57 protein-coding genes (1 of these 57 running past the window's edge) are annotated in these 55647 nt (G+C 51.9%); 25 read left to right on the top strand and 32 right to left on the bottom strand.

Annotated features, from left to right (window positions below; genetic code table 11):
• Positions 1 to 26: 26 nt before the first annotated feature.
• From yihU to ACMGGS_RS06035, 6 genes are all read left to right on the top strand, one after another.
• A complete protein-coding gene (yihU, locus tag ACMGGS_RS06060; protein ID WP_414165414.1) occupies positions 27 to 923 on the top strand; it encodes a sulfolactaldehyde 3-reductase in 897 nt (298 codons plus the stop codon).
• A gap of 18 nt (positions 924 to 941) precedes the next feature.
• On the top strand, positions 942 to 1820 hold the full coding sequence (locus ACMGGS_RS06055; RefSeq protein WP_414165413.1) for an aldolase: 879 nt from the start codon (positions 942 to 944) through the stop codon (positions 1818 to 1820).
• Positions 1821 to 1850: 30 nt separating this feature from the next.
• Positions 1851 to 2861, top strand: coding sequence for a zinc-dependent alcohol dehydrogenase (locus tag ACMGGS_RS06050; RefSeq protein ID WP_414165412.1), 1011 nt, complete (start codon positions 1851 to 1853; stop codon positions 2859 to 2861).
• Between the two features lie 66 nt (positions 2862 to 2927).
• On the top strand, positions 2928 to 4355 hold the full coding sequence (locus ACMGGS_RS06045) for an MFS transporter (protein WP_414165411.1): 1428 nt from the start codon (positions 2928 to 2930) through the stop codon (positions 4353 to 4355).
• A 65-nt stretch (positions 4356 to 4420) separates the two neighbouring features.
• Positions 4421 to 5776, top strand: a complete 1356-nt coding sequence (locus ACMGGS_RS06040) for an MFS transporter (protein ID WP_176919591.1) — start codon at positions 4421 to 4423, stop codon at positions 5774 to 5776.
• The gene (locus tag ACMGGS_RS06035; RefSeq protein WP_414166210.1) at positions 5766 to 6653 is read left to right on the top strand and encodes an aldose 1-epimerase; all 888 of its coding nucleotides are present in this window, start codon (positions 5766 to 5768) and stop codon (positions 6651 to 6653) included. Before ACMGGS_RS06040 ends, ACMGGS_RS06035 begins: the two co-directional genes overlap by 11 nt.
• A gap of 90 nt (positions 6654 to 6743) precedes the next feature.
• On the opposite strand, the gene ACMGGS_RS06030 is transcribed toward ACMGGS_RS06035, so the two are convergent.
• Positions 6744 to 7109 carry a hypothetical protein gene (locus ACMGGS_RS06030; protein ID WP_414165410.1) on the bottom strand — a complete coding sequence of 122 codons (366 nt, stop codon included), beginning with the start codon at positions 7107 to 7109 and terminating at the stop codon, positions 6744 to 6746.
• Positions 7110 to 7151: 42 nt separating this feature from the next.
• On the bottom strand, positions 7152 to 7436 hold the full coding sequence (locus ACMGGS_RS06025) for a hypothetical protein (protein WP_414165409.1): 285 nt from the start codon (positions 7434 to 7436) through the stop codon (positions 7152 to 7154).
• Between the two features lie 228 nt (positions 7437 to 7664).
• Between ACMGGS_RS06025 and yihX the strand changes: the two genes are divergently transcribed.
• Genes yihX through fabY form a run of 4 tightly spaced genes read left to right on the top strand, consistent with a single transcriptional unit; the run spans position 7665 to position 10538 of the window.
• Positions 7665 to 8261 (top strand): glucose-1-phosphatase, encoded by a 597-nt coding sequence (yihX, locus tag ACMGGS_RS06020; RefSeq protein WP_414165408.1) that lies wholly within the window; start codon positions 7665 to 7667, stop codon positions 8259 to 8261.
• Positions 8258 to 9118 carry a virulence factor BrkB family protein gene (locus ACMGGS_RS06015; protein ID WP_414165407.1) on the top strand — a complete coding sequence of 287 codons (861 nt, stop codon included), beginning with the start codon at positions 8258 to 8260 and terminating at the stop codon, positions 9116 to 9118. The genes yihX and ACMGGS_RS06015 overlap by 4 nt, the downstream gene beginning before the upstream one ends.
• Entirely contained in the window at positions 9115 to 9552 is a 438-nt protein-coding gene (gene dtd / locus ACMGGS_RS06010) for a D-aminoacyl-tRNA deacylase (RefSeq protein ID WP_414165406.1), read from the top strand. Before ACMGGS_RS06015 ends, dtd begins: the two co-directional genes overlap by 4 nt.
• 44 nt (positions 9553 to 9596) lie before the next feature.
• On the top strand, positions 9597 to 10538 hold the full coding sequence (gene fabY, locus ACMGGS_RS06005; RefSeq protein ID WP_414166209.1) for a fatty acid biosynthesis protein FabY: 942 nt from the start codon (positions 9597 to 9599) through the stop codon (positions 10536 to 10538).
• 4 nt (positions 10539 to 10542) lie between these two features.
• Here fabY and ACMGGS_RS06000 read toward each other — a convergent pair whose 3' ends face one another.
• The 5 genes from ACMGGS_RS06000 to ACMGGS_RS05980 all read right to left on the bottom strand — a co-directional run bounded on the left by ACMGGS_RS06000 (position 10543) and on the right by ACMGGS_RS05980 (position 12922).
• Positions 10543 to 10830, bottom strand: coding sequence for a type II toxin-antitoxin system RelE/ParE family toxin (locus tag ACMGGS_RS06000; RefSeq protein WP_414165405.1), 288 nt, complete (start codon positions 10828 to 10830; stop codon positions 10543 to 10545).
• Positions 10823 to 11065 (bottom strand): type II toxin-antitoxin system ParD family antitoxin, encoded by a 243-nt coding sequence (locus ACMGGS_RS05995; protein ID WP_176919597.1) that lies wholly within the window; start codon positions 11063 to 11065, stop codon positions 10823 to 10825. The genes ACMGGS_RS06000 and ACMGGS_RS05995 overlap by 8 nt, the downstream gene beginning before the upstream one ends.
• Before the next feature lie 95 nt (positions 11066 to 11160).
• The gene (locus ACMGGS_RS05990; protein ID WP_414166208.1) at positions 11161 to 11589 is read right to left on the bottom strand and encodes a helix-turn-helix domain-containing protein; all 429 of its coding nucleotides are present in this window, start codon (positions 11587 to 11589) and stop codon (positions 11161 to 11163) included.
• Between the two features lie 20 nt (positions 11590 to 11609).
• Positions 11610 to 11921 (bottom strand): type II toxin-antitoxin system HigB family toxin, encoded by a 312-nt coding sequence (locus ACMGGS_RS05985; RefSeq protein WP_414165404.1) that lies wholly within the window; start codon positions 11919 to 11921, stop codon positions 11610 to 11612.
• A gap of 92 nt (positions 11922 to 12013) precedes the next feature.
• Positions 12014 to 12922 carry an alpha/beta hydrolase gene (locus tag ACMGGS_RS05980; protein ID WP_414165403.1) on the bottom strand — a complete coding sequence of 303 codons (909 nt, stop codon included), beginning with the start codon at positions 12920 to 12922 and terminating at the stop codon, positions 12014 to 12016.
• A 227-nt stretch (positions 12923 to 13149) separates the two neighbouring features.
• Here ACMGGS_RS05980 and ACMGGS_RS05975 point away from each other — a divergent pair, with 227 nt between their 5' ends.
• Both ACMGGS_RS05975 and ACMGGS_RS05970 read left to right on the top strand, forming a co-directional pair.
• On the top strand, positions 13150 to 13461 hold the full coding sequence (locus ACMGGS_RS05975; protein ID WP_414165402.1) for a type II toxin-antitoxin system RelE/ParE family toxin: 312 nt from the start codon (positions 13150 to 13152) through the stop codon (positions 13459 to 13461).
• A complete protein-coding gene (locus tag ACMGGS_RS05970) occupies positions 13462 to 13752 on the top strand; it encodes a helix-turn-helix domain-containing protein (protein ID WP_414165401.1) in 291 nt (96 codons plus the stop codon).
• Between the two features lie 17 nt (positions 13753 to 13769).
• Here ACMGGS_RS05970 and ACMGGS_RS05965 read toward each other — a convergent pair whose 3' ends face one another.
• Together ACMGGS_RS05965 and ACMGGS_RS05960 are read right to left on the bottom strand one after the other, a co-directional pair.
• Positions 13770 to 14000, bottom strand: a complete 231-nt coding sequence (locus ACMGGS_RS05965; protein ID WP_414165400.1) for a hypothetical protein — start codon at positions 13998 to 14000, stop codon at positions 13770 to 13772.
• Positions 13978 to 14553: a hypothetical protein gene (locus tag ACMGGS_RS05960; RefSeq protein ID WP_414165399.1), complete on the bottom strand. Its 576-nt coding sequence runs from the start codon at positions 14551 to 14553 to the stop codon at positions 13978 to 13980. The genes ACMGGS_RS05965 and ACMGGS_RS05960 overlap by 23 nt, the downstream gene beginning before the upstream one ends.
• A 305-nt stretch (positions 14554 to 14858) precedes the next feature.
• Between ACMGGS_RS05960 and ACMGGS_RS05955 the strand changes: the two genes are divergently transcribed.
• A complete protein-coding gene (locus ACMGGS_RS05955; protein WP_414165398.1) occupies positions 14859 to 15113 on the top strand; it encodes a CopG family transcriptional regulator in 255 nt (84 codons plus the stop codon).
• A complete protein-coding gene (locus ACMGGS_RS05950) occupies positions 15110 to 15481 on the top strand; it encodes a type II toxin-antitoxin system VapC family toxin (RefSeq protein ID WP_414165397.1) in 372 nt (123 codons plus the stop codon). Before ACMGGS_RS05955 ends, ACMGGS_RS05950 begins: the two co-directional genes overlap by 4 nt.
• A 43-nt stretch (positions 15482 to 15524) precedes the next feature.
• Here ACMGGS_RS05950 and fdhE read toward each other — a convergent pair whose 3' ends face one another.
• Genes fdhE through fdnG form a run of 4 tightly spaced genes read right to left on the bottom strand, consistent with a single transcriptional unit; the run spans position 15525 to position 21048 of the window.
• The gene (gene fdhE, locus ACMGGS_RS05945; RefSeq protein ID WP_414165396.1) at positions 15525 to 16454 is read right to left on the bottom strand and encodes a formate dehydrogenase accessory protein FdhE; all 930 of its coding nucleotides are present in this window, start codon (positions 16452 to 16454) and stop codon (positions 15525 to 15527) included.
• Positions 16451 to 17086 (bottom strand): formate dehydrogenase cytochrome b556 subunit, encoded by a 636-nt coding sequence (gene fdoI, locus ACMGGS_RS05940; protein WP_176919602.1) that lies wholly within the window; start codon positions 17084 to 17086, stop codon positions 16451 to 16453. The genes fdhE and fdoI overlap by 4 nt, the downstream gene beginning before the upstream one ends.
• Positions 17083 to 17985, bottom strand: a complete 903-nt coding sequence (gene fdxH / locus ACMGGS_RS05935) for a formate dehydrogenase subunit beta (RefSeq protein WP_414165395.1) — start codon at positions 17983 to 17985, stop codon at positions 17083 to 17085. The genes fdoI and fdxH overlap by 4 nt, the downstream gene beginning before the upstream one ends.
• A gap of 12 nt (positions 17986 to 17997) precedes the next feature.
• Positions 17998 to 21048 carry a formate dehydrogenase-N subunit alpha gene (gene fdnG, locus ACMGGS_RS05930; RefSeq protein ID WP_414165394.1) on the bottom strand — a complete coding sequence of 1017 codons (3051 nt, stop codon included), beginning with the start codon at positions 21046 to 21048 and terminating at the stop codon, positions 17998 to 18000.
• Between the two features lie 435 nt (positions 21049 to 21483).
• Between fdnG and fdhD the strand changes: the two genes are divergently transcribed.
• Together fdhD and ACMGGS_RS05920 are read left to right on the top strand one after the other, a co-directional pair.
• Entirely contained in the window at positions 21484 to 22236 is a 753-nt protein-coding gene (fdhD, locus tag ACMGGS_RS05925) for a formate dehydrogenase accessory sulfurtransferase FdhD (protein ID WP_414166207.1), read from the top strand.
• Positions 22237 to 22429: 193 nt separating this feature from the next.
• On the top strand, positions 22430 to 23941 hold the full coding sequence (locus ACMGGS_RS05920; protein WP_414165393.1) for a family 43 glycosylhydrolase: 1512 nt from the start codon (positions 22430 to 22432) through the stop codon (positions 23939 to 23941).
• 38 nt (positions 23942 to 23979) lie between these two features.
• Here ACMGGS_RS05920 and ACMGGS_RS05915 read toward each other — a convergent pair whose 3' ends face one another.
• From ACMGGS_RS05915 to ACMGGS_RS05880, 8 genes are all read right to left on the bottom strand, one after another.
• The gene (locus ACMGGS_RS05915; protein ID WP_414165392.1) at positions 23980 to 24678 is read right to left on the bottom strand and encodes an oligogalacturonate-specific porin KdgM family protein; all 699 of its coding nucleotides are present in this window, start codon (positions 24676 to 24678) and stop codon (positions 23980 to 23982) included.
• Positions 24679 to 24890: 212 nt separating this feature from the next.
• Entirely contained in the window at positions 24891 to 25856 is a 966-nt protein-coding gene (locus ACMGGS_RS05910; RefSeq protein ID WP_414165391.1) for a hydroxyacid dehydrogenase, read from the bottom strand.
• 47 nt (positions 25857 to 25903) lie between these two features.
• Positions 25904 to 26746 (bottom strand): PTS system mannose/fructose/sorbose family transporter subunit IID, encoded by an 843-nt coding sequence (locus tag ACMGGS_RS05905; RefSeq protein ID WP_276160028.1) that lies wholly within the window; start codon positions 26744 to 26746, stop codon positions 25904 to 25906.
• On the bottom strand, positions 26739 to 27542 hold the full coding sequence (locus tag ACMGGS_RS05900) for a PTS mannose/fructose/sorbose/N-acetylgalactosamine transporter subunit IIC (RefSeq protein ID WP_414165390.1): 804 nt from the start codon (positions 27540 to 27542) through the stop codon (positions 26739 to 26741). Before ACMGGS_RS05900 ends, ACMGGS_RS05905 begins: the two co-directional genes overlap by 8 nt.
• A gap of 11 nt (positions 27543 to 27553) precedes the next feature.
• Positions 27554 to 28051 carry a PTS system mannose/fructose/N-acetylgalactosamine-transporter subunit IIB gene (locus ACMGGS_RS05895; RefSeq protein ID WP_414165389.1) on the bottom strand — a complete coding sequence of 166 codons (498 nt, stop codon included), beginning with the start codon at positions 28049 to 28051 and terminating at the stop codon, positions 27554 to 27556.
• Between the two features lie 13 nt (positions 28052 to 28064).
• Positions 28065 to 29243: a glycoside hydrolase family 88 protein gene (locus tag ACMGGS_RS05890; RefSeq protein WP_414165388.1), complete on the bottom strand. Its 1179-nt coding sequence runs from the start codon at positions 29241 to 29243 to the stop codon at positions 28065 to 28067.
• A complete protein-coding gene (locus ACMGGS_RS05885; RefSeq protein ID WP_414165387.1) occupies positions 29240 to 29722 on the bottom strand; it encodes a PTS sugar transporter subunit IIA in 483 nt (160 codons plus the stop codon). The genes ACMGGS_RS05890 and ACMGGS_RS05885 overlap by 4 nt, the downstream gene beginning before the upstream one ends.
• A 178-nt stretch (positions 29723 to 29900) precedes the next feature.
• Positions 29901 to 32504, bottom strand: a complete 2604-nt coding sequence (locus ACMGGS_RS05880; RefSeq protein ID WP_414165386.1) for a sigma 54-interacting transcriptional regulator — start codon at positions 32502 to 32504, stop codon at positions 29901 to 29903.
• A 427-nt stretch (positions 32505 to 32931) separates the two neighbouring features.
• Between ACMGGS_RS05880 and ACMGGS_RS05875 the strand changes: the two genes are divergently transcribed.
• From ACMGGS_RS05875 to ACMGGS_RS05860, 4 genes are all read left to right on the top strand, one after another.
• Positions 32932 to 33972, top strand: a complete 1041-nt coding sequence (locus tag ACMGGS_RS05875; RefSeq protein WP_414165385.1) for a YiiG family protein — start codon at positions 32932 to 32934, stop codon at positions 33970 to 33972.
• Positions 33973 to 34257: 285 nt separating this feature from the next.
• On the top strand, positions 34258 to 35196 hold the full coding sequence (gene melR, locus ACMGGS_RS05870) for a transcriptional regulator MelR (protein WP_414165384.1): 939 nt from the start codon (positions 34258 to 34260) through the stop codon (positions 35194 to 35196).
• A 165-nt stretch (positions 35197 to 35361) separates the two neighbouring features.
• Entirely contained in the window at positions 35362 to 36816 is a 1455-nt protein-coding gene (gene nhaC / locus ACMGGS_RS05865) for a Na+/H+ antiporter NhaC (RefSeq protein ID WP_414165383.1), read from the top strand.
• 99 nt (positions 36817 to 36915) lie between these two features.
• A complete protein-coding gene (locus ACMGGS_RS05860) occupies positions 36916 to 38097 on the top strand; it encodes a MalY/PatB family protein (RefSeq protein WP_414165382.1) in 1182 nt (393 codons plus the stop codon).
• 3 nt (positions 38098 to 38100) lie between these two features.
• Here ACMGGS_RS05860 and ACMGGS_RS05855 read toward each other — a convergent pair whose 3' ends face one another.
• The 6 genes from ACMGGS_RS05855 to ACMGGS_RS05830 form a co-directional block, all read right to left on the bottom strand.
• Positions 38101 to 39846 (bottom strand): putative frv operon regulatory protein, encoded by a 1746-nt coding sequence (locus ACMGGS_RS05855; RefSeq protein ID WP_414165381.1) that lies wholly within the window; start codon positions 39844 to 39846, stop codon positions 38101 to 38103.
• Between the two features lie 9 nt (positions 39847 to 39855).
• Positions 39856 to 40917 (bottom strand): aminopeptidase, encoded by a 1062-nt coding sequence (locus ACMGGS_RS05850; protein WP_414165380.1) that lies wholly within the window; start codon positions 40915 to 40917, stop codon positions 39856 to 39858.
• Entirely contained in the window at positions 40907 to 42349 is a 1443-nt protein-coding gene (locus tag ACMGGS_RS05845) for a PTS fructose-like transporter subunit IIBC (RefSeq protein ID WP_414165379.1), read from the bottom strand. The genes ACMGGS_RS05850 and ACMGGS_RS05845 overlap by 11 nt, the downstream gene beginning before the upstream one ends.
• Before the next feature lie 10 nt (positions 42350 to 42359).
• Positions 42360 to 42806 carry a PTS fructose transporter subunit IIA gene (locus ACMGGS_RS05840; RefSeq protein ID WP_414165378.1) on the bottom strand — a complete coding sequence of 149 codons (447 nt, stop codon included), beginning with the start codon at positions 42804 to 42806 and terminating at the stop codon, positions 42360 to 42362.
• A gap of 135 nt (positions 42807 to 42941) precedes the next feature.
• Positions 42942 to 43265: an AzlD domain-containing protein gene (locus ACMGGS_RS05835; protein ID WP_414166206.1), complete on the bottom strand. Its 324-nt coding sequence runs from the start codon at positions 43263 to 43265 to the stop codon at positions 42942 to 42944.
• The gene (locus ACMGGS_RS05830; RefSeq protein WP_414165377.1) at positions 43265 to 43927 is read right to left on the bottom strand and encodes an AzlC family ABC transporter permease; all 663 of its coding nucleotides are present in this window, start codon (positions 43925 to 43927) and stop codon (positions 43265 to 43267) included. Before ACMGGS_RS05830 ends, ACMGGS_RS05835 begins: the two co-directional genes overlap by 1 nt.
• Before the next feature lie 103 nt (positions 43928 to 44030).
• Between ACMGGS_RS05830 and ACMGGS_RS05825 the strand changes: the two genes are divergently transcribed.
• The 4 genes from ACMGGS_RS05825 (at position 44031) to ACMGGS_RS05810 (ending at position 49177) form a co-directional block, all read left to right on the top strand.
• Complete coding sequence (locus ACMGGS_RS05825) at positions 44031 to 44579, top strand: helix-turn-helix domain-containing protein (protein ID WP_194208547.1); 549 nt, start codon at positions 44031 to 44033, stop codon at positions 44577 to 44579.
• Positions 44580 to 44640: 61 nt separating this feature from the next.
• Positions 44641 to 45636 carry a substrate-binding domain-containing protein gene (locus tag ACMGGS_RS05820; protein WP_414165376.1) on the top strand — a complete coding sequence of 332 codons (996 nt, stop codon included), beginning with the start codon at positions 44641 to 44643 and terminating at the stop codon, positions 45634 to 45636.
• A gap of 112 nt (positions 45637 to 45748) precedes the next feature.
• Positions 45749 to 47872 (top strand): alpha-galactosidase, encoded by a 2124-nt coding sequence (locus tag ACMGGS_RS05815; RefSeq protein ID WP_414165375.1) that lies wholly within the window; start codon positions 45749 to 45751, stop codon positions 47870 to 47872.
• A gap of 42 nt (positions 47873 to 47914) precedes the next feature.
• Positions 47915 to 49177: an MFS transporter gene (locus ACMGGS_RS05810; RefSeq protein ID WP_414165374.1), complete on the top strand. Its 1263-nt coding sequence runs from the start codon at positions 47915 to 47917 to the stop codon at positions 49175 to 49177.
• A 6-nt stretch (positions 49178 to 49183) separates the two neighbouring features.
• Here the strand turns inward: ACMGGS_RS05810 and ACMGGS_RS05805 are convergent, their stop codons facing one another.
• From ACMGGS_RS05805 to ACMGGS_RS05795, 3 genes are all read right to left on the bottom strand, one after another.
• Positions 49184 to 49912: a GntR family transcriptional regulator gene (locus ACMGGS_RS05805; RefSeq protein ID WP_414165373.1), complete on the bottom strand. Its 729-nt coding sequence runs from the start codon at positions 49910 to 49912 to the stop codon at positions 49184 to 49186.
• A gap of 168 nt (positions 49913 to 50080) precedes the next feature.
• A complete protein-coding gene (locus tag ACMGGS_RS05800; protein ID WP_414165372.1) occupies positions 50081 to 51331 on the bottom strand; it encodes a PTS sugar transporter subunit IIC in 1251 nt (416 codons plus the stop codon).
• A gap of 36 nt (positions 51332 to 51367) precedes the next feature.
• Positions 51368 to 52678, bottom strand: coding sequence for a 6-phospho-beta-glucosidase (locus tag ACMGGS_RS05795; protein ID WP_414165371.1), 1311 nt, complete (start codon positions 52676 to 52678; stop codon positions 51368 to 51370).
• A 452-nt stretch (positions 52679 to 53130) separates the two neighbouring features.
• Between ACMGGS_RS05795 and ACMGGS_RS05790 the strand changes: the two genes are divergently transcribed.
• Positions 53131 to 54531, top strand: coding sequence for a carbohydrate porin (locus ACMGGS_RS05790; protein WP_414165370.1), 1401 nt, complete (start codon positions 53131 to 53133; stop codon positions 54529 to 54531).
• Between the two features lie 191 nt (positions 54532 to 54722).
• Here the strand turns inward: ACMGGS_RS05790 and rhaM are convergent, their stop codons facing one another.
• Together rhaM and fucO are read right to left on the bottom strand one after the other, a co-directional pair.
• Positions 54723 to 55037 carry an L-rhamnose mutarotase gene (gene rhaM / locus ACMGGS_RS05785; protein ID WP_176919624.1) on the bottom strand — a complete coding sequence of 105 codons (315 nt, stop codon included), beginning with the start codon at positions 55035 to 55037 and terminating at the stop codon, positions 54723 to 54725.
• Positions 55034 to 55647: the 3' portion of a lactaldehyde reductase gene (gene fucO / locus ACMGGS_RS05780; RefSeq protein WP_414165369.1), read on the bottom strand. 535 nt of this gene lie beyond the right edge of the window; only the last 614 of its 1149 coding nucleotides appear in the window; its start codon lies beyond the right edge, outside the window — the gene reads right to left on this strand; its stop codon occupies positions 55034 to 55036. The genes rhaM and fucO overlap by 4 nt, the downstream gene beginning before the upstream one ends.

Below are 55647 nucleotides of genomic sequence, written 5' to 3'. Positions count from 1 at the left end.
CCATCCAGATGATGCAGGAGACAGTCATGACAACTATCGCTTTTCTTGGCCTTGGTCAAATGGGAAGCCCTATGGCCAGTAACTTACTTTTGAAAGGCCATCAACTGCATGTTTTCGATGTGAGTGCCGATGCCGTCAATCGGCTTGTCGATAAAGGTGCAGTAGCGGCTAAAACACCGGGCGAAGCGGCCGCAAAAGCAGACATTGTTATTACCATGCTGCCCAACGGAGACATTGTTCGTCAGGCGCTCATGGGTGAAAACGGCGTAACTGAAACCCTTTCTCCGGCGGCGCTGGTGATTGATATGTCCACCATCCATCCCTTACAGACCGATGCGTTGATCGATGAAATGCAGCAAAAAGGCTTTGCCATGATGGATGCCCCGGTCGGCAGAACGTCTGATAACGCAAAAGACGGCACCTTGCTGATTCTGGCGGGCGGAACTCCCGAACAGGTTGAGCGTGCGCGGTCAGTATTGATGTGCATGGGTTCGGAACTGGTTGAGGCGGGCGGCCCAGGTATGGGGATCCGCGTGAAGCTGATTAATAACTATATGAGCATTGCGCTGAACGCGCTTTCTGGCGAAGCCGCTGTACTGTGCGAGTCGCTTGGCCTGGATTTGGCGGTGGCGATCAACGTTATGAGCGGCACGGCGGCGGGGAAAGGTCATTTCACCACCTCCTGGCCGGGCAAGGTGCTGAAGGGCGATGTCTCACCCGCCTTTATGGTTGATCTGGCACTGAAAGATCTACGTATCGCGGTTGATGTTGCACAGCAAACAGGTGTTCCACTGGGTATGGGGCAGGTTGCAGAAACCTATTACCAGTCAGCCAGTAACAGTGGACGTGGCCGACAGGACTGGAGCGCATTATTACTCGACATGCGTCAGCAGGCCGGTCTGGTTGAAACCGTAAATAAGTAAATAGTGACAGGAGCAATTATGAATACCCCTTATACCCTGAAAGATATCGCCCGCCCGTCCGGTGGTTTTGCCATGTTGGCAGTCGATCAGCGTGAAGCGATGCGGTTGATGTTTATGGCGGCGGGTCAGCCAAAGCCGGTAGCAGACAATGTACTCACCGGGTTTAAAGTTGCGGCTACCCGTATTCTTTCTCCCTATGCCTCGGCAGTTCTCGCCGATAAACAATTCTGTCTGGACCAGATTGTAGAGCAGCGCGCTGTGGCTGACACCTGCGGGCTGATTGTTGCTGCCGACCTTTTTGTGCCGGGCAATGGCATCCCGGTAGACAGCGTTGAAATTGATACCTCTGTTGATCCACATAAAGCGCGAGCGATGGGTGCTAAGGCAATGAAACTTCTTGTGCTATGGCGTGAAGACGAACCGGCAGAACAACGTTTAACGATGGTCAGGTCATTCGTTGAGCGTTGCCGCAGCGCCGGGCTGGTCAGCATTATTGAACCGGTGGTCAGACCGCCTCGCCGTGGATGGGAATTCGATCGTGAAGCGGCTATTGTCGCGGCAGCGGCTGAATTGGGTAATACGGAAGCCGATCTGTACAAAGCCGAAATGCCTCACGGCGGTAAAGGTGATGAGAAAACTCTGTTGGCAGCGTGTCAGAAGCTTAATGATCAGATGAAGATGCCGTGGGTGATCCTCTCCTCTGGCGTGGACGCCGATATTTTCGGTCGCGCGGTACGCATTGCGATGAAAGGCGGGGCTTCTGGTTTTCTTGCGGGGCGCGCCGTCTGGGCTTCCGTCATTGGTGCACAGGATCCACAGACCATGTTGGGCGATGTTTCTGTTCCGCGTCTTCAGCGGCTGGCGGAAATTGTCGACGAAGGCATTGCTCAGCGTTAATGGCTGATAAAACCTATTCGGAGAACTGTGATGGATAAAATCACCCAAGTTTTATTTTCAGATATTGGAAAGGTGACCACCCAATATATTGAGCAGCCGCATCAGGCGCTTAACGCGCACGAAGTCCGAATCGCCCCTGCCTTTTTTGGAATTTGCGGTTCCGATCTGCACGTTCTGAAAGGCGGGCATCCTTTTGCAAAACCACCGGTTGTACCGGGGCATGAAATTGCCGCTCGCGTAACAGAAGTGGGAAGCGAGGTCACCACGATTAAGGTCGGCGATCACGTTGTTGTCGATCCGATTATGGCGTGTATGGAGTGCCGCGCGTGCAAAGCCGGACGCTTTAATCTTTGTGAACCGCCGCAGGTAGCTGGCTTCCGCGCACCGGGCTTTGCCCGTTCGCAGCACATCGTCCCGGCTCGCAACTGCCATGTGGCACCCGCCTCGCTACCGCTGAAAGTGCTGGCGTTTGCTGAGCCTGCCGCGTGTGCCAGGCACTGTGTTAACCGGATGCCGAAAGCCTCACTGGAAGAGGTTCTGGTCATTGGTGCCGGAACCATCGGTTTGTCTATCGTTCAGGCGCTACGCATTATGGGCGCGGGCAAGATCACGGTTATTGAACCTGACAATGCAAAACGCGAATTAGCGTTGAAGCTGGGGGCGGGAGCCGTCTTTGCGCCAGGAGAACTGTCAGAAGAAGCGAGATTCACCGGCGTCATTGACGTTGTGGCGGCGCAGGCAACGCTCAACGAGGCTTGTACACGCGTCTATGCGGGTGGAACGGTCGTTTGCATGGGCGTTCCCGGTGGCCCGCGTGAAATTCCCCTGCCAATGATGCAGCGCTTTGAACGTGATTTACTCAATTCCGGCATGTATATCCCTGAGGATTTTGATGAGGTCATTCAGTGGCTGGTTGACGGACGCTTTGATACCAGCGAACTGGTAACGGATCTCTATCCCGTTAGCGATGCCGCCTCGGCCTTTGAACGTGCGCAGCAAAATGACTCAATAAAAGTCATGCTGCAATTTTCAGAAGTCTGAATGTAAAACCCTCTGTCTGGCGCTGCCTGGCAGCGCCACTCTACAACAATGAAAAAGGATACTGCGATGAGTCACATCACCAGTCCTGCACCCTATACGATAGGTCGCCCACAGGATGTTATCGACATCGTTAATAAAAATGCCGCGTTAAACGCTAACGTTGGTGTCATTTTTATCGCCCTGGGCGGCATCCTGATTGATGCTTATCAGGCAGCAATGGTTGGATTTGGTAATAAATATATTGCCATCCAGTTTGGTATTTCTCCTGGTCTTGCGGCGACTGTAAACGCCTCTGTGCTGGTGGCAGCCTTAATTGGGGGCCTGTTAGCCAACCGCGTTATTAACCGTTTTGGTCAACGTTATGCATTCCTGATCGGTATGACACTATGTACCCTGGGTGCCGCACTGGTGGCGGTCGCACCTGATATCTGGTGGGTACTGGTCTGCCGCGTCGTTATGGGATTCGGTTTAGGTATCGATTTCCCGTTGGCGACCAATGCGGTAGTTGAGCTGCGCGGTTCAACCTCAAAGAAAACGGGTTCATCAGTTAACCTCTGGCAAATGGCGTGGTATGTGTCGACAACCGTGGTTTATCTGGTGTTGTTACCCCTTCTTCTCTCCGGCATCGCGGAAGAACAGCTCTGGCGCTATGGAATTTTCATTGGGGCTGTATTTGCCGTCATTATCATGATCCTGCGTTACTTCTTTATTGGTGAATCCGCCATGTGGGCTGCCCGCGTAGGTCGTTATGACGAAGCCTGTCATATCCTTAAAAAACGCTATGGCGTAAATGCCAGCGTTGCTTCGCACTCTCCTGCAGAATCAGCCGACAATCAGGAACATAAATTTCATGGCGGTTACGGCATCTTATTTAATGCTCGCTATCGCAGACGTACCGTACTTGGCTGCGTTGTCGCCACGATGCAGGCCTGGCAATATAACGCCGTTGGTGTTTATTTGCCGCTGACGCTCGCAGGCATATTGAGTGGCGGGCTGACGGGAGCGCTTTCAGGATCGGCGGTCGTTAATGCGTTGTGCGGTATCTCCGGCGGTTTGATTGGCTCGCTCATCCTCCAGCGTTTTGGCACGCGCCTGCAATCCATGTATGGCTTCGCTTTCGTTACGCTGGCGCTATTAGCGCTGGGTGCGCTGGCGACCACCAATCCCTGGCTGTCTCTGGGGTTACTGGGGGCGATTATTTTCTTCCATTCGGCAGGACCGGGTGGGCTGGGGATGACCATTGCAACACTTTCATATCCTCCGGTTATCCGTCCCACCGGCGTGGGATTCGCGAGGGCAATTATGCGCACCGGTGCCATTGCAGGTCTTATCTTCTGGCCGATGTTATGGGGCGCATTAAAAACAGACGCCTTCTTCTGGTTAGCCATCGTTCCCTTTCTGGGATTCATCACCTGCGTACTGATCAAGTGGGAACCTCTCGGTGCCAATGTGGACGCTGAGGACGCTCAGGTACTGGCGGAGCTGGAAAAATAAAATAATGCGCGTCGGCACGTATCGACGCGCAAAGTAAACCTTCTCACCGTAATGGAGAAGAAATTATGTCTGAAAGATTACGTGAACCGAATGAAGCATTATCTGGCAAAGCAATGCGCCGCGTAATAATAGGCAGTTTTGCTGGTGCGCTGCTGGAATGGTATGACTTTTTCATTTTTGGTACTGCCGCCGGGCTTGTATTTGCTCCGCTATTTTTCCCGGACAGCGATCCGTGGATAGGGCTGATTGCCTCATTTGCGACCTTCGGCGTTGGCTTCCTGACACGGCCATTAGGCGGCATTGTATTTGGACATTTTGGCGATAAAGTGGGGCGTAAAATTACGCTAATCTGGACATTGGCAATTGTAGGCACCTCCACTTTTTTAATCGGCTTCATTCCTGTTTATCATGATATCGGTCTCTCGGCTCCTCTGATTCTTATGGCGCTACGTCTGATTCAGGGATTCGGGCTGGGAGGTGAGTATGGTGGTGCGGCGCTAATGACCATTGAGTCAGCGCCAGAAGCAAAGCGAGGTTTCATTGGCGCGTTGCCGCAGACAGCGGCGTCGGTGGGCATCATGCTGGCGACCGGCGTGTTTGCGCTTTGTAACCATTTTTTGACCCAGGAGCAATTTCTCTCCTGGGGCTGGCGTATTCCCTTCTGGCTCTCTGCGGTCATGTTGATTGTCGGTATGTTTATACGACTGCATACAGAAGAAACCCTCGACTTCAAAAAACAGCGTCAGGTAACAAAAACGAAAAAAACGCCGCTCCCTTTGTTTGAGCTATTTCGTAACCACCCGCGTAATATCTTTCTGGCGCTCGGAGCCAGGTTAGCAGAAAGCGTTTCCTCCAATATTATTAACGCGTTTGGCATTGTGTATATTTCCAGTCAGCTCATGCTCTCCCGTGATGTTCCACTGACGGGGATGTTGATTGCCTCGGCCATCGGTATTTTTTGTTGCCCTTTGATGGGTTGGATTTCAGATCGTGTCGGACAACGAAAAATATACTTATTAGGCGCCGGATTTTGCATGCTGTTTGCATTTCCCTTTTTTCTGCTGCTGGGAACGAAAAGCACACTCATCATCTGGTGCAGCATGATCCTCGGCTACAACCTAGGCCCTACCATGATGTTTGCCGTCCAACCAACGTTGTTTACGCGCATGTTCGGAACGCAGGTGCGCTATACCGGTCTCTCTTTCGCTTATCAGTTTTCCGCCATTCTTGGAGGATTAAGTCCTCTTATTGCCTCAAGCCTGCTGGCGTTGGGTGACGGAAAACCGTGGTACGTCGCCTCTTTTTTATTCGCCATTTCAACCATTTCATTTATCTGCGTCTGGTTTATTGAACCGCATCAACCGCAAGAGAAAGTACAACATTCTTATCGCCTTATCAGGGAGCAATCTAATGAACATTGAAAGGAATAATGCGCACTGGCTGGCATTGCAACAAGCATTTGACACCCCATGGCCCGGACCTTCAGATGAGTCGGTCATCCTCAAAAATGAAAATTTACGCCTGCTGATTGATCCGCAGGATGGTGCGCGCATTGTGTCGCTTTGCGCGTTTGGTTTCGATGTCCTCAGGCCGTGGCACCCCGAGCGTCGGGCCTTTCAGTACGGCTGCTTCCCCATGGTGCCATGGGTGGGCCGTCTCGGTAATGCGACACTGAAGATGGGCAATAAACATTACGCCTTGCCAGCCAATAAACCACCTCACGCGTTACACGGCATGGCCTGTTATTCCTTGTGGGAGGTAGTAAAACAGACAAATAAGACCGTTGTACTTCGATCACAATTGCGTAATCCCTGGCCATGGCAGGGAGACGTCCGCCAGGTAATCACTCTTGACGGTGATACGGTTCTGCTCAGACTGGAAATCCATTCTGCGAAAGAATCTTTTCCCGCCTCGGCTGGCTGGCATCCCTGGTTTAACAAAAAGCTTGATCCAAAGCGCGATGAACAGGAACTCTGCGTTGAATTTACGGCGGACTGGCAGGAAGAGCCGGGGGATGACGAGCTACCCACTGGCAAAAAAATATCGCCGCAGCCGGGACCATGGGATGACTGTTTCGGTTTCAATCATGGCATTCATGCCACGCTAAACTGGCCCGGCAAACTGAGTATGGAAATGACGTCTCCGGCCCCTTCATTAGTTGCCTTTGATAAACAACCCGATGCAACCTGTGTTAACCCGCTTTCACAGGCGCCTGATGCTATTAACCGCGATCCTCAATTTGTAAGTCCGGGTGAGCCGTTAGTTATTGAAAGTCGGTGGGCGTTTAAAGCGGAATAGTTCTGTGATTTGTCTTAGTGCGCCCACGTTGTCTGTGGGCGTTTGCGTATTTTGCCTGGTGAGTTCCCTTATGTGGATCACACTCAATTTTTAAGCCTGCTTCTTAAGATTCTTTATAAATTCATCAACAGGAGGCGTACTTTCAGTACCTTCTTCAGCATTTTTGATTTTACTAAGTTGATCAAGCAGATACTTTTTTTGCTCGGCCTGAACGAACCGTGTCAGGAGATCCCTGACCATTGGTTGATATCCCACCTCATATCGGGCCGCAATATCCTTTAAATCTTTAATTAATACCTTCGGGAGACGAATGGAGATAGCCTGAAGGCCGAGCTGGTCATCTGTCTGCGTTGCTGTTTTTTCACAGACAACGCCAACATGTTCTTCAGAGGCTCCCAGTTCCCGGTTGTCCCATTTTTCGGCATCGGCCAAAATCTTAGCGAAGTTATCTTTCATTGTAATTCCTCGTAAAACGCCTTTGATTCAATCTGGTCAACATTAGAAAGCGTACTTCTGATAGATATGTGACTCGGTTTCATTAGGTTCATAGGCTGTTTTGAGCACAAGGGCAGAAGGTGTCTGAACAAAGCAAATTTTAAGCGCTCTTCCCTTGTTGGTTTCAGCAATGAACCACTGCGTAGGTGGGATAGTGTTATTTTTTTCCCGGGTATCATAAAGAAAGTTTCCGTCCCGGTTTAAAAAGCACTCCTCGACTTCTTTTTCTGTGACGTGATGCCTTTCTTCAATTTTCTGTTTGATCGATGTGTGGATAATGATGTCCATCAGATAATGGCCGCCTGCCTGGCAATCTTATCATAGATAATAGTATTGTATATACATATAAAATGTTTTCAACTCAATAAAAAGGATGTTATTCAATCAGTTGAGCTTTATAACATTTATTGTATATACGCAATTATCCGTATGTTTCTGATTGCTTTATCTCACCCCGTAGTCAAACCTCGCCTTTCCCGCTACAGTTATCCCTCCACGGCGCGAAAGGAGACAAAAATGCTCTATATCTTTGATTTGGGGAATGTGATTGTCGATATCGACTTCAACCGTGTGCTGGGGGCATGGAGCGATTTCAGCCGCGTTCCCCTCGCAACGCTGAAGCAGAGCTTCACGATGGGCGAGGCGTTTCATCAGCATGAACGAGGGGAAATCACCGACGAAGTGTTTGCGCAAGCGCTATGTCTGGAGATGAATATGCCCCTGAGCTATGAGCAGTTCTCCCACGGCTGGCAGGCCGTCTTTGTTGCGCTGCGCCCGGAAGTCATCGCTATCATGCATAAGCTGAGGGAGCAGGGGTATCGCGTTGTGGTGCTGTCAAACACTAACCGTTTGCATACGACTTTCTGGCCGGAGGAATACCCGGAAATCCGTAGCGCCGCCGATCATATCTATCTGTCGCAGGATTTAGGTATGCGTAAACCGGAGGCGCGCATCTATCAGCAGGTCTTACAGGCTGAAGGGTTTTCTGCGGAGGATGCGGTCTTTTTCGATGACAACGCCGATAATATAGAAGGTGCCAAATTGTTGGGGATCACCAGCATCCTGGTGACGGGAAAAGAAACCATCCCGGACTATTTCTCGAAGCAGTTATGACAAAAAAATTCCGGCAAAAAATCAGTTACTCGACGCGCCCGCTGGTGGCGTGGCTGAAACTACTCTGGCAGCGTATCGACGAAGATAACATGACGACGCTGGCGGGTAACCTTGCCTATGTCTCGCTGCTCTCTCTGGTGCCGCTGGTTGCCGTTATCTTTGCGCTGTTTGCGGCGTTCCCGATGTTCTCGGATGTGAGTGTTCAGCTCCGCCACTTTGTTTTCGCTAATTTCATGCCCGCGACCGGCGATGTGATCCAGCGTTATATTGAACAGTTCGTGGCGAACTCCAGCAAAATGACGGCGGTGGGGGCGTGCGGCCTGATCGTGACCTCGCTCCTGCTGATGTACGCCATCGACAGCGCGTTAAACGCCATCTGGCGCAGCAAACGCATCCGACCCAAGGTCTACTCCTTTGCGGTCTACTGGATGATCCTGACCCTGGGGCCGGTGCTCGCGGGGGCCAGCCTGGTGATCAGCTCATACCTGCTCTCGTTGCGCTGGGCCAGTGAGCTAAATAGCGTGATTGATGACGTGCTGCGTATCTTCCCGCTGATCCTCTCGTGGCTCTCTTTTTGGTTGTTATACAGCGTGGTGCCGACGACGCAGGTGCCGAATCGGGATGCGGTGATCGGGGCATTTGTTGCCGCGTTATTGTTCGAGGCGGGTAAGAAAGGGTTTGCGCTGTATATCACCACGTTTCCCTCCTATCAGCTCATTTACGGCGTGCTGTCTGTCATCCCTATTTTGTTCGTCTGGGTCTACTGGACGTGGTGCATCGTCTTGCTTGGCGCGGAAATAACTGTCACTCTCGGAGAGTACCGCAAACTCAAAGAAGAAAAAGAAGACCAGCCATGATTGCATTAATTCAGCGCGTAACCCGTGCCAGCGTCACCGTGGAGGGTGAAGTGACGGGTGAAATCGGCCAGGGACTTTTGGTCCTGTTAGGTGTCGAAAAAGAGGATGATGAACAGAAAGCGAATCGCCTGTGCGAGCGCGTGCTTGGCTATCGGATCTTTAGCGATGCCGACGGCAAGATGAACCTTAACGTTCAGCAGGCAGGCGGTAGCGTACTGGTGGTGTCGCAGTTTACGCTGGCGGCAGATACCGAACGTGGGATGCGTCCCAGCTTCTCGAAAGGTGCCGCGCCGGATCGCGCTGAAGAACTGTATGAATATTTTGCCGGCCGCTGTCGTCAGCAGCAGATAGAGACGCAGACCGGGCGATTTGCCGCCGATATGCAGGTTTCACTGGTTAATGATGGGCCAGTTACGTTCTGGCTTCAGGTATGAGCCAGCTTCCGGCGTGGCCGCGGGTAACAAAAGAGAGTGCCGCTATGTATCACCTTCGTGTACCGCAAACAGCAGAAGAGTTAGACGCCTACTATCAGTTTCGCTGGGAGATGCTGCGTAAGCCGCTGCATCAGCCGAAAGGGTCCGAACGCGACGCCTGGGATGCGCTGGCGCATCACCAAATGGTGGTGGATGAAGACGGCAAACTGGTAGCCGTCGGGCGGCTTTATATTAATGCCGATAACGAAGCCTCTATCCGCTTTATGGCCGTCGATCCTGATGTGCAGGATAAGGGCCTGGGCACGCTGATGGCGATGACTCTGGAATCCATTGCCCGACAGGAAGGGGTGAAGCGTGTGACCTGTAGCGCGCGCGAGGATGCAGTAGAGTTCTTCGCCAGACTGGGATTTGTGAACCAGGGGGAAATCACCGCCCCGCAAACCACGCCGCTGCGCCACTTTCTGATGATTAAACCAATCGCATCGCTGGACGACATCCTGCACCGTGGCGACTGGTGCGGACAACTCCAGCAGGCGTGGTATGAGCACATTCCGCTCAGTGAAAAGATGGGCGTGCGCATCCAGCAGTATACCGGGCAAAAATTTATTACCACCATGCCGGAGACCGGCAATCAAAATCCGCACCACACCCTGTTTGCCGGCAGCCTGTTTTCACTGGCGACACTGACCGGCTGGGGACTGATCTGGCTGATGCTGCGCGAGCGTCATCTGGGCGGTACGATTATCCTGGCCGACGCGCATATTCGCTACAGTCACCCGATTAGCGGGCGTCCAACCGCCATTGCCGACCTCGGTTCGCTCAGCGGCGATCTCGACCGTCTGGCGCGCGGGCGTAAGGCGCGCGTGCAATTACAGGTCGAACTGTTCGGCAATGAAACCTCCGGCGCGGTGTTTGAAGGTATCTATATCGTGCTCCCAGCGAAGCCATTTGGGCCGCTGGAAGAAGGGGGGAATGAGGAGGAGTGATAGCTTAAATCGGGTGCTGCTCCACATTCATTTGCTGGTGGAGGATGCGGATAATAAAAATCCCATACTCTGTCGGCCGATAAAAAATAGCATGCTGCCCATGATCGTGTCGGCGAGTATTTTCAAGTACAGCAGAGTAGTCTCGTCCTGACATTGGGCTTTTAGCCAATAGCTGAAGAAATTTTTCCAGCTGGCGAGTGTATTTATCGGCTTGCAACGCACCGAACTCACGCCATGTGTACTCATAAATCGAACCGAAGTCATCCGCTGCCAGGTTTGAAAGTTTATACATTTAGGCTTCGTTTCTTCCTTGCTGCAATTTCCTGTAAGGTAAGATCGCTTTCGCCGCTGTGTAAGCCTGCCTCAAGTTCATTGCGCAATCTGCTGTTTTGCAATTCCTGTTGCTCAAGCAGACGCAGCGCCGATCTTACCACCTCACTGGTCGAGCCATAGCGACCACTTTCAATCATTTCACTGATAAAGAGATCCAGTTGTTCTCCAATCGTGATGCTGGTTGTTCTGGGCATAATGTTCTCTGGTGTGTTATTTATTAACACAGAATAGCACCCTTCTTGTTATGCATAAATTTTTTGAGTTACCCGCCAAGCTTCTGGACAGCTAATTATTCGATAAATGCTTGTGCCGGAAGGTTAAAACGTTCGGAGAGCGCTTTAATGTGCTTTACCGTCAGCGCTCTGCGGCCATTGAGAATATTGCTGACGTTGGCTTTTGACCCCAGCTCCTTCGCTAAATCGGCTGCTTTTAGGCCGTACTGATCCATCAGCGTTCGCAGCATAGCGACGCCCGGAGGCGTACTTTCCAGGCGGCGATTAAACTCTGAAAATTCAGGTGATTGGTCTTCATAATCGCTGATTTGCCTGGCGAGAAGTTCAAAAAGCGGATTATCCAGATCGTCCCTGTCGATTAAGAATTCAATCAGCACCAGTGCTCTGCGATACTCCGTTTCGTTACGTTCTCCGTTCATCAGGGGAATAGGCTTCACTGCTTTTGAGAAAGCGTTAACCATCTTTTCTGCGCTGGCGGTATCCATAAGGTGTATATTGGGCCTGCTCATTCTGTATGGCTCCGGTAGTATTTTGTTAGCCTGTCGTATTCGGCATGGGAAGCAATATGCTTCACAAAAACTTTTTGCAGCCTGAAATCCATAAAAGCGATGAGTCGTAAGCTGTTACCTGCAACATCAACTACCCACCATTTTTTCCTGTATTTAAAGTTGTCCAGAGAAGGAAGATAGCTTTTCATCTCTTGTGGATCGCTGAAAGTCTTTTTCTCCAGGGCATTCAGCAAGTCGACGAGCGCGATGGCACAACCGGGAAAGCTGGCTATCGCCTCGTTAAAAGGCTTACGGCTAATAACATGCACGGCTCTGTCCCTGTACCGGTGTTTTCAGCCTGAAAACACTATAGTGGATGGACCTGTTGTTTTCAATATGAAAACAACAGAGAAATAGCCATCTATATACCAGCCCGCCAGGCAATATCCCGCATCACGTTCTTTGCCGCCAGGCTTACTCCACCCAGTTGAAAAAAGCCGTGAATGACGCCGAGATAGCGCTGGCAGGTACTCTCCACGCCCTGTTCACTCAGCCGTTGGTACAGCGCTTCGCCTTCGTCGCAAAGCGGATCGTATTCAGCAGTAATGATATGCACGGGAGGCAGACCGTTGAAGTCATCCCGCCACAGCGGGCTGGCCTCCGGATGCTGGCGTTCTGTATGAGGCAAATACATCTCGTAACCGGAAAGCAGCGTGTCGCGGGTAATGATGTAGTCGAGGCCGTTACGGGTATAGCTTTCGAAATGGGCGGTGGCATCGAGCATCGGGTAGATGAGAATGAGCCGTGCAGGTTGCCACTGACCTGCCGCTTTCAGACGCAGCGCCGTGACCAGCGCCAGATGCCCGCCCGCGCTGTCGCCAGCGAGTGTTATGCGCGTGCGATCGACGCCGAGCGTGTCGGCATGCTGCCAGATGATATCCGCGCCTTTTTCTGCATCGTCATGCGCCGCAGGGTAAGTATGCTCCGGTGCGCATCGGTACTGAACGGCAATCACCCGGCAGCCGCTGTAAAACGCCAGTTGCCGCAACTGATGATCGTGCGTGGCAAAACCACCGCTGACGAAACAGCCGCCGTGGTAATAAATTACCGTCGGCAGAGCGTCCTTAGCGTTAAGTGGCGAGACAACCCGGAAGCTCAACCCTTCAAGTTCCATATCTTTCACGGTGACGCGCGTTTCCTTCTCGCCCGCGAGAACGGTGCTGGCTATATAGCCCTCCCGACGTTGTTCAACGCTTTGATGTCGTTCTGACGGACGTCCGGCGGCGATAAAATCGTTAACTAGCGCCGCGATACCTTTTTCCAGTGCCATGAATACGCTCTCTGCCTGTATGGATATCCAGTTTTATAACCTGGCTGCTGGAAAATGAAAACGCAAATTTTGGTGGGGATCTGATTCTGGAAAGCGCCTCGCAAAAGCGGAATATCAGGCACATTGTTAATGGCTTAGCTTGTTTTAAGGCAGTAAGGTAATAATTGATGCTATACGTCATTGACGTATAGCAGAATTCAGTTACTATAAGCCAATGGCGTATGGATATGATATTTGTAGAAACGGATGTTTTCACCGAATATGTTACAAAATTGTTGGATGATGACGAATACCGAAAGCTCCAGATTTTCCTTACCATTCAGCCTGACCACGGTGATGTTATTCCTGACACGGGTGGGTTGCGGAAGATTCGCTGGATGGTTCATGGGCGGGGTAAGCGCGGTGGGGTGAGAGTGATCTACTTTTATCGCGCGAGTAGCTCTGAAATTCGACTGCTGCTTATTTATCGTAAAGGGATAAAAGATAACCTGACTCAACAAGAAAAAACAATTCTCCGAATGTTGAACGAGAGGTGGTAAATGGATAAGACGTTATTCGAGCAATTGACCAAAAGTATGCATCAAATGAATGATATTTTGGAAGGCACACGGCATCCTTCCCGAACATTTCATATTGATGCGATGAAAATTAAAGAAATCCGTCAGGCTACGGGATTATCGCAGTCTAAATTCGCGGATTTAATATCGGTAAATGTAGATACTTTGCGTAACTGGGAGCAGGGACGACGCTCACCCACCGGGCCAGCAAAAGCGTTGCTAAGGGCGATTGCGAACGATCCGCGACATGTGATTCCTGCGCTGTCCCAGTAATAACTTACCATCACTGCTTAAATCTCGTGTAACTCACGAACGAGACGGCCTTTCAGTTTTCTACGCAGCAACGTGGCGGAAGAGTGCTTCTTGCTGGCCATGAGGTCTGTTTTAAGGTTTTTCAGACGCGCTTCTGGATTGATAATGCGTGTTTTAGCCTCAGCAGTAATCAACGCTTGCATTGCTTTCTTCTCACCATTCAAGGAGGAGAGAGAGACAAAACAGTCACGCTTGTTGTAGTACGACATAGCTGGCTCTCCCCTCAGTCACTGTTTTATATGCCTGTAACTCACCTGGTATCAGCGGGCGCGGCGCTTTCTTATGCAACCCTGTACGTTGATTATAACGTGGTACATTTTTTAACCCAAGCATATAGTCATAGATTTCCTCAAGAGTAACATGGCGACCTGCATCAACAATGCCTCCGGTTGCGGCCTGGAATACGAAACCACCAATATTGAATTTCTCAAAATGGGCGATAAGCGCCAGCGATACTGTCTGTAAAACGACAGCGCTTCCCAAACCTCTAAACCGAACATGGCGGAAGTCAGCAAGAGAGTCCATGCCATCCCAGGTATCGAAATAAACTTCTGCCATGCCGTTTAAGGGGAAAACGATGCTATCAGGCATCTTATACCCAATACGGGTAAACATTTTTTCATCAACCAAACTTCCGACTATAACGGCATATATTTCGTTACCAGCGACAAATATATAGCTGTGGTGAATGCGATTGTCGTAGACGAATTTTTTTCGCCTCATTCCATAGTCTTCCAGGAAAATCTCTTCTTCAATACGCAATTTTTGCTCCTTGCAAAGGCATATTGCTCCCGGCAATTTTCATTAACTTTTTCATTACTTTCTGCTGTGCTTCAGCTAATAACCTTTTTAAAGACTTTGTTCAGGCACACTCAAATTAAAGGTTGTATGAATACAGGAAGTTATATCTCGATATTTTGTAAGTAAAAGCGTGATTTTAAATGAGAGTAAGAAACTGGAAAGCGCCTCGCAAAAGTAAAAAGTGTCGCAGAGCCACTCTTTAACCTTGCCATGAGTAAGTGTATTTTGTCTTCTTATTAACCATTAATGATATACTGGAGGTATATATGAGCACGGTGGCAGGTATCGATATGGGCAGAATACTTCTTGATTTGTCTGATGACGTTATCAAACGGCTTGATGATCTTAAGCACCAGCGCGGCCTTCCGCGGGCTGAGTTGCTGCGTGAAGCGGTTGAAGAATACCTTGAAAGGCAGAATCAGGCTAAAGCGGCAATCGCGAATGCGCTTGGGCTGTGGCAGGGTTGTGAAGAAGATGGTGTTGAGTTTGAACGAGCGCTGCGTGAGGAGTGGGAGCGATGAAAGGAAAGGCGCTTTTTGATACCAATATCCTGATCGATCTGTTTAATGGTCGTCGCGAGGCAATGTCAGCGCTTGACGCTTATCCTCCACAGCATGCTATTAGTCTCGTTACCTGGATGGAAGTGATGGTCGGGGCGAAAAAATACCATCAGGAACATCAAACGCGTATGGCGTTGAGCGCTTTTAATATTATTGGTATATCGCAGGATATTGCGGAACGGAGCGTAAATCTCAGGCAAGAGTTCGGCTTAAAACTGCCAGACGCTATCATTCTCGCCACGGCTCAGTATCATCGCTATGAGATGGTCACGCGGAATACAAAGGATTTCGCAGGTATACCCGGTGTCGTAACACCTTATCAATTTTGACAAAAAAACGCCGGGCAGGCGCAAGCGCTACCCGACGTATTATTTACTCCCCTTCACCCGGGAACAAAAACGGGTTAATGGAGCTGCGCGCAAAACCTTCCTGCTCCATGCGGGCGTCCAGTACCAGCGAGGCCAGATCGTCAGCGACTGGCTCCACGTTCGGGTCTTTTTCCTGATACAAAATCTTCAGGTAAGTGCCACAGTCGCCGCAGCTTTCGGCTTTTACCGAAGCCTGCTCGTTGTCCAGCGACCAGTAATGCAAATCGCGGGTCTGCTCACAGTTGCTGCACTTGATGCGCACCACGTGCCACTCGGTTTCGCACAGGTTGCAGTGCAGATAACGCAGCCCCTGCGTGGTGCCGATTTGCACGATGCTGGAGACCGGCATCGAACCGCAGACCGGGCAGAACTGGCGCTGCTCGCCGTATTCAGCGCGGGCTTTGCCGGGGATCAGGCTCGCCATTTGCGCCCAGTATAGCGAAAGTGCGGCCCAGATAAACGGGGCTTTATCGCTGCTGACAGAGGAGAAGTCGGCGGCGAATAGCGCGCTCGCCATCAACTCCAGCTCCTGCTCAGAGGCCTTTTCCAGATTCTCGATCACCGCCAGCGCCGGACCGCTCATCTCCGGCTTCAGCTCGGCGATCAGCGAATGCAGCAGCTTATGCCAGTGCTTGTCGCGCGGCAGGATGTGAATATCCAGCGGCGGCTTGCCCTGCGCGGCCGCTTCTTTGATGCGGGCCGTCAGATCCATCTCCAGCGGATGATCGTACAGCACCACTTCCTGAGCGTGGGCAATCAGCGCGGCAAAGCGCAGATAGTCACCCAGCGGGTTATTCTCGGCCAGCTCGCGCAGGCGTTCAGCGCGGCGGTTGTACACGTTTTTGAGTCTGGGGAACAATAACGGCGGAATCATATCCGCCGTGCGTTTTTCGCCCGAACCCAGCTCATCTTGCGGGATTATGCGAATACTCATTCAGATGACTTTTCCTCTTTCTGGCGGACTTCGCGGTACCAGCGCGGGTGATGTTTCCTCGCCCACGTTTTGGTAACCCAGCCTTCCACCATCGCGGTAATGGTGCCTTTCACCCAGAGGGCGGCGTAAATATGCACCATGATAACCACAATTAACGCCACTGCGGCAAATGAATGCAGCATTAACGCGAATCGGATCACCGGGATTGAGAAAGCAGGCGCAAAGTACGGACGCCAGATGACCACGCCGCTCGCCAGCAACAGCACCAGCAGAATGATGGCCGCCCAGAATACGCATTTCTGACCGAAGTTATAGCGTCCGGTATCACCCACTTCCTCGTTGACGACGATCTTACGAATATTCTTCGCCCAAAAGATATCATCCCGATTGATTAGGTTGTGATGCCAGTAACGGAAAAACATGATGATGAAAGAAGCAAACATCACCACGCCGACGAACGGATGCAGAATGCGCGCCAGCTGCGGCGTACCCAGAACGTGCATCAACCAGTTAAAGGACGGGAAGAAAAATCCCAGTCCGCTCACCGCCGCCAGCACGAAGCAGAAGGCGGTGACCCAGTGATTGATGCGTTCCGGTGCCGTGTAGCGCACGATGGTGTCACGTCTTTTCATTTGCGCACCTCGTCTTTCTCTTCATGCAGATTGTCTTCATCTTCTTCTGCGCGGTTCGGACCGACACCAACGTAGTGGAAGATACTGGCTGCGAAGGTCGCGGCAAAGCCGACCGCCGCAAGCGGTTTCCAGATGCCTTTCCAGAACTTCACGGTCTGGCTGATTTCCGGGCTCTCCGGCAGGCCGTGGTACAGATTCGGCTTGTCGGCATGGTGCAGCACGTACATGACGTGAGTACCACCAACGCCCGCCGGATCGTACAGGCCCGCCTTATCATAACCACGGGTTTTCAGCTCGTTAACGCGCTCACCGGCCAGCACCTTCATATCCTCTTTGGAACCAAAGTGGATAGCGCCGGTCGGGCAGGTTTTCACGCAGGCCGGCTCCTGGCCGACAACAACGCGATCCACGCATAGGGTGCATTTGTAGACGCGGTTATCTTCCGGATTCAGGCGCGGCACGTCGAACGGGCAGCCCGCGATGCAGTAGCCGCAGCCGATGCACTGTTCGGACTGGAAGTCGACAATCCCGTTAGCATACTGAATGATAGCCCCTTCCGACGGACACGCCTTCAGGCAACCCGGATCGGCGCAGTGCATACAGCCATCCTTGCGGATCAGCCACTCCAGTTTGTCGTTCTGCTCGACTTCCGAGAAACGCATCACCGTCCAGGATTTAGCGGTCAAATCTGCCGGGTTGTCATAGACCCCGACGTTGTGACCCACGTCGTCACGAATGTCGTTCCACTCTGAACACGCCACCTGACAGGCTTTACAGCCGATACAGGTGGTGACGTCGATAAGCTTCGCCACCTCTTGCTGGTGATCCCGCGCCTGAGGCGCGGGGGTGAAACCGTTAGTCGCGGAACGACGGATAATGTCTTGCGATTGATAAGCCATAAGTCGTCTCCGTTACACCTTTTCCACGTTCACCAGGAACGCCTTAAACTCCGGCGTCTGAGTGTTCGCATCGCCAACGACCGGCGTTAGCGTGTTAGCAATAAAGCCTTTCTTCGCCACGCCCTCATAACCCCAGTGAATCGGAATACCGATGGTATCGACATCCTGATTATTCACCTTCAGCGTGCGGATACGTTTGGTCACCACTGCCTTGGCCTTAATATAGCCACGGTTAGAGGAGACTTTTACCGTATCGCCCTGCGCGATGCCGAGCTTATTCGCCAGCTTCTCGCCGATCTCCACAAACTGCTCCGGCTGCGCGATGGAGTTCAACAGCGCGTGCTTGGTCCAGTAGTGGAAGTGCTCCGTCAGACGATAAGTGGTGCCCACATACGGGAACTTATCGGCTTTCCCCATCGCATCCATATCGTCTTTAAAGACGCGGGCTGCCGGGTTGGAGATCACGTTCGGGTGCAGCGGGTTAGTACCCAGCGGTGTTTCAAACGGCTCGTAATGTTCCGGGAACGGCCCTTCCGCCATCTTATCGGTAGCGAACAGGCGGCCTACGCCCTCCTGCAGCATGATAAACGGACCGACATCACTGCCCGGAGGCGCGGTGTTGTAGTCCGGAATATCCGCACCGGCCCATTTGCCGTTGCCGTAAGAGATAAGCTGGCGTTTCGGATCCCACGGTTTACCCTGCGGGTCGGCGGAGGCGCGGTTATACAGGATGCGGCGGTTCAGCGGCCATGCCCAGGCCCAGCCCAGCGTATTCCCCAGCCCTGACGGGTCGGCGTTATCGCGGCGGGCCATCTGGTTGCCGTCCGGCGTCCAGCTTCCGGCGAAGATCCAGCAGCCGCTGGAGGTGGTGCCGTCATCGCGCAGATGCGCAAACGAGGCCAGCTGATTACCTTTTTTCGCCAGTAACAGCCCGGTCGTCGGATCGGTAATATCTTCCAGCGCCTTACCGTTGCTCTCCATCGCCACTTCTTCCGGCGACGGATTCTCCGGCGTCAGGTAGTTCCAGGTCATATTCAGCACCTGTTCCGGCAGCGCACCACCTTCGGCGGCATACATCTTACGCAGGCGCAGGAAGATGCCCGCGAGGATTTCGCCGTCGTTCAGCGCTTCGCCCGGTCCATCCTGACCTTTCCAGTGCCATTGCAGCCAGCGGCCGGAGTTCACGATGGAACCGTTCTCTTCGGCAAAGCAGGTGGACGGCAGACGGAACACTTCAGTCTGGATTTTCGACGGATCGACATCGTTCGACTCACCGTGGTTCTGCCAGAAGGTCGAGGTTTCAGTGTTGAGCGGATCGATGGTCACCAGGAACTTCAGCTTCGACAGCGAAGAGACCACTTTATTTTTGTTCGGGAACGACGCCACCGGGTTAAAGCCCTGGCAGAGATAGCCGGTCACCTGGCCTTTGGCCATCATGTCGAAATACTGCAGTACGTCGTAGGCTTTATCCCACTTCGGCAGCCACTCAAAACCCCAGTCGTTTTCAGCAGTCGCTTTATCGCCGTAAAACGCCTTCATCATGGAGACGAAGAATTTCGGGTAGTTGCTCCAGTAGTTAACCTGATTTTCCTGTAACGGCTTGGTGGTGTTACCGGCAAAGTAGGTTTCAAGCGTGTCCTGCTTGTCATTCGGCAGCGTCATATAGCCCGGCAGGCTTTGCGACAGCAGACCGAGGTCGGTCAGGCCCTGAATGTTGGAGTGACCGCGCAGGGCGTTTACGCCGCCGCCTGCCATCCCCATGTTGCCGAGCAGCAGTTGGATCATCGCCATCGTACGGATGTTTTGTGCACCCACCGAGTGCTGCGTCCAGCCGAGCGCATACAGGAACGACGCGGTTTTATCGTGCGCGCTGGTCTCTGCGATGTACTCGCATACCTTCAGGAAGTCCGCCTGCGGTGTACCGCAGATGTTTTCGACTACGTCCGGCGTGTAGCGGGAAATATGCTTTTTCAGCAGGTTCCACACGCAGCGCGGGTGTTGCAGCGTGGTGTCCCGTTTCGCAAAGCCGCGCTCGTCCAGCTCATAGTTCCAGCTTTCTTTGTCGTACTTGCGTTTTTCCGGGTCATAGCCGGTGAACAGGCCGTCATCAAAGCCAAAATCTTCACGCACAATCAGGCTGGCGTTGGTATAGGCTTCGGTGTATTCGCGGTTGTATTTTTCGTTGTTTAGCAGGTACAGCATGACGCCTGACAGGAAAGCAATGTCAGTACCTGAACGAATCGGCGCATAGAAATCGGCTACCGAGGCAGTACGCGTAAAGCGCGGATCGATCACAATCAGCTTCGCGCCATTGTGGATCTTGGCTTCCATCGCCCAGCGGAACCCTACCGGATGCGCTTCAGCGGCGTTGCCGCCCATCACCACGACGAGGTTGGCGTTTTTGATGTCGACCCAGTGGTTGGTCATCGCACCGCGACCAAATGTTGGAGCAAGACTTGCTACCGTTGGTCCGTGTCAGACACGCGCCTGGTTGTCGACGGCTAACATGCCGAGTGCGCGGGTAAATTTCTGCGTTAAATAGCCGGTTTCGTTACTGGATGCGGAAGCGCACAGCATACCGGTAGAAAGCCAGCGGTTAACGGTTGTGCCTTCGGCATTCTGCGCGATGAAATTGGCATCGCGGTCTTCCTTCATCAGCCTGGCGATGCGATCGAACGCCTCTTCCCAACTGATTCGCTGCCATTTATCCGACCCTGGCGCGCGATATTCCGGATACTTCAGGCGGCTGTCAGAGTGGATAAAGTCAATGAGTCCCGCGCCTTTCGGGCAAAGTGCGCCACGGTTTACCGGATGGTCCGGGTCCCCTTCAATGTGGAAAATGGACGATTTGGCGTTTTTAGCACCGTCGCCGAGGCTATACATTAATAGCCCACAGCCAACGGAACAGTATGTGCAAGTGTTACGGGTTTCGCGGGTGCGCAGCAGCTTATATTGCCGTGTTTCCGCCAGCGCTACGCTGGGGGCAAAACCCAACGCCGCTGCCGTTGTGCCTGCCATACCGCCAGCGCAGATCTTAAAGAACTGCCTTCTGCTGACCTGCATGGTGTGCTCCTTATGTCGACATTACTCATCAATATTATGACTTTCTGACTGACCATCTGCGGTTGCTACCGCTTCTGTGGTATTGATTTTCGACGGCCCGCCAGACAATAACCCTGCTAAGAATATCATAATTCCTCAAGTTGTTTCGGATATGTATACATGAAGAACCGGTAATGTTGCTTTGTGCACACTTTTCGCGAAAAAATAGCTTAATCAAAATGCACAGAGTGATATGAATCAATTTATATAGCGGTCTGGAGTTTTTATCTGTTGGTGTCATTGATGTAGAACAAACCCACTTTCAGCACGGTTTGCTCCCGCGAGCTAACCGTGCTGAAATAACCCGGTTCTTGCTATCATTTTTCAGGAAAAACCATGTCTCAGCCCCTTCTGGCGGTCGGTGCGGCGTCACGCCTTGTCTGGTCTCGCGAAAATATGAACAGTGCCACAGCGGATTATCTGGCGGAAGAAGTCCCTGTTGCCCTGGTCTATAACGGTATCTCGCATGTCGTGATGATGGCGTCTCCGAAGGATCTGGAACGCTTTGCTATCGGCTTTTCCTTATCCGAAGGGATTATAGAAAACCAAAACGAGATCTTCGGGATGGACGTGGTTCAGGCGTGTAACGGTCTGGAGGTGCAGATTGAGCTGTCCAGCCGTCGTTTTATGGGGCTAAAAGAACGCCGCCGCGCACTGGCCGGACGCACCGGCTGCGGGGTCTGCGGTGTTGAACAGCTTAATGACATCGGTAAGCCCGTCGCGCCGCTGCCGTTTACGCAAACTTTTTCGCTGGCCGATCTCGATCGCGGGCTGAGCCAGCTTCGGGATTTTCAGCCCATCGGTCAACTGACCGGCTGTACTCATGCCGCCGCCTGGATGCTCCCTTCCGGCGAACTGGCGGGCGGGCATGAAGACGTAGGTCGTCACGTTGCGCTGGATAAGCTGCTGGGACGCCGTGCGCAAGAGGGCGACCACTGGCAGTCGGGCGCGGTGCTGGTGTCCAGCCGTGCCAGCTATGAGATGGTACAAAAATCGGCAATGTGCGGGGTGGAGATTTTGTTTGCCGTGTCGGCAGCCACGACGCTGGCGGTGGAAGTGGCGGAACGCTGTAACCTGACGCTGGTGGGGTTTTGTAAGCCGGGCAGGGCGAAGATTTATACGCATCCGCAGCGGCTGGCGACGAGTTAACGTTTTTTTGGTTCTGGAAAGGGCCAGATGCATTTGTCCGCCAGGCGGACTGGCGAAGCCTGGTGTCGAAAGTGCGGCTGCGGTCGTTTTTTGTGTCTGTTTCTTCCGCTATTACATTGTTAGTAAATGTATTTTATTTAATGGTCTGAATATTGCAGCCGCTTGTACAGTCGATAACTAAAGGTCCTGTACAATGCCGTTGCTCTATCAGAATCCCGTCATTCATGCAGATTATGCCGATCCCGATATGATCCGCACCGGTGATGATTTCTGGATGGTCGCCTCCAGTTTTCATCAACTTCCGGGCTTACCGCTCCTTCACTCCCGCGATCTCATTCACTGGCGGATTGTTAATCATGTCATCAAACGTCTTCCCTCGCCGGAATACGATACCGTGCAGCCGGGAAAAGGCGTCTGGGCACCATCAATTCGTTTTCACGACGGCCAGTTCTGGGTTTTTTACAGCTTGCCGGATGAGGGCATTTTTGTCACTCATGCCAGCGATCCGCTTGGCGAGTGGAGCGAGCCGCGTTGTTTGAAGGCGAAACCTGGATGGATAGATCCCTGTCCGTTCTGGGATGACGATGGCCGGGCATGGCTGATACACGCCTTTGCCTTCAGCCGCAGCGGGATCAAAAACAAGCTGCAACTGTTTGAAATGGCACCCGATGCTTCCTGCCTGCTGGATAATGGACGCATCATTTTTGACGGCACGCCTTCGCATCCAACGCTGGAAGGTCCCAAGCTTTATAAGCGCAATGGCGAATACTGGATATTCGCCCCGGCGGGCGGCGTTAAACGCGGTTGGCAAACGGTATTACGCGCGGCAACACTGGACGGCCCCTGGGAGTACCGTGACGTTCTGCACCAGCGCTCAACGCCGATCAATGGCCCACACCAGGGAGCGTGGGTTGAACTGTCAAACGGCGAAAGCTGGTTCTTGCATTTTCAGGATAAAGGCGTGTATGGCCGTATTGTGCATCTCCAGCCGCTGCGCTGGATGAACGATGGCTGGCCGCATATTGGCGAAGCGCTGGATGAAAACGGCAAGGGTCAGCCAGTATTAAGGTTTTCACGCCCCGCCTTACCGTGTTCGCCTTGCGCGCTGCAAATCAGTGACGATTTCGCCAACGGCAGACCGGGGCTACAGTGGCAGTGGCAGGCGAATCCGCAGGATAACTGGCTTACTTTCGGGACTCAGGGCCTCTCTTTATGCTGCGCACCAACGCCCGTTGATGTCAGCCTCTATCACTTACCCCAGCTGCTGCTGCAAAAATTCCCTGCCGAACGTTTTACCGCGAGTGTTGTTATGCACCCGGCGTTTCATCAGCATGGCGATGAAGGGGGAATAGTCATTTATGGCCAGCGTTTTGCTGCCTTATGCGTGGCCCATACCGCCGACGGAATGACGCTGCTTTTCCGTCACGGATGGATAGACGATCGGGGAGAGATTAATGACGCTGTCTTGCCGGTTGCGGATCTCAACGGTATAACGCAAATCGAACTGGGTTATCGCGTCAGTTACGATGGTCTGGTTAAGTTTAACTACCGTCTGGCTGACGGAAAATGGCAGGACGTTGAACCGCAATTCTCGGCTGGGGCAGGAAAATGGATCGGAGCGCGGATGGGAATATATGCCCGGGGAGAGAATGAAAGCCAGGAGGGAAAAATTACATTTTCTGCTTTTGCCGTCACTCTGCTCTAGCGTAGGGGGCAGCCTGGCTGCCCCTCTCTGTCATGACGTTAATCAAGATAGTAACGAATACCCAGACGAAAGCGCACCTGGTCGTCGTGGTTTTGATCCTGGTCCAGCCATGCGACTTCTGCGTAGGGCAGCCAGTGTTTATCGAGGCGGTACCGGGCGACAATACTCGGTTCCCAGTGGGTTTTTTGTCCGTTAGACGCGTTAAAATCGTTCGTGTTGACGAAAAATTCCGGGTTAAGCTGTAGCCACAATTTCTCAGTCGCCTGATAATTCAAATACAGATCAAATTGATGGCTGTCGTTATAATCCATATAGCCATTATAGTCGTATTCTTTATGCGTCATGTGGTTGTAACGGTAACGGCCACTAAAACTTAAGTCTTTATTAATTTTATAATCCAGGGTGAGGTAAGGTGCCAGTTTGGTGCCATTGCTGTCAATATCAGTTAAGCCCCCGGGAGTGAGCGTCCATTTTTCATCCAGCGGCACCGGATACCAGCCTTCAAACTCCTGGAAGGAGCTTTTCATTTGATCGAAATCCTGCCCCAAATCATACATTGCGGAAGCGAGAACGCCTGCACCGTTATCAAATATATGACCTAAGCCAATTTTATACTGATTTTTTTCAGAAGCCGTGGTGTGCGCGTATCGATTATCTACCCAGGTTGCGTCTGCCATGGTATTAAGTGCGAAACAGGTCAGCGGTAATCCGATAAGTACTGTATGTAATTTTTTCATTTTTATTCCCATAAGATGCAATGAGTTTCCTTGCCCTGATCCTCGCAAGGAGATGGAAGGTAATTTAAAATTGCAAAAGCTGTGCCAGAAAATAAAAGCCTTAAATTACATTGGGTTAAAAATAATGCGGATCAGGATTATTAGACACTGAGTGTTTTTTATTAGTGTTTATCTCTTTGTAATAAAAAAATAAACACTAAGTGCGATAGTTATCACACTGTATTAGAAATATCATACAGTAACGGCTCTCCTGTTAACCAACGTTGAAATTCATCCAGCACGCAGTTAGCAAGGCGGCGGGTTTCATTATTCAATGCTCCGGCAATATGGCTGCTGAGATACACGTTAGGTAAGGTATAAAGCAGCGACCCGGCCGCTGGTGGTTCTGGCCGGGTCACATCCAGCAACGCCGTCAGGTCCGGGCGTTCCTGAAGGACGGTAATAAGCTCCTCTTCATTAACCTGTTGTCCTCTGCCGGTATTAATAAATACGGCTCCCGGCCGCATTCGGTGAAATAAGTCGCCATTGAGTATGCCAATATTATCCTTACGGTGAGGGAGATGGTTACTGACAACATAAGCGCGGGAAAAAGCCTGTGTCAGTGAAATCGTACGTTTTTCCTGTCGTGAAGGAATAACCATAACGTTCAAATCAAAAGGTTCGAGTAGACGCTGTAATGTCGTTGATATTGCCCCGGCACCAATTAACGCCACGCTCTCCTGATAATTTCCCGGTGCGGGATGGTGGTTCGCCAGCATGGAAAAGCAGGCGGGGTCAATATAGTCGCGCTGATTACGAAAGTATCCTTTACAGCCAAGCAGTATTTGTGCCAGGCAAAACTCTGCCACTGGCACAGCATTCGCTTGCCAGGCACTAACCACTTTTATTTTTCTGGCCAGTAAGGGCGTGGCGAAATAATCCGTCTTGCCAGCAGCGTAAAACACGACTTTCAAATTAGGTAACCGGTCAAGTTGTTCTTCGGTAAGCGTAAACATCCCCCATGTTGAAAATATCATCTCCATATTTTTTAAGGCGGGTAATAGTGCTTCAATATTTTCGGGTGTAATGGCTTCGGGATACAGATTACAACGTGCGGTAATTTCATTGATATGGGATGGTTGATAAACCTGATGAAGTTTTTCAGGTCGGCAGGTAAATAAAGCAGCGTGCCAGTTCATGTATGCTCCGGGAAGAGACTCCCTTGCGAAGAAGGGAGTCGGAAGGTTTATATAATTCCCACTCCTGCCGCGGCAAAACCAAGAACAATCAGCAGAATTAGTACCTTATTAGGACTGACTTTCTTATTCAGCAGTTTCAGGCAACCGAGCACCAGTATGAGCGGGATCAATCCAACGCAGATTTTGTCGAGGATCTCCTGCAACACAAATGGCTGTCCGGCAATGGTCGTCTTAAAGGTGGTGGTAAATTTCACCATGCTGGCGCTCATCGCACCCACCATCATTAATCCCATGATCGACGATGCTTTGGTGATACAACCAAGCAGGCCAGACTGGGTAGCTTCCGCGATATACTTCGACCCCAGGCGATAGCCCATCACGCCGCCGTAGTAGCGCAAGAGGTAACTGGGAATGTTGTAAATCAGCAGAAATAACAGCGGGCCAAGCGGATTGCCTTGCGACGCCAGGCCAATAGCAATACCGGTCGCGATAATACGCAGCACGCCGTAAAAGAACGAATCGCCTACCCCGGCGAACGGTCCCATCAGGGCGACTTTAATCCCGTTAATGCTGGAGGTGTCAAAATTCGGATTGGCGGCGTTTTCTTTTTCCATCGATAGCGTCAGGCCCATAATAAAAGGCGCGAGATGCTGGTTGGTATTAAAAAACTGGCTGTTACGCTTTAGTGCATCAAGATAACGATGTGGGTCGCCAGCGTAGATTTTTTTCAACATCGGTGCCAGCGCCCAGCCATAGCTCAGCCCTTCCATTCGGGTGAAGTTCATCGATCCCAGCAGGGGGAACTGGCGGATAAAAAGTTGACGAAAAAGCTTTTTCTCACTTTTGCCATCGCTCCAGGCGCTGACGTCTTTCATCTGGATATCAGTCATTGAAGAACCCGTCCTTATCATCTACCGACGCCGGAGTTGCTGCCGTCGCCGTGTGTTTATTCGCTTTAAGCTGATTGAATTCATTGAAGCAGAGGTAGACCGCAACGGAGGCTGCGATAATCGCGATGCCCATAATCGGCAATTGCAGGTAAGCCGCCATCGCAAAGCCAATAAAGAAAAATGCAGCAATGTTACGGTTCCACAGCGCTTTCAGCAGAATAGCGAAGCCGAGTGCGGGAAGTATGCCGCCTACCGCCGTCATGCCGCGCATCACCGTATCCGGAATGCTTTCTACCAGGCTGCGAATGACATCCGTACCGAACAGCACGCCGAAAAAGGCGATCAGCGCGAACGGGACGCCGTAAAAGAAAGTCATGCCCAGCGTCAGACCCAGCGCAGCGCGGTCATGTCCCTGTTCCAGTAGCGCGTCATATTTTTCGACCAGCGCGGTATAAACCAGTTTCAGAACCTGATAGACAAAGACCGCCAGCAGGCTGATTGGTAATGCCAGCGCGACGGCGACCGGTGGCGCGGCATGCGTCAGGATGGTAAACGCGGTCGCCAGAACGGAGCCAACGGCGAGGTCGGCCGGGACCGAGCCGCCAATGGTAATCGTGCCAAGGAAAATCAGCTCCAGTGTGGCACCGATGATAATGCCCTGCTGTACATCGCCTAATACCAGTCCTACCAGCGCGCCGCAAATGAGTGGACGTTCTATTAGCGGCTGGCCGAGCGTATGATCGGCGGTTTTCACCAAAAACATCACCAGAGCGATAAGAAGTGCGGAAGTTAACATGGCGACCTCGCTTAGCCGGCGGCGTTATCCAGCATCTCAATCAGGTTTTTCACCGGATGAGAAGGCAGGACCTGGTATTCAACATGGACGCCGCGGTCGGCGATGGCGTGAAAATCCACCACATCTTCCGGCGTGACGTAGACGGTATCGCTGATGCGTTTTTTGGCCGCCAGATTATCGGTAATGCGCCCGAAGTTAGCGACGTTCAGGGTTTTTATGCCCGGAACCTGTTCTACCAGACGGCGGGCGTCAGCGGCATTATTGACGATAACCATTATTTTCATGCTTTCTGAACGCGGGTCGTTGAGAACGTCGCCTGCATCTTTTACCGCCATAATCGCGCATTTCGCCGTATCGGGTGCCGCCATGCGCAGCGACATCTTTTGTACCTCGTTATTCACAATCTGATCGTTGGCGACCAGGATACGATTCACGCCAAGATGCTTGGTCCAGACCACGGCAACCTGGCCGTGGATTAGACGATCATCAATACGAACTAAAGAAATCATGGTGTAGCTCCAGTTAGCAAAAGTAGGGTGTCCAGACGCGGGAAAGGCGAACCAGGGCTTCGAAATAAAAATAATCGCCCCACAGATTAGGTTCGTTAATTCCCATGTTGCGGCCAAAGTTATAAACACCTTCACGCAGCAGGCCGTCCTGCGGAGGCGCGAAATAATGGGTAGATAAATTCCGCATTATTAAAGCAATAGCATTGGCGTAGGCCGGGCGCAGCGGATCGGTCAGCGGCAGGATCTTTAATAGCTCCGCCAGCCCGCAGACGGCAATAGCCGCCGCTGACGTATCACGACAGGCGTTATCCCGGGCGGTAAAAACCAGATCCCAGTAACAGACATAGTCTTCAGGCAGCCGGTTAAGGAAGTAATGGGCTAACCGGCGCGCCAGTTCTGGCTGTGTGGCGTCTCCGGTGTGGTGAAAGCCCAGCGCAAAACCATAGATACCCCACGCCTGACCGCGAGCCCAGCATGAACTGTCGCTGAATCCCTGATGGGTATCACCACGTAACGGCTGGCCGTTATGGATATCCATATAAAAGGTGTGAAAGGTTGATGCATCTTCACGAACCAGATAGCGTGCTGCCTGCGACAGATGGCGAACAGCGGCTTCACGATATGCGCTGTTGCCTGTTTCATCGGCAGCCCAGAACAGCAGCGGTACGTTAAGATTACAGTCGATGATCATTCGTCCCTGGCGCGCCGGATCATTAAGATTTCCCCACGCCTGGATGACGCCCGCCGTGGCGTTAAAGCGTCGGTAAAGCAATTCAGCGGCACGTAGCGCCAGGTCACGGGCACGAATATTGCCGGTCAGTTTCCAGGCGTTAACGCAGGAGAGCAGATAGAGGAAGCCCAGGTCATGAGTATCGACTTTGATCTGTTTATTGAGCCGCTCCTCAAAGCTGTCGAGCAGCCCTTCTGCGACGGTGCGATATTTATCATCGCCGGTGACTTCCCATGCCAGCCATAACATGCCGGTCCAGAAACCCTCGGTCCAGTCGACTTTTTCCACTGCCGGATAGCGTCCCGCACTGGCGCTGGCAGCGGGAAAGGTGGTGGTAAAGCGCGGCAGCATGGTGTCAAGCTGGGTCAGGACGCCGGCAATAGCCTCTCGCAGCCAGGACTGGCTCAGGTCAGGCTGTGGGGCGCTATAGCGGGCATCAAGCATTTCAAGCGCGATTGTCATCGTCCGTCCTCCTGGGTAAAGAAATCGTCGACATCGTTCTGTGGTCCTGGTTGTACCGCATGACGCGCTGCGATAATTTCCGGCAAGTCATTCATGTACTGCATTGCGCCGCTGGCCGCGGCCATCGCATCCTGTAATCGCATCGCCGTTTCGTCATGCTCAGACATGCAAAATTCCATCAGCATAATCAGGTTGGCTCCGCTGATAACATGCGCATGCGGATATTTGACCATCATCTGTACGGCAGTATTATTGACGCTGCCGCCGGGCATATCGGTAAACAGCACCAGTTCGTTGCCGCGGCTTGCCGCCTGACGAGCAATATCGTCAAAATAAATTGCCAGTTCTGCCGTAGAACCGATTTCGCCGCAATATGCGCAGATTGGCTCGACGCCATGATCGTCCCCAATCAGAAGGTTCAGACCAGAGATAATCCCCTCGGCATAGTGGCCATGAGTTGCGATATACATCTCTCGCATTTTGCGTTCCTTAATCATTTTTCAGTTGTCTGCCTGAGGAATAGCAATCGCTGTGCCATGTTTTTATTTTATTGATTTGTATGGTAAAAATTCTCTTTGTGGACGCTGGGATTAGTGTTGAAAAGAGGCGGTGCGGGTAGTGTCGAAGGAGGTTGCCAGCCTGGGCTGGCAGGGGAGATTACCAGGCTGAGTCAGCGGCAATCCAGGGTTCCATGATTTCATAAATCATCAGCACTTCGGTTAGCGGCAGGGTGATGTGGTATTTGCGATTCAGCGCCTGGAAAAAGGTATCGTGTACGGCGATAAACGCCTGTTGATCCAGCGTCAGCTCTGCTTCCTCGCGGTGGCGCACGCCGTTGTTCACCATCACACGTTCAATCATCAGCGCGATATGCATAAAGAGGTTAATGCGCAGATAACTTTCAAAGTGGATTTTGTAGAATGCTTCATACTGCTTAATCACCGCGTCGACTTCATCAATGATCACCACCGGGTTCAGGAAATTCAGGCGACTGGCGACGCCTTCCACGGTAAACAGCTTCACGACCTCGTCAATCATCGGTTCCAGCCCGCCTTCCATCAGCAGGCCGCTGAAATAATCGCGCTTCAGGATCTGCGTTTTTTCTTTAATCAGCTGTTCAACGCTAATCAGCGGAATATAGCCCGCTTCCAGATCGGTGGTGGTGATGATTAATCGTGTGCCGTTCAGCGCCGGGTCCGCATGGGCGATTTTCCATTTCAGATCGTCATATTCCATTGTAATAATGTCGATCTCGTCCTGTGCCAGGTAGCGCTGAACAATGTCTTTTAGTTTGCGGGAAATCCCCTCGCCGGAAATGCAGGAAATAATAATTTTATTGCCTGGCAGCATACCCGCGTAATAGCGGGTTTCGACTTCATACGCGCCTTTCGCACTTTCGATAATCGCCTCCATCGGGAGTTTATCCTGGATTTTCGAGGCGATATCCAGCGCCATGGCCGTAGTAACATTGTTGATCAACAGCAATTCACCATGCAGATGGAGCTTAATCTCCTCGTAGATTGCTTTCAGCGACCCCATATCCACCAGGATAATAAGCCCTGCGCCCTGGGTAAGGTGGGACAGATGGGCAATCAGCAAATCAATGATCTCGCGTGTGGACGTCGCGTTGGGCATATCGAAGGCTTTAAAGTAGTAGCCGCCGGTGAGCTGGTTGGCGATGCCAGCGATGCTGGAGGCGGTGGAACGTCCGTGCGAAACAATGATGCCCTGAATGCGATCGTCTTCACCTGCCAGCGTATGAAAGGCGCAGCTTAACAGCGGCAGCAGTAGAGGCAGGGGCTGATTAACCACATGTTTTGCCAGCAGCGTGACGCACTCTTCCGCCAGCAAACGCGCCTTACCGGAAACGTAGTCGGATATGCTTTGCAGCTCGGTAATTGTCGCCGTCTCCTGAGGAGTATGCAGTGCGTAACTCAGACATAGCCATACTGCTTTACGGATTTCCTGCCCGCACGGGATACCGGTCAAATTCTCCAGCTCGTTAATGGCATGCATGGTATTTTGCCAGACATATCCACTGTACAGCGATTCGGTAGCCATCATGCCGCCGATGGTGGTCAGCAACTGCTCCATCTTCCGGTTCAGCAACAGCACATTACCGCTATGACAAAAATCGCGGAAAATCACCTCGTCACGCATCGCTTTTGGCAGCAGCGCGCTGGCATCCGGCACCACATCGCGGGCGCGAGCGGAAACAACCAGGATTTCCCCTCCGGTATGCGTGCCGTGAAGCGTGATAACGCCCGCATCGTGGTTATTACTCCATGCGCTGGCGCACATCACTTTAATCTGGTTTTTTAACTCACCGATATTACCGCGTACCGGCGACGTTACCAGTTGATGCATCAGCTGATTATCCAGATGGATATCCCGGCGCAGGCTCAGCGCTTCCTGCCGCAGAAAGTGGGTGATATGTGCGATGCGTTCGGTGAGCGGACGGGAAATATAGTTGGGTAAGGTGACACGCACCGGGATGCGTCGGCGAAAAGTGTTAAGGAGCACCGTGTCGATATTTTCCGTGGTAGCAAAAATAAAGCGCAGCGAGACCGGATGGCGGGTACGGTTATCTCCCAGTCGATAGAAATACCCCTTATCCATAAACAGGAATAATTTCTCCTGATTCTCCGCCGACAGACGGTGTACCTCATCAAGAAACAGAAATCCGCCGTCAGCATCGTCAAACGCGCCCCGTTTTTCGCGATCGGCCCCGGTAAAGGCACCGCGCGTATAGCCAAACAGCGTGGCGGAGAGCAATTCCGGGTTATTGGCATAGTCAGCGCAGTTAAGTTCAATGAACGGTTTATCGGCGGCGATAACACTGCGCTCTACGGCATACTGATAAATCAGCAGCGCGAGATGGCTTTTACCCACGCCGCTTTCGCCGGACAGCAGGATCGGCAATCCGTCACCCGGATAATCCACCGCTGAACGACATAATGCTACCGCTTCAGCAAGGCTTCCCTGTGCGCCAATGAAATGTTGAAAGGCATCCTGGTTTTTCGACACTGTGCGAGACTGCGACGGCGCATCAGTACCAGACTGTCGGACAAAAAAGCGGACCGGGCGCGTATTTTCCTTATCTAACCGGCCGTCGTCGCACAGCCGGTTCAGATAATGGCTGATAACGCTGCGGTTGACCTTGATTAAGTCCGCACAGTCCTGAGCCGTGAATCCTGAAGGGCTTTCGGCATAGTGAGTGATAATTTTATGGAACAATTTTTCTTTTGCCGACAACGCCATAGCTTAACATCCTGATAGAGTAGAAAATAGTGTCTAAAAAATCAGACACTAGACACTAATAAGTTCATTAGACACTATGTACTTTCCGCTCTTGTTATGTGAAATGAAATGGTGTTTTGATAATTATGTGACGTATTTCTCAATAGTTTTTCTCCCTCCTTTGTGGAGGGGATGGTGCAGAAGCGCCGTAAATTTTACTGCGCTTATTTTGATATGAGAGGAACATGCTATCGTATACCTCCCCAATATAGGGGGGTGTTTCAATTAAGTAATACCAATTAAAATTACAGAAGACATTTTTTTCATCCCAAATGATGAGATATGTTTTCTTGATTTTTTATTACCAGGTGATTTCCCATCGGAAATTGCTTTTACTAAAAACCTGGTTAATGATAAGTATTCTTTTAATACCTCGGGCAGGAAATATATGAAGCGGAGCCTATTAGCAACAGCCATTGTTTTAACCCTACTCACTGGTTGTGATGATAAAGATTCAACTGAACCCTCTCAGGCAGCATCTTCCAGCAGTGCGCCAGCGCCGTCTGATGCTGTACCCCCTAAAACGCAAGAACAAGCGGCACCCGCCAATGACGCACAGGGCGATCAGCAAATGGTTCATGATGAGAAAATGAACACATATATTGATTGCTATAATACCCTGCAGCTTTCGATTTATCACAGTATGGATCGCTATGCGAGCTGGCTGAAAGATCTTGAGACTGGCCCCACCGGGAAAGAGCGTATCGTTTACGGGACCTATGCCGTATCTGATTCTACGATTGAAAAATGCCAGAAAGCTGTTCCTGAAGTCGTTAAGCTGAAACCTGCACTGGAACCGATGGATGGTGCAGCCTCCACCTTTATCACCAGTGCGGTGGATGTCGCCAATACCATCAATGAAATCAATAAATACTACGAGCAGGAAAACTACAAGGATGATGCCTTTGCACAAGGTAAAACGCTGCATCAAACCCTGATGAAACAGTGGAGTACCTTTGAGCCTGCCGCGAAAAATTATAATGACGCTATTAAACAAGTGGAAGCTGAACGCCAGGTTGCACAGTTAAAGGCGATTGAGCAAAGCGAAGGAAAATCGGAAAATTATTATTCATTGTCCTTAATGATTCATTCTGGCAACCTTAATGACATTATTAGTGGTGAAACCTTTGATGCTGATAGCGCGATGAAACAGCTAACAGAACTGGAAAAAACCACCGCTGAATTTAAAGAAAAATTAAAGGCACAATCGGATAGCTCTCATAATTTTTCAATGTTTATTTCCTCGGCTGATGAATACCAACTTGATGCTAAAAAATATATCCGCCGTGTAAGAGATAAGACACCTTACTCCGAAAGTGAAAACAGGCTTCTCTCAGATGCAAATGGAGGCTGGATGGTTGAAGCCTCTTATCCACGCGCGCTAAGAAGCTATAACCAGATGGTGGACAACTATAATCGCCTGCACTAATCACACCGGGATAAATCAGAGGGGTACCTCAATTACTTTCCTGCATTTAGTGTTATGCACACTGGAGGCCGTTTCTTAACCGGAACGGCCTCAGTTTATACTGAGTAGCAACATATAGGTGCCCTTCCCGTTATCTCAGATCTTGCCCCGGAACGTATTAAATCTGAGTTTTTGGGAATGATTTCGCGAAAAAGAAGAGTAAAAAGGAGATTTTTTTCGGTTAAGCTGTATCCATGCTTTGCCATCACTGTATGTCTGACTCATGTTCCGGGAACGCTACTCATAATGAAAAATGGTATTCCGCAACTGCCACCTGAACCGCATATGTGTCGCAGTTATGAAAAAACGACGCGTAGCCCTCTGGCACTCTATTCAGAGTATCAGCGTATGGACGTTGAGTTGCGGGCGCCGCTGGCTATGACTTACAGCCACTGGCATGGTCAGGTTGAAGTCAATGTCCCTTTCGATGGCGATGTGGAATACCTTTTTAACGATGAAGTTGTGCAGATCAAACAGGGTTATATCACCTTGTTTTGGGCCTGTACTCCTCATCAACTCACTAATCCAGGCCACTGTAAGCAGATGGCGATATTCAATTTGCCCATGCATCTGTTTTTAACCTGGCCGTTGGATCGTGAGCTGATTAATCATGTCACTCATGGCATGGTCATCGAATCTATCGCCGCACAGCAACTCAGTATTTTTGAAGTTCAGCGTTGGCAGCATGAGCTTACCAGCGATAATGAGCAGGTTCGCCAGTTGGCGATCGATGAAATTGCCCTGATGTTAAAGCGATTCAGCCTTTCTGGCTGGCAACCTGCTTTAATTCATAAAACATCGCGCACGCAGAAAGATAGCCTTTCACGGCATTCACAATTTTATGTGAGTCAGATGCTGGAGTTTATCGCAACCCATTGCGACAAAATATTGACTGTCAATGCCATAGCCGAACATGTGAAGCTAAATCCTAATTACGCGATGGGTATTTTCCAGCGTGTTATGCAACTGACCATGAAACAATACATTACGTCTATGCGTATCAATCATGTGCGTGCTCTGCTTAGCGATACGGATAAGACCATCCTTGATATAGCCATGATTGCTGGTTTTCGTTCCAGTAGCCGTTTTTACAGCACGTTTAATAAATATGTCGGTATGCCTCCTCAGCAGTACCGTAAGCTGAGTCAACAACGAAGACAACATTTGCCGCACCAGGAGGTGTAAGAGATCAGTAAAGTGTTATAGCTATGAAAAAGCATATAGCGCTAAAAATAATATGCTTCATTCCCACAAGGAACTTATATAAAAAATGTAAGTTCATACATTACTATTACTTAGGGTAAGGCTATCTGTAATAGATATTCAACTTTTAACTGTTTGGATGGAATTATGGAATTGAAGAGTAACGCTTTGAAAAATAGAAGGCAATTGTCTTTTTTCTGGTCAGTAATCCCCATGATAGTAATGCTGGGCGCGATTAGCATAGGTTATTTTGTTTTTAATATCCGTGCCGAACCTATGATTCTGATGGGGACAGCCACTGCTTCACTTATTGCACTGGCGCATGGCTATACATGGGATGATATTCTAAAATCAATTTGTGATAAAATAGCTGAAGCATTACCCGTCATCCTTATTGTTGCAAGCATAGGTTTTCTTATTGGCTCATGGATGGTATCTGGAACGATACCCATGATGATCTACTATGGGTTAAAATTTATTAATCCTCAATATTTTTATATATCCGCTTTCCTGCTGGGGGCACTCATCTCAGTATGTACCGGTACCTCCTGGGGGTCGATTGGTACCGTTGGCATTGCGATGATTGGTGTTGCTATTGGCCTGAATGTGCCGCTTGCGATTGCGGCCGGGGCCATTGTCTCTGGCTGTTGGTTTGGCGACAAATTATCTCCGGTATCTGATTCAACAAACATGGCGGCGCTTGCGGCGGGAGTGAATCTTTATTCTCATATAGCGCATCTGTTGTGGACGACCGGGCCTGGGTTTATTATATGCTGCGTCGTGTATGTTTATATGGGGATGGGAATTGATGTCTCCGTAGAAACACCAGAAAATATTTCTGTGTTGATGAACGCCATTGGACATATTTATCATTTTAATTTGTTCTTATTGTTACCGCCGATTATCGTCTTGTACGGCTCGCTCACCAAAAGACCTCCGATTCCTATGTTGTTCTTATCAACATTAGTCTCAATGATCCTTGCGTTGGTCTTTCAGGATTTTTCAGCATCTTCAGTGGGAGAGTCGGTGGTAAGCGGTTTTAAACTCGCTATGCTTGAAGGCAATAATGTCGCGGCTTTTCCTTCCGACGTCTCTCGCTTGCTGGAGCGTGGCGGTGCAATATCCATGTTCAGTAGTTTCGTGACGGTGTTTAGTGCCTTTAGTTTTGCGGGCGCAATGAGTGCCACCGGCTCGTTGCATACGGTGATTAGCGCGCTGACCAAAGGCGTTAAATCGACATTCCGTCTGGTATTAACCACTATTATCAGCACCTTTACCATCTGTGCATGTACTGCAAACGGGACGTTACCCTTACTACTTTGTGGCGACGCCTTTAAAGAGGAATACAAAAGAAGAGGGTTGGCCACCAAAAACCTCTCCCGTACAACGGAAGATGCAGGAACGGTTGTCGAGCCTATTATTCCCTGGTCAGCGTCTGGCGTCTATTGCGCAACGATGTTAGGCGTCGCGACCCTCGATTATTTACCGTGGGCCATTCTCTGTTATAGCGGTATTATCTTTGCCCTTTTGTGGGCGGCGACGGGTATTGGTATTGCAAAGTATCAACCGGGTGATGATCCTGAGCGTCTGGTTGAGAACTAATTACAGGTTTACTCTTTTATTACGCACACTAAGGAATATAAAGGCTCAGCAAAATTTAACCGCATGATGCCTTTATGATTTTTAAAACAGGAGATTGTGATGTCTGGTTTTGATCGCGTTATTACACGAGACAGGCGTAGCCGCAAGTATGGGCAATTGAAAGCAATGTTTGGTACTGAAGATGTATTACCTATGTGGATTGCAGATATGGAATTCACAACGCCAGAACCAATCCTGAATACCCTACGTGAGGTCGTGTCGCAACCTGTTCAGGGTTATAATATGGAACATCCTCAATGGCGGCAATCCGTGTGCGGGTGGTATAAAAAACGTTATGGTATCAGCGTTGATGAAGCGTGGTTACATTTTGTTCCAGGCGTAATAAAAACGATAGTCTTATCTATAATGGCATTAACGGAGAAGGGCGATCAAATATTAACATGCACGCCAATCTATGATCCTTATCCCAACCTGGTAAAAACCAGTGGAAGAAATTTGGTTCAAACTCGTTTAGTTGAAAAAAATGGCATTTACGAACTGGACTGGCATGACTTCCGCGAAAAATTAAAAACGTGCAAGATGTTTCTGTTTTCCTCTCCACACAATCCGGGGGGAATCGTTTGGGATCGGGCGACGCTTGAAGAGATTAACCGGTGTTGCCATGAGGCCGACGTCATCGTCGTATCAGATGAGGTGCATTGCGACTTAACATTGCCGCCTAAGCAGCATATTCCCTTTTTTACCCTGGATGCGTCATTAAACAGTAAATCAATCGTCTTTACTTCTATCAGCAAGGCGTTTAACACTCCCGCTATCCAGGGCGGGATCGCGCTTATAAAAAATGATGCATTGCGCAATAAATTCTATCATTTTCTCGATAACTGCTACCTTGCCGAGACGAATTCGATACAACAGGCGGCTATTTATTCTGCCTATACGGACTGCGATAACTGGATTGGAAGTTTATTACCCTATTTATCTGAAAATGTGGCCTATGTTAAGCAAGAAATTGAAAAGAACTGCCCTCTGATATCCGTGATTTATGGCGGTGCCTCTTATTTAGTTTTTCTGAATGCGCAAAAAATGGGCCTGAATGACGAGCAGTTAATGTCATTTTTTGTTCATAACGCTAAGCTTGGTCTTTCGCCGGGTATACAGTATGGTCCCGGCGGCGAGGGACACATGAGACTAAACATTGCTTGCCCACGTGCGCAACTGGCTGAGTCGATGAACAGGCTAAAGGCGGCGTATGAATCGTGTGGATTTCGCCTCCACAAATGAAGGCTATTCCCGCAATAACGCCACAAACGCCTCATGTCCGGTCAGAGCGATAATATCCTCACCCGAATAACGGTACAGTACGCTCGCCAGGTAGCTGAAGATTTTAAGCTCATGGCGGGCGCTGGAGCTGGCACAGGTAATCAGCACATGATTAACCAGCTCTCCATTCACCTGGATGGCCGAAGTCAGCGTAATAAAAAATCCGCGAAACCGCGTTTGCTGCTCGCTCCAGCAGTGGGGAATGGCAATCCGGTTCACAATCAGGTTTTCTCCCTCCTGTTCACGCAGACAGATACGTTCGGCCTCATCCGGCGTAAGGTGTTGCTCCGCGATCAGTCGCCCGCAAATGTGCGACATGATCGCCTGCCAGGATTCGTCCGCCGCGTTATCGTAATGAAAACTCCCCTCCGCCAGAAAGAAACGTTCAGGCTGCTGACGAATAAACGCCGAGGCCAGAAAATCTTTTATCTGACCGATCCCGGCTGCGGTAATAATATTTTTAATCACCAGCACTTTGTGGCGTGCTTCATCCGGGAAAAAGTGGCTGTTATTAATAATCAGCATTGGCTCAACCTCAGTGCTGATATTGTCCAACTCCGTCAGCGAATGCGCGATAATCACCCGGCAGTTAATAATTTCCCGCTCAATGGCCTGCTTATTGATGGTGGCGATGGCATTCTGCTCGCACAGCAGGATCACTGGCTGGCGTTCGTTCTGATGGCGTTCCAGCGCGCAGGCGAAATAAAGCCCCACCAGATCGCTGTCGAATACCGGAATATTGTGCTGTTCACTTAGCTGATTAATAAAATGCAGGCTCAGGTCGAACGCGGCGGGCCAGGCGGCCTTAAGGTTATTCAGGCTACCCTGACGGTTTTCTGACAGCCAGACAGGAGCGGCAGTACAGCGCAGGATATGGCCCGTTAAATCCTCTACCAGCGGCGTGTCGATAATATTCAGCCGGGCGATATCCGGCAGGGACTGCAATAATGCCTCGATACTGGCGGCAGAGACCGCACCGGCACGTTGTTGATGAAGCATCAACAAGCCATTTAGCGTATTTATTGCCTCGGTGCCTAAATACAAGCCCGCGCGCTCGATGGCTGTCCGCAGCGCCTCGTGACGTGTCTCAGGCCAGCGGCGGATGAGACGATGACGTAGCGCATAGACGGCGAGGATCACACTGGCGATATAGTCGCCGGGAATAAACGACAGTTGTAAATGCTCGTTATCCACTTCCGTGAGCATTCCGACGACCTCCGGCGTGACCCCAGGCAAGGCAATAATAAACGGATCTTTTTTCAGCAGGTTGGCCAGCAGGATAATGCGTTTTTCTTCCGGCTCATCAATAAAATGACCCATACCGGGACGACTTTGCAGAGTAAAGGCACGTTCGTAACGAAGCCGGAGACGCGGCAGTCTGTCGACCACCCACGCCTCGGGTAAATTGAGCGCCTCCGCAAGCTGAGTACGCGTGGTAAAAGCATTAATCAGCAAATGCGCCAGCAACCGGTCATCATTATCGTGCCGTTGCAGTAGCTGAAAGTAGCGGCGGCGGTCAAAAATCTCTAACCGGTAGCCTGAACTACCGGTTCCCTGAATGTGGGCCGTCCCACTGAGGGTAAAGTTAAGATAATCAATATCACGCAGAACGGTACGCCCGGAAACCTCTGTTAACCGCGCCAGCTCGATAAGAGTACCGGGCTGCTGTTCAAGAAGGTCGAGCAGGGTAAGCTGGCGTTCGTTAAGCATAATGTGCCCTTAGCGGAAATCCTTCATGTCCTGGACGTGCTGCTCATTCAGCGACAGCAACAGTTCACGTATCATCGTCAACGAGGCCTCATAATCTCTGGCGGAAATCATGCCGCTGTTAGCGTGGAGATAGCGCGTGGGCAGGCAGAGCGCGACCACAGGGCGACCGCCACCCATCACGTTATAGCGTCCGCCATCGGTCGCGCCGGTTTTCATGGTGGCAAACTGAAGCGGGGCATGGCTGCGGGTAGCGCTTTGTTTGAGCAGGGCCAGCAGTTTCTGGTTCGGGAAGTAGCGCTTATCGAATAGCATGACGCCCGGACCCTCACCCAGTTGCAGCGGATATTTAATCCCGTCAATGCCCGGAACATCGCCAGCGACGGCGGTATCCAGCACGATCACCACATCGGGCTTAATCGACTCGGCGGAGGTTTGTGCGCCGCGAAGTCCCACCTCTTCCTCAACGCTGCCTACGCCATAAAGCGTAATGTCCGGGTTGTTCACCGTCTGGAATAGCTCTGCCATCAGGGCGCAGCCAACGCGATTATCCAGCGCCTTGGCGACAATCTTATCCTCGCCCCAGCGGGCAAAATTAGCTTCCGGGCTGATGAAATCACCCACGGCAACGCCGCGATACTCTGCCTCTTTGCGGCTTTCTGCGCCGATATCAATAAACATTTCATCAAACGTCAGCGGCTGCTGCTTCTGTTTTTCGGTGAGCGCGTGCGGTGCAACCGAACCAATAATGCCGGGGATTTTCTGCCCGTCGCGGGTGCGTATGGTCACGCGATGGTTGAGCATGGACTGACTCCACCAGCCGCCCACGGTGGTGAAGCGAATAAACCCTTTCTCGCAAATATGCGTCACCATAAAGCCCACTTCGTCCATATGGCCGACGATGGCGACTTTAGGTCCGCGCGAGCCTTTACGGGCGATAAAACTGCCCAGACCGTCAAACGTAATCTCATCGGCATCGTTTTCCAGCGTCCCGATCAGGACCTGACGTACCTCATGCTCATCGCCGCTCACGGCGCTGGCATCGCAGAGCTTCCGGAGTAAATCAGTGTTCACGGGCAACCTCCTGTTGCGCGGCCTTACGTTTCAGCCACAACCCTTTAAGGATGATGATAAGAGAAATATTCAGCGCCAGACCGATGGCCAGCACCAGATAAAACGACCCGGCTGGCGACATCAGGCCAATCAGCGGATCAAAGATACCTAATCCGGGTGCCAGGCGTTTGATACCAAAAGCGATAACCAGCATACCGGTAATACCGCCAGAGAGGGTGTTAGCGGTGATCATCGGCAGCGGTGCGGCCAGTGCGTAAGGAATAGCAGGTTCAGTGGCGACGGTTGCGCCGACAACAATGGCGCTACTGGCTGCGGCTTTTTCCTGCGCCGTAAACAGTTTGGGGGCAATGTAGGTAGCAATGCCTGCGGCAACGGGAGGCAAGAGCGTGACAACGCCGACGATGCCATACCAGTCGTAAATATGTTTCTCCAGCAGCGAAAAGCAGAAGAACCACGCCGTTTTATTGATGGGTCCGCCCATATCAAATGCCAGCATCGCACCAACCAAAAACGCCGCGCCGAGCTTCATTGACGGCGGAATGGTATTCAGGAAATGCAGCAACGCGCCCATGATATCGGACATGACCGGACCGACCACGTAATAGGTCAGCACCCCGAATAGCAACAGAGTAACAAATGGGATCAACATGGACCCCAGTAGCGGTTGCAGGGCCTTGCCGAGACGGACTTTGCGGAAATAGAGCACGAAGTAGCCAACTGCCAGCCCCAGGACTACCGCGCCAAGGAAACCTGCGCCGGACTGCGTGCCGAGCATCGCTTTATCGTTTGCCAGATAACAGACCAGAAACGCAGGCGCAAACGCAGGTTTATCAGCGATGGAGGAGGCGATATACGCGCCCATAATCGGGATCATAAACGTAAAGCCGAGATAACCGATGGACTCCACTATCCAGGTAAACGACGGCGTTCCTTTTGCCATATCGGTATAAGGCAACCCGAACTGCACCAGCATATTAGCAATCGCCACCAGGATACCGCCGCCGATCACAAATGGCAGCGCAGCAGAAACCCCCGCCATCAGGTGACTCATCACGCTGCCCTGTTGTACCTCCTGATTTCCCAGCTTAACGCCGCTATCGGCCGCAAAAAGCTGTGAATGCGTCGGCAAGTGGGCAAAAATCTGGTCGATGTTTTTCAGTGCCTGAGAGATCGGAATTTCATAGACCTTTTTCCCGGCAAAACGCGCACGATCTTCACCGCTCAACCCGCGTCCGGTTGCCAGAATGACGTAATCCGCTGCGGCGATCTCCGCCTCGCTCAGGCGATTCTCCACGCCGCTCGATCCCTGCGTTTCCACTTTAATGGTATGGCCGAGCGCGCGGGCTTTTTGCTCCAGCGCTTCCGCCACCATATAGGTATGCGCGATGCCCGCCGGACAGTTGGTGATGGCAACTAACTGTAAGGATCCCATCCGGTTCTCCTTATTGGCTTAAGGTGTGGGTTAAAAGAGACAGGATCTGAGGAGCATCGCCCTGCTTGAGCTGGTCGATAAAGTCGGCATGAATGATTTTGCGGCACAGCGTGCCAATCATTTTGACCTGATCTTCCTCGCCCTCCTGCGGAACGCCGAGGCAAATCCAGCAGGTCACCGCCTCGTCATCGCTGGCCTTCCACGCCACGCCCTGATTGTTTCGGGCGAACAACACAAACGGCTGTTTGACACAGGCGCTTTTGCCGTGCGGGACGGCAACGCCTGAACCGAAACCGGTGGAGTGGAGTTTTTCACGCAGCAGCAGCGTTTGCAGAAACGCGCCGCGATCGGTGATATAGCCGTTCTGCCAGGCCATTTCCGTCAGTTGTTTGAGAATGGAATAAGCACTGTTTCCGGGGATATTGAGGTCAATACAGCTAAGGGTAAGCGTCGCCATGAACTAACTCCGTTGCACAAATCATCATCTGATTCTAATGAGATAGCGGCGTGGAGATGAGTGGCAATATGTCAAAGCCGGGTGACAATACCCGGCAGAGTGGCGTGCTAAATTTGTGGAGGAGAACACACTTTACTACGGCATTCCCGCCAGCCGTAGCAGCGCGGTTACCACGGCTGCCGCGACGATCACCACAATCAACGGCATTTTGCGCCAGGCGAGGAATACCGCGAACGCCACCCCCAGCACTCGCGCCATGCCGGCGAAATGACCGCCTTCATACAGGGCGGTTGCCAGCGCCACCGAGAAGAGAAGCGTCGTTGCCGCATCAGAGAGTAACGCCTGCGCGCGTTCGGAGAGCGTCAGCCGGTTTCCCAATTTTGCCCCGCCCAGTCGCATCAGGTACGTGCCAATCGACAGGATTGCCACACCAGTCAGGATCAACGTGTAGTCAGCCATCATTTTTTCCTTGTTGCTAAGCCCAGCAGGGAGAGCAGCACTGGCAGGCCCACCGGGGCAAAGGGCACGGCGGCAAGTGAGATAGCTGCACCGCTGGTGGCGCGGATCAGGGTGGTTTTTTTCTTCATTGCAGGCAGGACCAGCGCCAGTAGAATGGCGGGAAATACTGCGTCCAGGCCGATAGTTTCCGGCGCAGGCAGGAGCTTACCTACCGCTGCGCCCAATAGCGTACCGACCGGCCAGAACAGCGCCACGCCGATGCCGCACAGCCAGAAGGCAGCTTTACGTTGCTCCGGCGTAGGCTGAGACAGACCAAACACCACGCTCTCGTCATTCATAATGTGGCAACCAATCAGGCTCATCACGCCTTTGCCAACCAGATCGCGCACGGTAACGCCGAACGGAAAGTGACGGGCATTGACCAGCAGTCCCGCGATGGCCGCCGCCAGCGGATTACCGCCGCTGGCCACAATGCCGATAAACATAAACTCCGAGGCCCCGGCCAGCACAACGACAGAAAGCAGCAGCGGTAGCCACAGCGGAAAACCGTAGGCCATCGCCAGCGATCCGTAGGAGGCGCCGACGACACCGACGGCCAGACAAACCAGAAAAATGGCTTTTATGGTGTCGCTTTTCAGGCTGGAGAAGAACGAGAGAGACATACTATTATCGCCATAACGAACAGGTATCCATTATAATGAACATATCAATATCGTTTTTCAAGGCGAACGTTTCGTTCGGTAAATAAAACAGTGGAGTGGCTTTATGACGCAGCCAATCAGCACCATTGCCAAAAGCCTGGTCCGTGAGCGCCTGAGAACCGGACTATCGCTGGCGGAAATCGCGCGTCGTGCCGGGATCGCCAAATCAACGCTTTCCCAGCTGGAATCGGGTAATGGTAATCCCAGCCTGGAAACGCTCTGGTCACTGTGCGTGGCGCTGGATATCCCCTTTGCCCGCCTGCTTGAACCGCAGCAGCATAAAACGCAGGTTATCCGGCGGGGCGAGGGCACCAAAGTGGTGGCGGAGCAGGCACATTATCAGGCGGTGTTGCTGGCAACCTGTCCACCGGGTGCGCGTCGCGATATCTATCTTCTGCTGACGCAGCCCGGTGCCGATCGTATCTCGCATCCGCATCCTTCCGGCTCGGTCGAGCATATTATCGTCACCCAGGGACGTGCGCTGGTCGGCTTAACCGAAGCCCCGGAAGAGTTAAACGAAGGCGACTACATCTGCTATCCGGGTGACCAGCCACACGTATTCAAAGCGCTGGAGCCGGACACCCAGGCCATTCTCGTCGCCGAACAGAACTGACGCTGGATCCCTTTTCCCGGTTGCGGGACACTATCATGCCAATCAGCCTGTGCAGGTACGTATGTCACTTAAAGCCATTGCGAAAGAATTGCAGCTCTCCGTCACCACGGTGAGTCGCGCGTTAAACGGATACGACGATGTTTCCCGCGAGACGCGCGCCCGCGTCGAAGCAGAAGCGCAGCGGCGTGGCTACCGTCCGAACACCTTTGCCCGCCGTTTGAAAATGGGCAAAATTGACGCGGTAGGGCTGGTGTTTCCCGTCCGTCCTGCGCCGCTGAGCAACAGCGTTTTTATCGAGATGGTCGGCGAAATCAGTCACGAGCTGGCACGTTATGAAATCGACCTGCTGCTGATGGCCGATGACGACGAGGCCGATAAACACGGCTTCATGCGGATGGTGCAGAGTCGGCGCGTCGACACGCTGATCGTCGCGCATACCCTGGACCACGATCCACGCCTTGAGCAGTTGCAGCGTGCCGGATTCCCGTTTCTCGCGCTGGGCCGCAGCCAGCTTCCCCGGCCCTATGCCTGGTTTGACTTCGATAACTATGCCGGGACGTATCAGGCCACGCGCCACCTGATTGCACAGGGCCATCAACGCATTGCGCTGCTAAGTGAACGTAATAATCAGGCCTTTATTACCCAGCGGCGCAACGGTTATCTGGACGCGTTGCGCGAAGCGGGCCTTTCTGATGCATGGCTACGCGTCGTACCGCCTTCTCGTCGCGCGGGTTATAACGAAACGCAGGCACTGCTCGCGCTGCCTGAACCCCCCACCGCCATCGTCACCGACTGCAACACGCACGGCGATGGTGCCGCCATGGCGCTGTCCTATATGGGAAGGCTCGAGGGTGACAACCGCGTGGCGCTTATTGTCTACGATGGCCTGCCACAGGACAGCATCGTGGAAACCGACGTCGCCGCCGTGATCCAGTCGACGCGACAAGGCGTGGGCAAGCAGATTGCGGCCATGGTCCGCCAGCTTATTGGCGGAGAAGATCTCTCTCAGTTGCAGGTGCTGTGGCAACCTGAATTCACGCGGGGCGTCACCGCCTGATTTTCCACCTTACACGTAAAATTATATCTTGATCACAGATCCGAAACGTTTTGGTTGTTGTCCGAAACGTTTCGGATCAACAGTAAGACATCCCGACGACAGGAGATGTCTGATGCAAGATTCGATTTTACGCCTTGAAAGCGCCACCGTAGATGTAGTGATCAAAACCCACCCCTTCGCCGAAATTCTCTATTGGGGAGCGCATCTTAAGCACTTTTCGCCGCAGGATGCCGCCAGTCTGGTTCGCCCGGTAGCGAACGGCAGGCTGGATGTGGATATTCCGTTAACCCTGATGGCAGAGCCGGGGCACGGTCTGTTCGGCACGCCGGGCATCGAAGGCCACCGACAGGGGCTGGATGGCTCGCCGATGTTTAAAACGGTGAACGTTGAGCGGCAGGGGCAGGCGCTGACGATCCTCGCCGAGGATGAGCTGGCGGGGCTGCGCCTGGTCAGTGAAATTAATCTTGATACCAGCGGTGTGCTGGTGGTGCGCCATGGGGTGACCAACCTGCGTGCGCAGGCGTGGCAGGTGGACAGGCTGGCGGTCACGCTGCCGGTGGCCGAACGCGCCCGCGACGTGATGGCCTTTCATGGTCGCTGGATCCGCGAGTTTCAGCCGCATCGCCTGACCCTTGAACATGACAGTGTCGTGCTGGAAAGCCGCCGGGGACGCAGCTCGCATGAACATTTCCCGGCGCTGATGACCGGCACGCCAGCGTTCAGTGAAATGCACGGCGACGTCTGGGGCGTTCATCTCGGCTGGAGCGGCAACCACCGCCTGCGGGCAGAGGTAAAAACCGACGGTCGTCGTTACGTACAGGCCGAAGCGCTGTACCTGCCGGGCGAAATGGCGCTGGAAGAGGGTGAAACACTGTGGACACCACGGCTGTACGCCAGCTACTCCGCGCAGGGCCTTAACGGCATGAGCCAGCAGTTCCACCGCTATCTGCGCGAGAACCTCATTCGCTTCCCGGATAACAAGCCGCGCCCGGTGCATCTCAATACCTGGGAGGGTATCTACTTCGACCACGATCCGGCGTACATCATGAAGATGGCGGACGATGCCGCCGCGCTGGGCGTGGAACGTTTCATTATTGATGATGGCTGGTTTAAGGGCCGTAACGATGATTACGCGGCGTTAGGCGACTGGTATCTGGATGAGAAGAAATACCCGCAGGGACTGAAACCCGTTATCGACCATGTTAAAGCTCAGGGTATGGAATTTGGCATCTGGGTAGAGCCAGAAATGGTTAACCCGGACTCAGATTTATACCGCGCGCATCCGGAGTGGGTGCTGGCGATGCCAGGGTATCCGCAGTTGCGTGGCCGTCATCAACTGGTGCTGAACCTGAATATTCCGCAGGTTTTTGATTACCTGCTTGAGCGCATGAGCTGGCTGCTCGGCGAGCACGAGATTGACTATGTGAAGTGGGATATGAACCGGGAAATCGTTCAGCCTGCGCATGAGGGTAAAGCGGCGGCCGATGCGCAAACCCGTCAGTATTACCGTCTGCTGGATACCCTGCGTGCCCGCTTCCCGCATATTGAATTCGAATCCTGCTCCTCGGGCGGCGGTCGTATCGACTACGAGGTGTTGACCCGCTGCCATCGCTTCTGGCCCTCGGATAATAATGACGCGCTGGAACGTAACACCATTCAACGCGGCATGAGCTACTTCTTTCCGCCGGAAGTGATGGGCGCGCACATTGGCAACCGCCACTGTCACGCCACCTTCCGTCAGCACAGCATTGCGTTTCGCGGCCTGACCGCGCTGTTTGGACACATGGGGCTGGAGCTGGACCCGGTCAGCGCCGATGCGCAGGAGCGTGAGGGCTACCGGCATTATGCTGCGCTTTACAAACAGTGGCGCGGCCTTATCCATAGCGGGACGCAGTGGCGGCTTGATATGCCGGACACGACCACCATGGCGCAGGCGATAGTCGCGCAGGATCGGCGTCAGGCGCTGCTGCTGGTGAGTCAACTGGCGATGCCGGATTACACCCTGATGTCACCGCTGCGGATGGCGGGGCTGGACGTCGATGCACAGTACCGCATTACGCTGCTCGATCACCCGGATATCAGTATTACCGGTGAGGGCGGGCATACCATGCGCAAGCTGCCGGAGTGGATGCTGACGTCGCAAACCATCAGCGGTGAATGGTTGATGCAGGCGGGAATGTCGTTGCCGATTCTGGATCCCGAAAGTGCCATCCTGATTGGCTTCGAACGCGTGTAAGCGTGTAGGGTCGCGCAGGCGGCCCTTATCTGAGGAATAAAAATGAATACCACGATCTGTACCCACAAAGACAATCCGAATTTCTGGATTTTTGGCCTGTTCGTTTTTCTCTACTTTTTTATTATGGCCACCTGCTTCCCCTTTCTGCCGATCTGGCTGTCCGACATTATCGGTCTGACCAAAACGGACACCGGGATTGTGTTCTCCTGCGTCTCCCTGTTTGCGATTAGCTTCCAGCCAGTGCTCGGGGTGATTTCCGACCGGCTGGGGCTGAAAAAGAACCTGTTGTGGGTCATCGCGATTGCCCTTTTTCTGTTTGCGCCCTTTTTTCTCTACGTCTTTGCGCCGTTGCTGAAAACCAATATCTGGCTCGGTGCGCTGGCCGGAGGGATTTATATTGGTTTTGTTTTCTCTGCGGGGTCAGGCGCGATGGAAGCCTACGTGGAGCGTGTGAGCCGTAACAGCAACTTTGAATACGGCAAGGCGCGGATGTTTGGCTGCCTGGGCTGGGGGCTGTGCGCCTCAACGGCGGGGATGCTGTTCAGCGTTAACCCGGAATGGGTGTTCTGGATGGGATCGGCGGCAGCCCTTCTGCTGATGCTATTGCTGCTGGTGGCGAAACCCCGGCAAAATCAGACCGCACAGGTCATGGATGCCCTCGGCGCGAACCAGCCGCAAATCAACGCCAGAATGGTCTTTAGTCTGTTCCGTCAGCGTAAAATGTGGATGCTGGTGCTATATGTCATTGGTGTCGCCTGTGTTTACGATGTTTTCGACCAGCAATTTGCGACCTTCTTTAAATCCTTTTTTGCCACGCCGGAAGCGGGTACCCGCGCCTTTGGTTTCGCCACCACCGCAGGCGAGATCTGTAATGCGATAATTATGTTCTGCTCGCCGTGGATCATTAATCGCATCGGGGCAAAGAATACGCTGCTGATCGCCGGACTGATTATGACGATGCGTATTGTCGGCTCGTCATTTGCGACCACGGCAATGGAGGTCGTCGCGCTGAAGATGCTACATGCGCTGGAAGTGCCGTTCCTGCTGGTGGGCGTGTTTAAATATATTACCGGGGTATTCGACACCCGGCTTTCCGCGACGATTTATCTCATTGGATTCCAGTTTGCTAAGCAGCTGGCCGCGATTTTCCTGTCCGCTTTTGCGGGAAATATGTATGACCGCATCGGCTTCCAGGATACCTACCTGATCCTTGGCTGCTTCGTGCTGGCGATGACGGTGCTGTCAGCGTTTACCTTATCCGGCACGCCGCTGATTAATCCGCTGAAAAACCGGCTTGCCCAGTAATGTCCGCTATTTCCCCACCCAGTTATTTTTGATTTTAAACTTATCGGCACGGTTATAACTAAACGAGTAGTTAAACGCCGTGCCATCCTCAAGTTTGGTCACGCCGGAGACTTTAAGCATCGGACGGCCCGGCTGAATGGAGAGAAGCGCCGCCAGTTCCTCGCCAAACAAATCGCCTTCAATCACCGAGCTATAAAACTTTATCTTCTTGCCCGTGGTGTGCTCGATATATTCGTAAAGCGAGCCTTCCTCGAGGATCCGGGAGGGGATCACGGGGATAACGCCGCGATTAATCCATGAGTCCTCTACCAGTACCGGCTCGTCATCAATCAGGCGAACGCGGCGGATAAAGTGCACCGGTTCGCCTTCGTTGATCTCAAGATGGCGGGCAACGGTTTTATCGGCGGGAAGAAGCTGGTGACAAACCAGACGGCTGGAGACTTTTGCCTGCTCACGAAATTCCCGGGAGAAGCCTTGTACGGAATCGCTGGTGCCGTCATTGAGCATGAAAACATCGTCTTCAATCGCACGGGTGACGAACATGCCCTTACCGTGGATGCGCTCGATAAACCCTTCCTGCTCAAGCATGTGCATCGCTTTTTGCAGCGTAACCCTGGTAACGCCATGCGTGACGGCCAGCTCGCGTTCTGACGGGATTTTCTCGCCGACCTGCCATGTATTGCTCAGGATCTGTTTTTTTATCGCGTTTTTTATCTGAATATAGCGAGCGGTCATCGTGCCGGATCTTGATAAAGAAAAAGAGCGTTAGTGTAACATTAACGTCGTGGCGGGAAATCAAAAGCGCATCACATCTGAAGTGATTATACCGATAACATATTGAAATTTAATTGAATGCAGGCCGGGTGAGCGAAGCGCCACCCGGCAGAATGGAACAAAAAACGATTACGCCCCGGCGCTGGCTAAGGCGGCAGCTTCTTCTTTCTCAGTAGCCAGTTGCTTACGCTCAAGGATACGGAAGAAGGGGTAATACATGACCGTTGAGATAATCACCATGCAGCCAGACCAGATGGCGGCCGGAATATTCCCGCCGGTAGCAAAGTAGCCGTTAAGGATCGGCGGCATGGTCCAGGGGATCTGGAATACCGGACGACCAATAATGCCAAACTGCATCAGCAGATACGAGCAGGTGCAGATGACCATTGGCGTCAGGATCAACGGCAGCATCATGACCGGGTTAAACACCATCGGCACACCGAAGATCACCGGTTCATTAATACAAAAGATGGCCGGACCAATGGAAATGCGTCCCAGCGATTTGTAATAGCGGCTTTTGGATAAGAGCATCGCCAGTACCAGCCCCATCGTTGCGCCGGACCCGCCGGAACAGATGAAGAAGTTATAAAACCCTTCAGCCGTAATATGCGGCACCGGTTGATGTTGCAGATAAGCCTCGGTGTTTTCAGCAATAAACTTGAGAAATATCGGGCTGGTAATACCGGAGAGAACGTTAGTCCCGTGAATACCACAGCTCCACAGCAGTGAGATCAGCGCCACCAGAATGAGTATCCCCGGCAGCGTATCCAGCCCGATAACCAGCGGGCTTAAGATCAGCGTGAAAAAGGCGTTGATATCAAAATTGAGCACCACTCGTACCAGCCAAATCAGGATCAGGCAGGCCATTGCGGGGGCCAGACTGATAAAAGACTGGAGCACCGCTGGCGGAACGCTGTCCGGCAGACGGATATAAATCTTCTTAACCACGAAAAAGCGGACGATATAAACCGTGATGACCGATAAAATAATCGCCGAAAATAATCCCGCCGCGCCGAAGTTATTGACGTTGATTTTATGGGTATCATCAAGCTGGGCGAGCAGAAAAACTGCGACTGTAATACAGCAGCAGCTCAGACAATCCAGCTTGTAATATTTGGCAAGGTTGTAGCTGATGCCAATCGCCGCAATCAGACCAATCGCGCCAAAGGTGGCTTGCACCGGTACGCTAAGCATTTCGGCATACGGGCCGAGAAACTCGCTCCATCCGGGGATCGGCAAGTTGGCAATGATTAGAAACACGCTGCCTGCAATAATAAAGGGCAGGGTAAACGAGATCCCGTCACGTATAGCGACCATAATGACGTTATTACCCACTCGCATCAAAATGGGTAACAGTTTGTTTTCCAGAAAGTCTTGCATAAAAAAATCCCTTTAATGAGATATTCTGCGGCCAGCTCAGAAAGTGTACTGCGGCAGGAAATCACGGTTTGCCGCCAGATAGTCATTAAGAATGTGCTGCGCGATTTCAACTGAAGGCACCAGCGGATGATTAACCAGTGCCAGTAGCGCGATGCTGGTATCGCCAGTCATTGCCGCCTCAACCGTCAGCTCTTCAAACGCTTTTACGCTCTGAATCAGGCCACGAATACGCACGGGCAGACGACCATAAGCCAGCGGGTGAGCGCCCAATTTGTTAATGACCGCGCTGGTTTCGATCACCGCATCGTCAGGCAAGTCGGGCGTGGTTCCCTGGTTCGGCACGTTAACGACATGCACTTCGTGTTTGTTGTTATAGATTGAACTGATGATGGAGCACGCGGTATCGGAGTACAACGCACCGCCACGGCTGGAGAGTTCGGCCGGTTTTTCGCACAGCGCCGGGTTCTTGTACAGTTCAAGTAGTGAATGCTCAATTTCCAGCGAGCGCTCGCCGCGCGTGCCGCCGTTTCTCTGATCTTCCAGTTCGTGCTCCACCATTTCCCGGTTCAGATAAAAATACTTCAGATAGGAGAGCGGATAGAGGTTCAGCGCGCGGATAAACTCTGGCGGCAGGCCAACATCGGGCACGTTTTTAAGCTTATTGGTGCCAGTACCCTGCGCTAATTTTTCAATAAAATCGGCGGTCGTATCGTTGCCGTTCAGGAGAATGCGATCGGCAAAAATAAGATGGTTCAGGCCCATGACACGCGCGGTAACCGCGTTACGTTCAACGCCGTAGGCTTTGGCGATATCCATCATCATGTTATTTGCACCGCTGCAAATCCCCAGTGATTTGATGGGGCTGTATTTGGCGATGGCCTCGGTCACAATGCCTGCCGGATTGGTGAAGTTGATCATCCAGGCGTCAGGACACAACTCTTCCATGTCCTTACAAATATCCAGCAACACCGGAATAGTGCGCTGGGCTTTCATAAAGCCGCCCGGCCCGGTGGTTTCCTGGCCCAATACGCCATATTTCAGCGGGATTTTTTCATCGTTGATGCGAGCCGCTAACTGACCCACGCGGATTTGCGTCGTCACAAAATCTGCATCTTTGAGCGCTTCCCGACGGTCGGTCGTCAGGTGAACCGTCATCGAGATGCCCGCCTTTTTCACCATCCTTTGCGCCAGCTGGCCCACAATCTCTAATTTTTCTCGCCCGGCGTCTATATCGACCAGCCAGTATTCCGTGACGGGAAGATCAGTATGCCGCCGAATAAAGCCATCAATCAGTTCCGGGGTATAGCCTGAACCACCGCCAATCGTTACAACTTTCAACTTTTCCATGTGGCCTCGTATTTATTTAAACTGGCATATGCCAGATTTGAGGAAAATATACCAATCCATTACCGCTGAAATAGCGAGATAGCTCACAAATTCCGAGAGACATAAAAATGCAGGGAATACGGGGGGTTAAAAATTAATATATTCATCAAATAACTACTTCTAACTAATATATTCTTTATATTTATAGTTCAATTTTATTTCGTTAAATAATGTTACCTTGCTCACGTTATTGTATTTTGCAATATTTACTTGAAGTGGCCTTGATAATACTCTGCCCCGGCCTGCGTTGGGTTATACCTCTTATTTGATAGGGTGGGTTTCTTTTATGGGAGCCATTAATACGCTTTCAATTAAACAGGTAAATCATAAAAAAAACTATTCGCCAGAAATATATATCGACGCGCAAATATAGATTTTAAGAATTAATGAATCATTGAAAAGGAATGGTAATAATGAAGAAAACAACGCTTGCAATCACAATAGGATTATTGCTGGTTGCTAATACCGGGTTTGCTAAAACCCAACGTATGACTCTGGAACAGCGTTTAGAACAGATGGAAGCACGGCTGGAAGCGGCAGAAAACCGCGCTGCGCAGGCCGAGAATAAAGTTCAGCAACTGCAAATTAAGCAAGCTGCTGAAATAAAAGAAATTAAAGCTGCTCAGGGGAACACCCCGGTTAATGGTCAAACGCCTGCGGCAGAAACCAAAAAAAATGCCTCTTCACCTAACCTGTTGTTGACAGGTTACGGCGATCTTAAAATCTATGGCGACGTCGAATTTAATATGGACGGCGAAAGCCGCCGTGGCACGCTGACGAAACTTAATGAAGATCATACCACTGAACAGTGGGATATGGACGGTCGTATCCTGATCGGCTTCGACGGTATGCGTAAACTGGATGATGGTCGTTTCGCCGGTTTCTCCATTCAGCCGCTGGCGGATATGTACGGTTCCATGAACCTTGATGATGCCTACTTCCATTTCGGTCAGGAAAATGACTGGAAAGTTAAAATTGGGCGCTTCGAAGCCTTCGATATGTTCCCGCTTAACAATGATACCTTTGTTGAGCATTCCGGTAATACCGCGAACGATCTGTACTCCGATGGTCAGGGCTATATCTATATGATGAAAGAAGGCCGTGGTCGTTCGGATGCTGGCGGTAACTTCCTGCTGAGCAAACAGATCGATGACTGGTATTTCGAACTGAACTCCCTGATTGAAGACGGTTCATCACTGTATGCAGACAGCGGCAATGTCCAGGGTGTCGATGGACGTAGCTACCATGGCCGCGAAATGTCGAAAGAGAAGAACGTCGTCTACCTGCGTCCGGTCGTTTCCTGGTCAGCGACTGATGCGCTGACTTTCTCCGCAGCAATGGAATCTAACGTTGTGAATAACGCCTATGGTTATTACAACAATAAAGGCGATCTTGTCGATCAGTCAGACCGTACCGGTTACGGCTTTACGATGACCTGGAACGGCCAGAAAGCTGACCCGCTTGATGGCGTTCTCTGGAACGTGAACACCGCGTATATGGATGCCGACAGCGAGCAGGACTTCACTGCCGCCACCAACGTTACGTGGAGAAACTTCGAGCTGGGTTATATCTACGCGCATAACAAGATCGACGATTTCAGCGGCGTTGTTTGTGATAACGACTGCTGGATCGACGATGAAGGCACCTACGATATTCATACCATTCATGCGTCATACCTGATCCCGAACGTGATGGATATGCAGAACTTCAATATCTATCTGGGCGCGTACTACTCTAAAATCCAGAGCAGCGAAGAGATCTCCAGCGACGACGATCGCTACGGCGCGCGCGTCCGCTTCAAATACTACTTCTAAGTGGGTTAAAGCAGAAAAAACGCCTGAATATCAGGCGTTTTTTTATGGGTGTCGGGCAACGCCTGTGCTGGCGGCGTTGCCCGGCGGCGCTTCGCTTGCGCGGGCCTACGGGGTACGTATAACTTATTGATGTTGATGGTTTTCGTAGGCCGGGTAAGGCGAAGCCGCCACCCGGCACATGTACAGTGAGATCACGCCAGATAAAACACGTTTTTCAACTCGCTACTCACCGGGCTGTTGTCCGCGTTGGCAGGCATCACGTCACGCATATGCTTCCACCAGCGCTGGCAGATTTCCGTTTCGGCAACCGCATCCCAGCGCTCTTCCGACTCGATGTCGACCGTCGCAAACAGCAGATTGCGTTGTTTATCGAGCCAGATGGCGTAGTGGTGCGCGCCGTGCGCCTTCAGCGTCGCTTCCAGTTCGGGCCAGATGGGATTGTGACGGCGCTGGTACTCTTCATGCGCATCAGCATTGACCTGCATGACAAAGGCTTTGCGGATCATAATGCCTCCAGATACAACTCACGGACCTCATCGCGGGTAGCAGTGCGTGGGTTGCAGGGCGCGCACGGATCGGCGAGGGCTTTGTCCAGCCAGCCTTCGATATCCGCTTTGGTGACCCCGAGTTTGCTGAAGCCAGACGGAATACCGACGCGTGTGCTCAGGGAGCGGATGGCGTTAATCGCTTCCTTGCTGGCCGCCTCCTCACTCATATCGCGCGTGTCCACGCCCATCGCCTGTGCGACGCGAGCAAAGCGGGCCACCGCATTAGGACGGTTAAAATTCTCAATGATCGGCAGCAGAATGGCATTACAGACGCCATGCGGCAGATTGTGCGTCGCGCCCGGCTGATGCGCCAGAGCATGAACCAGACCGAGACCGGCGCTGTTAAAAGCCATGCCGGCAAGGTACTGACCGAACGCCATCTGCTCGCGGGCTTGCAGATCGTGTCCATTGTCGACGGCTTTCGGCAGCCACTGCGTAATCAGACGGATCGATTCCAGCGCATTGGCGTCGGTCAGCGGATGCGCACCGACGGAAACGTAGGCTTCTACCGCGTGAGTCAATGCATCCATGCCGGTAGCCGCCGTGACGGAGGCCGGAATTTCCAGCA

The organism is Superficieibacter sp. BNK-5, from assembly GCF_047456055.1.
Classification (GTDB): Bacteria; Pseudomonadota; Gammaproteobacteria; order Enterobacterales; family Enterobacteriaceae; genus Superficieibacter.
This window is presented reverse-complemented; position numbering and strand designations above follow the sequence as displayed.

What these genes read in the sequence shown, in the direction of transcription:
- yihU (WP_414165414.1), top strand. Translation starts at nt 27, where the DNA reads ATGACAACTATCGCTTTTCTTGGCCTTGGTCAAATGGGAAGCCCTATG.
- ACMGGS_RS06055 (WP_414165413.1), top strand. Translation starts at nt 942, where the DNA reads ATGAATACCCCTTATACCCTGAAAGATATCGCCCGCCCGTCCGGTGGT.
- ACMGGS_RS06050 (WP_414165412.1), top strand. Translation starts at nt 1,851, where the DNA reads ATGGATAAAATCACCCAAGTTTTATTTTCAGATATTGGAAAGGTGACC.
- ACMGGS_RS06045 (WP_414165411.1), top strand. Translation starts at nt 2,928, where the DNA reads ATGAGTCACATCACCAGTCCTGCACCCTATACGATAGGTCGCCCACAG.
- ACMGGS_RS06040 (WP_176919591.1), top strand. Translation starts at nt 4,421, where the DNA reads ATGTCTGAAAGATTACGTGAACCGAATGAAGCATTATCTGGCAAAGCA.
- ACMGGS_RS06035 (WP_414166210.1), top strand. Translation starts at nt 5,766, where the DNA reads ATGAACATTGAAAGGAATAATGCGCACTGGCTGGCATTGCAACAAGCA.
- ACMGGS_RS06030 (WP_414165410.1), bottom strand. Translation starts at nt 7,109, where the DNA reads ATGAAAGATAACTTCGCTAAGATTTTGGCCGATGCCGAAAAATGGGAC.
- ACMGGS_RS06025 (WP_414165409.1), bottom strand. Translation starts at nt 7,436, where the DNA reads ATGGACATCATTATCCACACATCGATCAAACAGAAAATTGAAGAAAGG.
- yihX (WP_414165408.1), top strand. Translation starts at nt 7,665, where the DNA reads ATGCTCTATATCTTTGATTTGGGGAATGTGATTGTCGATATCGACTTC.
- ACMGGS_RS06015 (WP_414165407.1), top strand. Translation starts at nt 8,258, where the DNA reads ATGACAAAAAAATTCCGGCAAAAAATCAGTTACTCGACGCGCCCGCTG.
- dtd (WP_414165406.1), top strand. Translation starts at nt 9,115, where the DNA reads ATGATTGCATTAATTCAGCGCGTAACCCGTGCCAGCGTCACCGTGGAG.
- fabY (WP_414166209.1), top strand. Translation starts at nt 9,597, where the DNA reads ATGTATCACCTTCGTGTACCGCAAACAGCAGAAGAGTTAGACGCCTAC.
- ACMGGS_RS06000 (WP_414165405.1), bottom strand. Translation starts at nt 10,830, where the DNA reads ATGTATAAACTTTCAAACCTGGCAGCGGATGACTTCGGTTCGATTTAT.
- ACMGGS_RS05995 (WP_176919597.1), bottom strand. Translation starts at nt 11,065, where the DNA reads ATGCCCAGAACAACCAGCATCACGATTGGAGAACAACTGGATCTCTTT.
- ACMGGS_RS05990 (WP_414166208.1), bottom strand. Translation starts at nt 11,589, where the DNA reads ATGGATACCGCCAGCGCAGAAAAGATGGTTAACGCTTTCTCAAAAGCA.
- ACMGGS_RS05980 (WP_414165403.1), bottom strand. Translation starts at nt 12,922, where the DNA reads ATGGCACTGGAAAAAGGTATCGCGGCGCTAGTTAACGATTTTATCGCC.
- ACMGGS_RS05975 (WP_414165402.1), top strand. Translation starts at nt 13,150, where the DNA reads ATGATATTTGTAGAAACGGATGTTTTCACCGAATATGTTACAAAATTG.
- ACMGGS_RS05970 (WP_414165401.1), top strand. Translation starts at nt 13,462, where the DNA reads ATGGATAAGACGTTATTCGAGCAATTGACCAAAAGTATGCATCAAATG.
- ACMGGS_RS05965 (WP_414165400.1), bottom strand. Translation starts at nt 14,000, where the DNA reads ATGTCGTACTACAACAAGCGTGACTGTTTTGTCTCTCTCTCCTCCTTG.
- ACMGGS_RS05955 (WP_414165398.1), top strand. Translation starts at nt 14,859, where the DNA reads ATGAGCACGGTGGCAGGTATCGATATGGGCAGAATACTTCTTGATTTG.
- ACMGGS_RS05950 (WP_414165397.1), top strand. Translation starts at nt 15,110, where the DNA reads ATGAAAGGAAAGGCGCTTTTTGATACCAATATCCTGATCGATCTGTTT.
- fdhE (WP_414165396.1), bottom strand. Translation starts at nt 16,454, where the DNA reads ATGAGTATTCGCATAATCCCGCAAGATGAGCTGGGTTCGGGCGAAAAA.
- fdoI (WP_176919602.1), bottom strand. Translation starts at nt 17,086, where the DNA reads ATGAAAAGACGTGACACCATCGTGCGCTACACGGCACCGGAACGCATC.
- fdxH (WP_414165395.1), bottom strand. Translation starts at nt 17,985, where the DNA reads ATGGCTTATCAATCGCAAGACATTATCCGTCGTTCCGCGACTAACGGT.
- fdhD (WP_414166207.1), top strand. Translation starts at nt 21,484, where the DNA reads ATGAACAGTGCCACAGCGGATTATCTGGCGGAAGAAGTCCCTGTTGCC.
- ACMGGS_RS05920 (WP_414165393.1), top strand. Translation starts at nt 22,430, where the DNA reads ATGCCGTTGCTCTATCAGAATCCCGTCATTCATGCAGATTATGCCGAT.
- ACMGGS_RS05915 (WP_414165392.1), bottom strand. Translation starts at nt 24,678, where the DNA reads ATGAAAAAATTACATACAGTACTTATCGGATTACCGCTGACCTGTTTC.
- ACMGGS_RS05910 (WP_414165391.1), bottom strand. Translation starts at nt 25,856, where the DNA reads ATGAACTGGCACGCTGCTTTATTTACCTGCCGACCTGAAAAACTTCAT.
- ACMGGS_RS05905 (WP_276160028.1), bottom strand. Translation starts at nt 26,746, where the DNA reads ATGACTGATATCCAGATGAAAGACGTCAGCGCCTGGAGCGATGGCAAA.
- ACMGGS_RS05900 (WP_414165390.1), bottom strand. Translation starts at nt 27,542, where the DNA reads ATGTTAACTTCCGCACTTCTTATCGCTCTGGTGATGTTTTTGGTGAAA.
- ACMGGS_RS05895 (WP_414165389.1), bottom strand. Translation starts at nt 28,051, where the DNA reads ATGATTTCTTTAGTTCGTATTGATGATCGTCTAATCCACGGCCAGGTT.
- ACMGGS_RS05890 (WP_414165388.1), bottom strand. Translation starts at nt 29,243, where the DNA reads ATGACAATCGCGCTTGAAATGCTTGATGCCCGCTATAGCGCCCCACAG.
- ACMGGS_RS05885 (WP_414165387.1), bottom strand. Translation starts at nt 29,722, where the DNA reads ATGCGAGAGATGTATATCGCAACTCATGGCCACTATGCCGAGGGGATT.
- ACMGGS_RS05880 (WP_414165386.1), bottom strand. Translation starts at nt 32,504, where the DNA reads ATGGCGTTGTCGGCAAAAGAAAAATTGTTCCATAAAATTATCACTCAC.
- ACMGGS_RS05875 (WP_414165385.1), top strand. Translation starts at nt 32,932, where the DNA reads ATGAAGCGGAGCCTATTAGCAACAGCCATTGTTTTAACCCTACTCACT.
- melR (WP_414165384.1), top strand. Translation starts at nt 34,258, where the DNA reads ATGAAAAATGGTATTCCGCAACTGCCACCTGAACCGCATATGTGTCGC.
- nhaC (WP_414165383.1), top strand. Translation starts at nt 35,362, where the DNA reads ATGGAATTGAAGAGTAACGCTTTGAAAAATAGAAGGCAATTGTCTTTT.
- ACMGGS_RS05860 (WP_414165382.1), top strand. Translation starts at nt 36,916, where the DNA reads ATGTCTGGTTTTGATCGCGTTATTACACGAGACAGGCGTAGCCGCAAG.
- ACMGGS_RS05855 (WP_414165381.1), bottom strand. Translation starts at nt 39,846, where the DNA reads ATGCTTAACGAACGCCAGCTTACCCTGCTCGACCTTCTTGAACAGCAG.
- ACMGGS_RS05845 (WP_414165379.1), bottom strand. Translation starts at nt 42,349, where the DNA reads ATGGGATCCTTACAGTTAGTTGCCATCACCAACTGTCCGGCGGGCATC.
- ACMGGS_RS05840 (WP_414165378.1), bottom strand. Translation starts at nt 42,806, where the DNA reads ATGGCGACGCTTACCCTTAGCTGTATTGACCTCAATATCCCCGGAAAC.
- ACMGGS_RS05835 (WP_414166206.1), bottom strand. Translation starts at nt 43,265, where the DNA reads ATGGCTGACTACACGTTGATCCTGACTGGTGTGGCAATCCTGTCGATT.
- ACMGGS_RS05830 (WP_414165377.1), bottom strand. Translation starts at nt 43,927, where the DNA reads ATGTCTCTCTCGTTCTTCTCCAGCCTGAAAAGCGACACCATAAAAGCC.
- ACMGGS_RS05825 (WP_194208547.1), top strand. Translation starts at nt 44,031, where the DNA reads ATGACGCAGCCAATCAGCACCATTGCCAAAAGCCTGGTCCGTGAGCGC.
- ACMGGS_RS05820 (WP_414165376.1), top strand. Translation starts at nt 44,641, where the DNA reads ATGTCACTTAAAGCCATTGCGAAAGAATTGCAGCTCTCCGTCACCACG.
- ACMGGS_RS05815 (WP_414165375.1), top strand. Translation starts at nt 45,749, where the DNA reads ATGCAAGATTCGATTTTACGCCTTGAAAGCGCCACCGTAGATGTAGTG.
- ACMGGS_RS05810 (WP_414165374.1), top strand. Translation starts at nt 47,915, where the DNA reads ATGAATACCACGATCTGTACCCACAAAGACAATCCGAATTTCTGGATT.
- ACMGGS_RS05805 (WP_414165373.1), bottom strand. Translation starts at nt 49,912, where the DNA reads ATGACCGCTCGCTATATTCAGATAAAAAACGCGATAAAAAAACAGATC.
- ACMGGS_RS05800 (WP_414165372.1), bottom strand. Translation starts at nt 51,331, where the DNA reads ATGCAAGACTTTCTGGAAAACAAACTGTTACCCATTTTGATGCGAGTG.
- ACMGGS_RS05795 (WP_414165371.1), bottom strand. Translation starts at nt 52,678, where the DNA reads ATGGAAAAGTTGAAAGTTGTAACGATTGGCGGTGGTTCAGGCTATACC.
- ACMGGS_RS05790 (WP_414165370.1), top strand. Translation starts at nt 53,131, where the DNA reads ATGAAGAAAACAACGCTTGCAATCACAATAGGATTATTGCTGGTTGCT.
- rhaM (WP_176919624.1), bottom strand. Translation starts at nt 55,037, where the DNA reads ATGATCCGCAAAGCCTTTGTCATGCAGGTCAATGCTGATGCGCATGAA.